Raw genomic sequence first — 52,419 nt, forward strand, 5'->3', positions numbered from 1 at the left:
GCCCCTGCGGGGGCGCCCGCCAGACCCGAGCCGGTCGCCGCGACGAGACCACCCCCTCCGCCCGCGTGCCGCGAGGCCCCCACCAGCAGTAGCGGCGAACGACCTGGAAACGAGCGTGGGGTGGGATCAGCTCCGTCCGGTCGGTCCATCCGACGACGGCCCTCGCGCAGCGAGGCCGACCGGCGATTCGCGTGCCAGCGAATCGACGTGGCCGGACGCAAGACTCTCCGCGGAACCCGACCGCTTCGACCAACCGACCGCGCCACCCCGCGCGAGGAGCGGCGTGGAGGACAGAAGGGGCGGGCCCGATGGGCCCCGTCCGGACGATCGATCGGACGACGGCCCTCGCGCCGCGAGGCCGACCGGCGATTCGCGTGCCAGCGAATCGTCGTGGCCGAACGCAGGACGCTCTGCGGTACGCAACCGCTTCGACCAGCCGACCGCGCCACGCCGCGCGAGGAGCGGCGTGGACGACAAGAAGGGGTGGGCCCGACGGGCCCACCCCTTCTATCGCAGAGACTCAGACCCCTACGTGGTTGCGGAAGCGCGCGATCGCGGCGAACTCCTCGACCTGGAGGCTCGCGCCTCCGACGAGGGCGCCGTCGACGTCGGGCTCACGCATGAAGCCGGCGATGTTGCCCGACTTCACGGAGCCGCCGTAGAGGATCCGGGTCTTCGCCGCGGTCTCGGCCCCGAGGATCTCGGAGACGACGCCGCGCAGCGCCTTGCAGACCTGCTGGGCCTGCTCGGGGGTCGCGGCCTGTCCGGAGCCGATGGCCCAGACGGGCTCGTATGCGACGACCAGGTCGGCGTCTGCGGGGAGGCCGGTGAGGGCCTCCTTCAGCTGCGCGACCGGGACCGCGGACGGGCCGTGATTCTCGAGGTCCTCGGCGGTCTCCCCCACGCAGACGATCGGGGGAACGCCGTGCTTGACGGCCGCGGCCGTCTTCGCAGCGATGTCCGCGTCCGTCTCGCCGTGGAGCGTGCGGCGCTCCGAGTGGCCGACGATCACGTAGTCGCAGTCGAGCTGCTTGAGGAACTGCCCCGAGATCTCCCCGGTGTAGGCCCCGCTGTCGAACTTCGACAGGTCCTGCGCGCCGTACTTGAGCGGCAGCTTGTCGGAGTCGACGAGGATCTGCACCGGACGCAGGTCGGTGAACGGCGGGAACACCGCGACCTCGACGCCGTCGAAGTCGTGGTCCGCGTCCTTGAGGCTCCACGCGAGCTTCTGGACGAAGGCGATGGCCTGGAGGTGGTCCAGGTTCATCTTCCAGTTGCCGGCGATGAGCGGGGTGCGGGTGTCTACTGCCATCCGAGGACCTCCAGTCCGGGGAGGCGCTTGCCTTCGAGGAATTCGAGGCTCGCTCCGCCTCCCGTCGAGATGTGGCCGAACTGCTCGTCCTCGAACCCGAGGGCGCGCACTGCGGCTGCCGAATCGCCGCCGCCGACGACGCTGAGTCCGTCGACCTCGGTGAGGGCCTGGGCGACGGCCTTCGTGCCGGCCGCGAACGGCTCGATCTCGAAGACGCCCATGGGGCCGTTCCAGAACACGGTCTTCGAGGCCGCGACGATCTCGGCGAACCGCTTCGCGGTGTCCGGGCCGATGTCCAGGCCCAGACCGGAGGCGCCCCAGGGGGTGCCCTCGATCGCGTCGGCCGACGCCGTCTCGTACTCCGCGTCGGCGCCGAACTTCGAGGCGACGACCACGTCCGTGGGCAGCACGATCTCGACGCCCAGCTCCTTCGCCTTCGCGAGGTAGCCGAGGACGGTGTCGATCTGGTCGGCCTCCAGCAGGCTGGAGCCGACCTCGTGGCCCTGGGCCTTGAGGAAGGTGAACAGCATGCCTCCGCCGATGAGGATCGAGTCGACCCGCGGGAGGAGGTGGTCGATGACGCCGAGCTTGTCCGACACCTTGGAGCCGCCGAGGACGACCGTGTAGGGGCGCTCGGGCTTCTCGGTGAGCCGGTCGAGCACCTCGAGCTCGGCCGCGATGAGCGTGCCGGCAGCGCTCGGGAGCAGCTGCGCGAGCTCGTAGACGCTGGCCTGCTTGCGGTGCACGACACCGAATCCGTCCGAGACGAAGGCGTCGCCGAAGGCGGCCAGCTTCTCGGCGAAGGCGCGGCGCTCGGCCTCGTCCTTGCTCGTCTCCCCCGCGTGAAGCGGAGGTTCTCGAGCACGACGACCTCGCCGGCGGCGAGACCCTCGACGGCCGAGGCCGCGGAGTCGCCGACGGTGTCCTCGGCGAACGAGACGGGAGCGTCGAGGAGCTCGCCCAGTCGCTCCGCGACCGGCGCGAGGCTGTACTTCGGGTTCGGCTCCCCGTCGGGGCGCCCGAGGTGGCTCACGACCACGACTCGGGCGCCCTCGGAGACGAGCCGCTGGAGAGTGGGCACCGACGCGCGCACGCGGCCGTCGTCCGTGATCGTTCCGTCCTTCAGGGGGACGTTCAGATCGCAGCGGACGACGACGCGCTTGCCTGCGAGGGAGCCCAGTGAGTCCAGGGTGCGGAACGTCACTGCGTCAGGCCCTAGAGCTTGCCGGCGACGAACTCGGTGACGTCGACGAGGCGGTTGGAGTAGCCCCACTCGTTGTCGTACCAGGACGCGACCTTGACCTGGCTGCCGATGACCTTGGTGAGGCCGGCGTCGAAGATCGAGGAGTGCGGGTCGGTCACGATGTCGCTCGAGACGATCGGGTCCTCGGTGTACTTCAGGATGCCCTTGAGGTCGCCCTCGGAAGCGGCCTTGTAGGCGGCGTTGATCTCCTCGACCGTGGCGGGCTTCGAGAGCTCGACGGTGAGGTCGGTGATCGAGCCGGTCGGGACCGGGACGCGGAGGGCGTAGCCGTCGAGCTTGCCGACGAGCTCGGGGATGACCAGGCCGAGGGCCTTGGCGGCACCGGTCGAGGTCGGGATGATGTTGACGGCGGCGGCGCGGGCGCGGCGGAGGTCGCTGTGCGGGCCGTCCTGCAGGTTCTGGTCGGCGGTGTACGCGTGGACCGTGGTCATCAGGCCGCGCTCGATGCCGAAGTTGTCGAGCAGCACCTTGGCGAGCGGCGCGAGGCAGTTCGTGGTGCAGGAGGCGTTCGAGATGATGTCGTGGGTCGAGGGGTCGTAGGTGCCCTCGTTGACGCCCAGGACCAGGGTCGCGACGTCGCTGCCGGTGGCGGGGGCCGAGACGATGACCTTCTTGGCGCCGGCGGTGATGTGCTTGCGCGCGTCCTCGGACTTGGTGAAGCGGCCGGTCGACTCGATGACGACGTCGACTCCCAGCTCGCCCCACGGGAGGTTGGCGGGGTCGCGCTCCTCGAGCACGATGATGGGCTTGCCGTTCACGACGATCTTGTCGCCGTCGAGCTCCACGGTGGCGTCCAGACGGCCGGTGATGGAGTCGTACTTCAGGAGGTGCGCGAGCGCCTTGTTGTCGGTGAGGTCGTTGACCGCGACGATCTCGAGGTCGCTGCCCTTGGCGAGGGCCGCGCGGAAGAAGTTACGGCCGATACGGCCGAAGCCGTTGATGCCGATCTTTACGGACACAGATTTCTCCTGGTGAGGAAGGGCACCCGGACGGTGCAGTGGAGGGTTGGAACGCTGCGAGAAGGCGTCCCGGGCCGGGCCCGGGACGCCGACATCGCTACGACAGTAGCAGCAGGCCGGAAGTCTTCTCGCGGGCCTTCTCGAAGCGCGCGGACACGTCGGCCCAGTTCACGATGTTCCAGAAAGCCTTGACGTAATCGGCCTTCACGTTGACGTAGTCGAGGTAGAAGGCGTGCTCCCACATGTCCAGGAGCAGCACGGGCACGGTGGCCGCGGCGAGGTTCCCCTGGTGGTCGTAGAGCTGCTCGATGATGAGCTTCTCGCCGAGCGAGTCCCACGCCAGGATCGACCAGCCGGACCCCTGGATGCCGAGGGCCGAGGCGGTGAAGTGCGCACGGAACTTGTCGAACGAGCCGAAGGAGTCGTCGATCGCCGCGGCGAGCTCTCCGACGGGCTTGTCGCCTCCGTCGGGAGAGAGGTTGTTCCAGAAGACCGTGTGGTTCACGTGACCGGCGAGGTTGAACGCGAGGTCCTTCTGCAGCTTGTTCACGTTCGCGAGGTTGTCGCTGTCGCGAGCGTCCTGGAGCGCGGCGAGGGCGGTGTTGGCGCCCGTCACGTAGGTGGCGTGGTGCTTGTCGTGGTGGAGCTCCATGATCCGCCCACTGATGTTCGGCTCGAGGGCCGAGTAGTCGTAGGGCAGTTCGGCGAGCGTGTAGTCAGCCATTCGCAATCTCCTGTTCGTGATCGTCGATCTCGAGAGGTCGGCCGGCCTCGATCCGCCTCCTCACGGGGAGGAGAACGGGCGCCGGCGGCGACCTGAGCGACGTCCCCAGTCTAGTGAGGAGGGCCCTTCGCGCTCGGAGTCCCTCCGCCGTTCAACCAGGAGACACTCAGCGTTCGCGCACCCGCCTCAGACGGTCACAGGTCCTGGAGCTCCGGGGGGAGGTTCGCGTCGGTGCCCGGGATGTCGAGCTCGGAGGCGCGCTTGTCGGCCATCGCCAGGAGGCGTCGGATCCGGCCGGCGACGGCGTCCTTTGTCATCGGCGGGTCGGCGTGGTGCCCCAGCTCGTCCAGGCTCGCGTCGCGGTGCGACAGACGCAGTCGGCCCGCGTAGCGCAGGTGCTCGGGGATGTCGTCGCCGAGGATCTCCATCGCGCGCTCGACGCGGGCACACGCGGCGACGGCGGCCTGCGCCGAGCGGCGGAGGTTCGCGTCGTCGAAGTTGACGAGCCGGTTCGCCGTCGCCCGGACCTCGCGGCGCTGGCGCAGCTCCTCCCAGCTCGCGACCGTCGCGGTGGCTCCCATGAGGGTCAGCATCGCGCTGATGCTCTCGCCGTCGCGCACGACCACGCGGTGCACGCCGCGGACCTCGCGCGACTTCGCCTGGACGCCGAGGCGACCGGCCGCCCCGACGATCGCCATGGCGGCCTCGTTCCCGGGGCAGACGATCTCGAGCGCGGCGGAGCGGCCCGGATCGGTCAGCGTGCCCTGCGCGAGGAAGGCGCCGCGCCAGACGGCGGCGAGCTCCTCGCGGGAGCCCGTGGTCAGGCGGTTCGGCAGTCCGCGCACGGGGCGCCCGCGCTGGTCGAGCAGACCGGTCTGCCGGGCGAGGGTGTCGCCGCCCTCGACCACGCGCACCAGCCAGCTGGTCGTGCGGCGGGAGCCGCCTGCCGAGACGATGCTGCCCTCGCTGCGGACCCCGTAGAGCTCGGCGAGGTCGCGGCGGACGCGGGTCGCGAGCGGCGCGGAGTCGAGCTCCACCTCCACCGCCAGCCGGTTCGAGATGATGTGCAGTCCGCCGGAGAAGCGGAGGACGGTCGCCAGTTCAGCGGCGCGGACGGTGTTCTTGCGCGAGACGATCGCGACCAGTTCGCCCTTGACGTCTGCGGTGAGGGCCACGGAGTCTTCCTTACGTCGGGTGCGCGGCGGAGCGCGCGGGGATCATTCTCGGCCGAGGTCGCGGTGCGCCACGTTGACGGCGACTCCGGGGAGCTCGGCCAGCCGGGCCGCGACGCGGCCGGCGATGGCGACAGAGCGGTGCTTCCCGCCCGTGCATCCGACCGCGATGGTCGCGTGACGCTTGTTCTCGCGCTGGTAGCCGTCGAGGACCGGGCGGAGCGCGCGCGAGTAGGAGTCGATGAACTCCTCCGCGCCCTGCTGGGCCAGCACGTATTCTCTCACCTCTTCGTCCAGGCCCGTGTGCGGTCGGAGCTCGGGGATCCAGTAGGGGTTGGGGAGGAAGCGCGCGTCGGCGACCATGTCGGCGTCGGTCGGCAGTCCGTACTTGAAGCCGAAGCTCATCACCGTGACCTGCAGACCGGCCCGGCCCGCTTCGGCGAAGCGCTCGGTGATGGAGGTCGCCAGCTGGTGGATGTTGAGGTCGGAGGTGTCGATGACGATGTCGGCCGACTCCCGCAGCTGCGCCAGCCGCGTCCGCTCGGCCGAGATGCCGTCGAGCAGCGTGCCCCGGCCCTGCAGCGGGTGCGGACGGCGGACCTGCTCGAAGCGGCGGACGAGCGCCGCGTCCGTCGCCTCGAGGAACACGACCCGGAGGTCGACCCCCGCCCGCAGCTCCCGGACGATCTCGCCGAGGTCGGCGAAGAAGTCGCGGCCGCGGACGTCGACGACGGCGGCGATCTTGGGCAGGGTGTCGCCCGCGCGCTGGGCGAGGTCGACGAGCGGCCGGAGCATCTGCGGCGGCAGGTTGTCGACGACGTACCAGCCCAGGTCCTCCAGGGCGTTCGCGGCCGTGGACCGGCCTGCGCCGGACATCCCCGTGACGATCAGCACGTCCTGCTGCTCGCTCTCCGTGCTCATGCGGTCTCCGTGCTCGTGTGTGAGGTGTCGGGGGCCCGAAGGACGGGCACCCGGGTGTCCAGCCTAGGGTGTGCGCCCTGCGAGGCCGCCCCTCAGGGGTGGAGGTGGGCGTGGACCGCGGCCGCCAGGGTGGGGCCGATGCCCTTGACCTCGGCGATCTCGGCGTCGCTCGCGTCGCGCAGCCTCGCGACCGAGCCGAAGTGCTTCAGCAGGTCGCGGACGCGGGTGCCGCCGAGGCCGGGGACCTCGCTGAGCTGCGACGAGATGTCGCGCTTGCGGCGCTGCCGCTGGTGCGTGATCGCGAAGCGGTGCGCCTCGTCGCGGATCCTCTGGAAGAGGAAGAGCGCGTCGCTGTTGCGCGGGAGGATCACGGGGAAGTCGGAGTCGGGCAGCCAGATCTCCTCCAGCCGCTTCGCGATGCCGCACAGCGTGATGCCGGTGACCCCGGACTCGTCGAGCGCCCGCTGGGCGGCGGCGACCTGCGGCTGACCGCCGTCGACGATCAGCAGGTTCGGCGGGTAGGCGAACTTGCGCCGCTTCGCCTCGCCCGTCTCGGGATCGACGGCGGCCGGCTCGACGGGCTCCTTCAGATAGGCGAGGCGGCGGGTCAGCACCTGGTGCAGCGACTCCGTGTCGTCGGTGGAGTCGGCGATGGAGAAGCGGCGGTACTGGTCCTTCCGGGCCAGTCCGTCCTCGAACACGACCATCGACGCGACGATGTTGGTGCCGCTGAGGTGCGAGACGTCGTAGCACTCCATCCGCAGCGGCGCCTCCTCCATGCCGAGGGCGTCGCGGATGTCCTCGAGCGCCTGGGTGCGCGCGGTGAAGTCGGCGGAGCGCCGGGTCTTGTAGAGCATGAGCGAGTGACCGGCGTTCTGAGTCGCCGTCTCGAGCAGCGCTGCCTTGTCGCCGCGCTGGGCGGCGCGGAGCTTCACGTTCGCGCCGCGCAGTCCGCTCAACCACTCCTCGAGCGCCTCGTGATCCTCGGGGAGCTCGGGCACGACGACCTCGCGCGGAGGGATGTCCCCCGTCTCGTAGGCGGCCTGGAGCGCGGTGTCGACGAGTTCGGCGGTGCTCATGTCGAGCTCCTTGTCGACCACCCAGCCCCGTTCGCCGCGGATGCGGCGCCGCGGACGCGGAACTGCTGGACCGAGGCCGCGAGCTCGTCGTGGACGATCGCGTAGAGATCCACGTCGACGTTGTCCTTCAGCACGACGGCGCTCTTGGCGAGCACGGCGTCGAGGGCGGCGGCCTGGTCGCGCAGCTTCGCGGCGCGCTCGTACTGGAAGTCGGCCGCGGCCTCGCGCATCTCCTTCTCGAGCTCGCCGATCATCCGCCGGTCGTGGCTGCCCATGAAGGCGACGAAGCGGTCGACCATCGCGCGGTGCTCGGCGAAGGTGACCCGGTGCGAGCAGGGCCCGCCGCAGCGCCCGATCTGGGAGGCGAAGCAGGGCTTGCCGCTCTGCATCGCCCGCTTGTAGTTCGAGTCGTTGCAGGTCCTGATCGGGAACGCCTTGATCATCAGATCGATGGTCTCGTGGATCGCCCAGATCTTGGGGTAGGGCCCGAAGTAGCGGGCACCGCGGATCTTGGCGTTGCGCGTGACCATCACGCGGGGCGCCTCGTCCCCGAGGGTCACCGCCATGTAGGGGTAGGACTTGTCGTCGCGGAACTTGACGTTGAAGGGCGGATCGAACTCGTTGATCCAGGTGAACTCGAGCTGCAGCGCCTCGACGTCCGTGCCGACGACGGTCCACTCGACGCCGGAGGCCGAGGTGACCATCCGCCGGGTGCGCTCGTGGAGCGACGGGAGCGGGGCGAAGTAGTTGCTCAGCCGGGCGCGGAGGTTCTTCGCCTTGCCCACGTAGAGCACCCGGCCCCGGGCGTCCTTGAAGCGGTAGACGCCTGGGAGGGTCGGGATCTCGCCGGCCTTGGGCCGGTAGTCGACGGTCTGCGTCATGCCTCGGTGCGTCCGTCCACCCCGGTCACTCGAGGATCTCGGCGAGGAACGAGCCGGTGTGGCTCTCGGGGACCTTCGCGACCTTCTCGGGGGTGCCGATCGCGACGACCTGGCCGCCGCCCGCGCCGCCCTCGGGGCCCATGTCGATCAGCCAGTCGGCCGACTTGATGACGTCGAGGTTGTGCTCGATGGTGATGACGGTGTTGCCCTTGTCGACGAGGCCGTTCAGCACGAGCAGCAGCTTGCGGACGTCCTCGAAGTGCAGACCGGTGGTCGGCTCGTCGAGCACGTAGACGCTGCGGCCGTTCGACCGGCGCTGCAGCTCGGTCGCGAGCTTGACGCGCTGCGCCTCGCCGCCCGAGAGGGTGGTGGCGCTCTGCCCGAGCCGGACGTAGCCGAGGCCGACGTCGACGAGGGTCTTCAGGAAGCGGTGGATCGCCGTGATCGGCTCGAAGAACCCGGCCGCCTCGGCGATCGGCATGTCGAGCACCTCGGCGATGTTCTTGCCCTTGTAGTGCACGGTCAGGGTGTCGCGGTTGTACCGCGCTCCCCCGCACACCTCGCACGCCACGTAGACGTCGGGGAGGAAGTTCATCTCGATCTTGATGGTGCCGTCACCCGAGCACGCCTCGCAGCGCCCGCCCTTGACGTTGAAGCTGAACCGGCCGGGCAGGTAGCCGCGGGCCTTGGCCTCCGTCGTCTCGGCGAAGAGGTTGCGGATGCGGTCGAACACGCCGGTGTACGTCGCGGGGTTCGAGCGGGGGGTGCGGCCGATCGGGTTCTGGTCGACGTGCACGACCTTGTCGAGGTTCTCGAGCCCGGTGACGCGGGTGTGCTTGCCCGGGACCTTGCGGGCGCCGTTGAGCTGGTTGGCGAGCACCCGGTAGAGGATGTCGTTGACGAGGGTGCTCTTGCCCGAGCCGGAGACGCCGGTCACCGCGACGAACGCGCCGAGCGGGAACTCGACGTCGACCTTCTGCAGGTTGTTCGCCGACGCCCCGACCACCTTGATGACCCGCTTGCGGTCGATCTTCCGGCGCTTCTTCGGCACCTCGATCGACTTGCGCCCCGAGACGTAGTCGCCCGTGAGCGAGTGGGTGTTCTCGAGCAGCTCCTCGTAGGACCCGGAGTGCACGACCTTGCCGCCGTTCACGCCGGCGCCGGGGCCGATGTCGACGATCCAGTCGGCGGTGCGGATGGTGTCCTCGTCGTGCTCGACGACGATCAGGGTGTTGCCGAGGTCGCGGAGCTTGATCAGGGTGTCGATGAGCCGGCGGTTGTCGCGCTGGTGCAGGCCGATGCTCGGCTCGTCCAGGACGTAGAGCACGCCCGTCAGTCCGGAGCCGATCTGCGTCGCCAGACGGATGCGCTGGGCCTCGCCTCCCGAGAGCGATCCTGCGGCGCGCGAGAGGTTGAGGTAGTTCAGCCCGACCTCGATCAGGAAGTCGAGGCGCGCCGTGATCTCGCGCAGGACCTGCGCGGCGATGTGCGCCTCGCGATCGGTCAGCTCGAGCTTCCCCATGAACGCCTGGGCGTCGCCGAGGCTGAGGTCGGCGACATCGGCGATGCTCGCCCCGTGCACGAGGACGGCGAGGACCTCGGGCTTCAGACGCGAGCCCTTGCAGACGGGGCAGGCCACCTCGCGGAGGAACTCGGCCCAGCGCGAGCGCTGCACGTCGGTCTCGGCCTGGACGTACTGGCGCTCGATGTAGGGGACGACGCCCTCGAAGCCGGAGGTGTAGCTCATCTCGCGGCCGTAGCGGTTCTTCCACTTGACCTTGACCTCGAAGTTGTCGCCGTGGAGCACGGCCTGCTGCACCTCGGAGCTCAGGCGCTTCCACGGGGTGGACAGCGAGAAGCCGAGGTCGCGGGACAGGCCGTCGAGGAGCTTCTCGTAGTACTGGAAGAGGCCCTTGCCCTGGGTGGTCCACGGGATGATGACGCCCTCGGCGATGCTGAGATCGGGGTCGCCGAGCAGCAGCTCGTCGTCGACGGACATGCGCGTGCCGAGGCCGGAGCACTCGGGGCACGCCCCGAACGGCGCGTTGAAGGAGAAGGTGCGCGGCTCGATCTCGGTCAGCGAGATCGGGTGGTTGTTCGGGCAGGACAGCTTCTCGGAGTAGGTGGTCCAGGCGCCGTCGCCCTCGCCGTCGACGAAGTTGATCTGCACGATGCCGTCGGTGAGGCGGAGCGCCGTCTCGAGCGAGTCGGTGAGGCGGCCGAGGATGTCGGGCCCGGCGACGAGGCGGTCGACGACCACCGAGATGTCGTGCTTGAACTGCTTCTTGAGGGTCGGCGGCTCGCTGAGCTGGATCAGCTTGCCGTCGACCATCGCGCGGGAGTAGCCGCCCGCGGTCAGCTCCTTGAAGAGGTCGACGAACTCGCCCTTCTTCTGCGAGACGACGGGGCTGAGGATCTGGTAGCGCGTGCCGGCGTCGAGCTCCATGAGCTGATCGGCGATCTGCTGGACCGTCTGCGCCGAGATCCTCTCGCCGCAGACCGGGCAGTGCGGGACTCCGATGCGCGCCCAGAGCAGGCGCATGTAGTCGAAGATCTCGGTGATCGTGCCGACGGTCGACCGCGGATTGCGGTTGGTCGACTTCTGGTCGATCGAGACAGCGGGGCTGAGGCCCTCGATGAAGTCGACGTCGGGCCGGTCGACCTGCCCGAGGAACTGGCGGGCGTAGGCCGACAGCGATTCGACGTAGCGGCGCTGCCCCTCCGCGAAGATCGTGTCGAAGGCGAGCGAGGACTTGCCCGAGCCCGACAGGCCGGTGAACACGACCATGGAGTCGCGCGGGATCTCGAGATCGACGTCCTGCAGGTTGTGCACCCGGGCACCGCTCACCACCAGCTTCGAGACGGAGTCGTCGAGCTGGGAGACGAACCGGTGGGGGTGGTGGGAGTGCTCGGAGGGAGCGGGAGCAGGGTCTTTGACAGCGTTCGAGATCGACACCTCGAAAGTGTATGCGGAGCCACCGACATCGCCGGCGGGCGTTCGCTGGGCGCTGATCCTGCCCCTCCGAGCTTGCGGATCAGGTCAGGTGACCGGCCTTCTCCATCTGCCGGAGCTCGCGCTTGAGCTCCGACACCTCGTCGCGCAGACGCGCCGCGAGCTCGAACTTGAGCTCGCCCGCCGCCTGCAGCATCTGGCCGTTCAGGTCGCCGATGATCGCCTCGAGGTCGTTGCCTCCGTTGGCGGCGAGACCCTGACGGCGCAGGTTCGGAGTGGGGCTCTTCTTCTTCGCGTCGCGGCCGGCGAGCAGCTTCGCCGTGTCGGCGCCCTCCCGGGCGAGGACCTCGGTGATGTCGGCGATCTTCTTCCGCAGCGGGGTCGGGTCGATGCCGTGCTCGAGGTTGTAGGCCACCTGCTTCTCGCGGCGGCGATCGGTCTCGTCGATCGCGAGCCGCATCGAGTCGGTGACCTTGTCGGCGTACATGTGCACCTCGCCGGAGACGTTGCGGGCGGCGCGCCCGATCGTCTGGATGAGCGAGGTGGAGGAGCGGAGGAAGCCCTCCTTGTCGGCATCGAGGATCGCGACCAGCGACACCTCGGGGAGGTCGAGTCCCTCGCGGAGCAGGTTGATGCCGACGAGGACGTCGTAGACGCCGGCGCGGAGCTCGGACAGCAGCTCGACCCGGCGCAGGGTGTCGACGTCGGAGTGCAGGTAGCGCACCCGCACGCCCGCCTCGGTGAGGAAGTCGGTGAGCTCCTCGGCCATCCGCTTGGTCAGGGTCGTGACCAGGATGCGCTCGTCGCGCTCGGTGCGGCGCTTGATCTCCTCGAGGAGGTCGTCGATCTGGCCCTTGGTCGGCTTGACGACGATCTCGGGGTCGATGAGGCCCGTCGGGCGGATGATCTGCTCGACGATGCCGTCAGCGATGCCCATCTCGTAGCGCCCGGGGGTCGCCGAGAGGTAGACCGTCTGACCCACGCGGTCCTTGAACTCCTCCCACTTCAGCGGGCGGTTGTCCATCGCGGAGGGCAGACGGAAGCCGTGCTCGACGAGCGTGCGCTTGCGCGACGCGTCGCCCTCGTACATCGCCCCGATCTGCGGCACGGTGACGTGCGACTCGTCGATGACGACGAGGAAGTCGTCCGGGAAGTAGTCGAGCAGGCAGTGGGGGGCCTCGCCCGACTGGCGGCCGTCGATGTGGCGGGAGTAGTTCTCGATGCCGGAGCAGAAGCCGATCTGCTGCATCATCTCGAGGTCGAAGGTGGTGCGCATCCGCAGTCGCTGCGCTTCGAGCAGCTTGTTCTGCTTCTCGAGGTCGGACAGGCGCACCTCGAGCTCCTCCTGGATGGTGTCGATCGCCCGGTGCATGACGTCCTGGCTGGCGACGTAGTGCGAGCCGGGGAACACCGAGACGGAGTCGAGCTTGCGGACGATGTCGCCGGTGAGCGGGTGCAGCGTGTAGAGCGCCTCGATCTCGTCGCCGAACATCTCGATGCGGATCGCGAGCTCCTCGTACATGGGGATGATCTCGATCGTGTCGCCGCGGACGCGGAATGTGCCGCGCGCGAAGTCGACGTCGTTGCGCGCGTACTGCATCGACACGAACTTGCGGATCAGGCGGTCGCGGTCGACGCGCTGCCCCACCTGGAGCGCGACCATCGCCTCGAGGTACTGCTCGGGCTGGCCCAGGCCGTAGATGCAGGAGACCGTCGACACGACGATGACGTCGCGGCGGCTGAGCAGGGAGTTGGTCGTGGAGTGGCGCAGGCGCTCGACCTCGGCGTTGACCGAGCTGTCCTTCTCGATGAAGGTGTCGGTCTGGGGGACGTACGCCTCGGGCTGGTAGTAGTCGTAGTACGAGACGAAGTACTCGACGGCGTTGTTCGGGAAGAGCTCGCGGAACTCGTTCGCCAGCTGTGCGGCCAGCGTCTTGTTGTGCGCCAGGACGAGGGTGGGCCGCTGCACGGCCTCCACCAGCCAGGCGGTCGTCGCGGACTTGCCGGTGCCGGTGGCGCCGAGGAGGACCACATCGGTCTCGCCGGCGGTGATGCGGGCGCTCAGATCCGCGATCGCCCGGGGCTGGTCGCCGCTCGGCTTGTATTCGCTGACGACCTCGAACGGGTGCACGGCACGGGTTGGCTCCATGTGTCGAAGCGTAGCCGCGACCACCGACACGGGGCTCGGCGTGCGCTGGCGGCGAACGGCCCCGCGTCGACCCTTGCCACCCGCCGTTAGCGCGCTCGGATGAGCTCCGCCCACAGGTCGTCGGCCCGGGCGAGGGTCTGCTCGAGCGGACCGCTCGAGTCCAGCACGCGGTCGGCCAGAGCCAGCCGCTCCTCGTCGCTCGCCTGCGCGGTGACGCGGGAGCGCGCCTCGGTCTCGCTGAGGCCCCTGAGGTCGACGAGCCTGGCGATGCGGACGTCCTGCGGGGCGTGCACCACGACCACCTCGTCGAACTCGGCCGCGCCTCTCCCCTCGGCGAGCAGCGGGACGTCGTAGACGACGACCGCCCCGGGGTCCGACACCTCGGCCTCGGCGAAGAGCCGCTGCGACCGGGCCGTGACCGCGGGATGCGTGATGGCGTTCAGATCGGCGCGCGCCTCGGCGTCCGAGAAGATCAGTGCTCCGAGCGCAGCACGGTCGAGGGTGCCGTCCTCGCGGATCATCGACTCCCCGAAGCGCTCGGCGATCGCGGCGAGGGCGGGCTCGCCCGGCTCGACGACCTCACGGGCGAGACGGTCCGCGTCGACCACGACCGCTCCGTGCTCGGCGAGGCGGCGGGCGACGGTCGACTTCCCCGAGGCGATGCCTCCGGTGAGGGCTACGAGATGCACGCCGCCACCCTACCCAGCACCCCGGTGAACGCCGAACGCCGGCCCCCGAGGGGACCGGCCGTTCGTGGTGTGCACTCGATCAGTTGTTCGAGGACAGCTTCTCGCGCAGTGCGGCGAGCGACTCGTCGTCGGCGAGGGTGCCGCCGGTGGTCGACTCGTTGGTGAAGCCGCCGCCGACCGAGACGCCCTCGGAGACGGTGGCCGCCTCCTCCTGCGACTTGGCGACCTGGGCCTTGTGGGCCTCCCAGCGAGCCTGAGCAGCGGCGTACTCCTGCTCCCAGGCCTCGCGCTGGGACTCGAAGCCCTCGCGCCACTCGTTGGTCTCCGGGTCGAAGCCCTCGGGGTACTTGTAGTTCCCCTGGTCGTCGTACTCGGTGGCCATGCCGTAGAGCGCCGGGTCGAACTCGGTGCCCTCGGGGTCGACGTTCTCGTTCGCCTGCTTGAGCGAGAGCGAGATGCGACGGCGGTCGAGGTCGATGTCGATGACCTTGACGAACACCTCTTCACCGACGGACACGACCTGCTCGGCGAGCTCGACGTGCTTGCCCGACAGCTCGGAGATGTGGACGAGGCCCTCGATGCCGTCCGCGACGCGGACGAACGCACCGAACGGGACCAGCTTCGTGACCTTGCCCGGGGCGACCTGACCGATCGCGTGGGTGCGGGCGAAGACCTGCCACGGGTCCTCCTGGGTCGCCTTGAGCGAGAGCGACACGCGCTCGCGGTCGAGGTCGACCTCGAGGATCTCGACGGTGACCTCCTGGCCCACCTCGACGACCTCGGAGGCGTGCTCGATGTGCTTCCAGGAGAGCTCCGAGACGTGGACGAGACCGTCGACGCCGCCGAGGTCCACGAACGCACCGAAGTTGACGATCGAGGACACGACGCCCTTGCGGACCTGACCCTTGTGCAGGTTGTTCAGGAACGTGGTGCGGCTCTCGGACTGGGTCTGCTCGAGGAGCGCACGGCGCGACAGGACCACGTTGTTGCGGTTCTTGTCGAGCTCGAGGATCTTCGCCTCGATCTCCTGGCCGAGGTACGGCGTGAGGTCGCGGACGCGGCGCAGCTCGATGAGCGAGGCCGGGAGGAAGCCGCGGAGGCCGATGTCGACGATGAGGCCGCCCTTGACGACCTCGATGACCGAACCGGTGACGACACCGTCGGACTCCTTGATCTTCTCGACGTCGCCCCATGCGCGCTCGTACTGCGCACGCTTCTTCGAGAGGATCAGGCGACCCTCCTTGTCCTCCTTCTGCAGGACGAGGGCTTCGACGCTGTCGCCCACGTTGACGACCTCGGAGGGGTCGACGTCGTGCTTGATGGAGAGTTCGCGCGAGGGGATGACGCCCTCGGTCTTGTAGCCGACGTCGAGGAGGACCTCGTCGCGGTCGATCTTCACGACGGTGCCTTCGATGAGGTCTCCGTCGTTGAAGAACTTCAGAGTCTTTTCGACCGCGGCAAGAAAGTCTTCAGCAGACCCGATGTCGTTGATCGCGACCTGCTTGGCTGCCTTTTCGGTCGTTGCGGTTGTCATTAAGGGATGCTCCAGGATGGATGGGTATCGGGCGGAGGGCACCGGCGCGACTGGCGACGCGACCGAGTGGTGACCACCGCGGTGTGTGAGGGGATGTGCCGTCGATCGGCGGCGGCTCCGACGCCGCCGGGCCGTGACCCGGGGCTTCTTCGCTCGCCGTGGCACGGCGGCGCCACAAACGTGACGGTCAAGACTATCGAACCCGGGAGCGCAGTGGCAATCGCCCGCGGTTCCGCTCGGAGCGATCTCGGAGCGGGTCCGCGTCAGGAGGCGAGGCTCGCGCGCAGCGTGTCCAGGCCCACCCCGCCGAGGTCGAGGGCGCGGCGGTGGAAGGCGGCGAGCGAGAAGGACTCCCCCTCGCGGGCCGCGGCGTCGTCGCGCAGCTGCTCCCAGATCCGCTGGCCCACCTTGTAGGACGGCGCCTGCCCCGGCCAGCCGAGGTAGCGGTTGACCTCGAAGCGGATGAAGGCGTCGTCCATGTTCACGTTCCGTCTCATGAAGGCCAGGGCCGAGTCCGCGGTCCAGACCTCGTCCGTCCCCGGCATCCGCTTGCCCAGGTGCACGCCGATGTCGAGCACGACGCGCGCGGCGCGCATCCGCTGGCCGTCGAGCATGCCGAGTCGGTCGGCCGGGTCGTCGAGGTAGCCGAAGCCCTCCATGAGCCGCTCGGCGTAGAGGGCCCAGCCCTCGGCGTGGCCGGAGCTCCCGGCCAGCTGGCGTCGCCAGGTGTTCAGGCTCGCCCGGTTGTACACCGCCTGGCCCACCTGCAGGTGGTGCCCGGGGACGCCCTCGTGGTACACCGTGGTGAGCTCGCGCCAGGTCGCGAACTCGGTCACGCCGTCGGGGACCGACCACCACATCCGGCCCGGGCGGGCGAAGTCGTCGCTGGGACCGGTGTAGTAGATGCCGCCCTCGTGGGTGGGCGCGATCAGGCACTCGAGTGCGAGCAGCTCGTCCGGGATGTCGAACGCCGTGCCGGCCAGCTCGCGGACGGCGCGGTCGCTGGTCTCCTGCATCCAGCGCTGCAGAGCGTCGACGCCGTGCAGCGTGCGGGAGGGATCGGCCTCGAGATGGGCGATCGCCTCGGCCACCGAGGCCCCGGGGAGGATCTCGCGCGCGACGGACTCCTGCTCCGCCGTCATGCGGGCGAGCTCCTCGATCCCCCACTCGTAGGTCTCGTCCAGATCGATGACCGCGCCGAGGAAGCGGCGCGACTGCAGCGCGTAGTGCTCGCGGCCCACCGCGTCCTGCTCGGTCGCGGCGGGAGCGAGCTCCCCGCGGAGGAAGCGCTCGAGCTCACCGTAGGCGGCGGCCGCGCGCCTCGCGCCCTCCTCGAGCCGACCGGCGAGCGAGGCGGGCAGGGATCCCTCGGCGGGTGCGGCGTCGGCGGCGAGCTCGGCGAAGAAGCCGCGGGGCGCCGCGATCTTCGCGGCCTGCTCCGCGACGAGGCCGACCTGGCGTCGAGCGGGGACCACTCCCCTGCGGATGCCCTCGCGGAGGGTGTCGGCGTACCCGGAGAGCGCGGCGGGCAGGGCGTGGAGCCGCTCGGCGACGTCCTCCCAGTCGCCGACCGCGGCGGTCGGCATCAGGTCGAACACGTCGCGCAGCTCCTGCGCGGGCGACGCGATGACGTTGAGGTCGCGGAACGGGAGACCCGCCTCGTGCGCGTCGAGGCTCAGTCGGAGCTCGGCGCCGAGATCGGCGACGGTCACCCGGTCGACGTCGTCGACGGGCTCCGCGGCCTCGAGGTCGGCCAGGGCCGCAGCGGTCGCGGTGCGCGTGCGCTCGAGCCCGACCGGCGACAGGTCGGCGAGACCGCCGCCGGGCCGGCCGAGCCAGGTCCCGATCGTGGGATCGAGCTCGACGAGGGTGTCGACCCAGCGCTCGGCGACCTGGTCGACGGGGGTGGGCTCGCGAGGGGTGACGGTCATGCTCCGAGCCTAGCCACGACGACGGCGCGACCGACGGGACGGGTCAGTGCGCGGCCGCGTCCCAGTTCGCTCCGTGACCGACCTGGACCTCGAGGGGCACCGAGAGGTCGACGGCGTGCGCCATCCGCGCCCGCACGACGCTCTCGAGCGCCTCCTCCTCGCCGGGGGCGACGTCGAATATCAACTCGTCGTGCACCTGGAGGAGCATGCGCGAGCCCAGGCCCTGCTCGTCGATGTCGGACTGCACGCCGATCATCGCGATCTTCATGATGTCGGCGGCGGAGCCCTGGATCGGCGAGTTCAGCGCTGCACGCTCGGCGTTGTCGCGGAGCACCCGGTTGGCGCTCTGCAGATCCGGGAAGGGACGGCGTCGGCCGAAGATCGTCTCGGTGTAGCCCGTCTCGCGCGCCTGCTCGACGACGCTGCGCAGGTAGTCGCGCACCGCGCCGAAGCGGACGAAGTAGTCGGTCATCAGCTGCTTGGCCTCGGCGCTCGAGATCCGGAGCTGCTTCGACAGGCCGAAGGCGCTGAGTCCGTAGGCGAGCCCGTAGGACATGGCCTTCACCTTGTTGCGCATCGCCGAGGTGACATCGCCCGGCTCGACGCCGAAGATGCGCGAGCCGACGAAGCGGTGCAGGTCCTCGCCGCTGTGGAACGCCTCGATCAGCCCGGCGTCGCCCGACAGGTGCGCCATGATCCGCATCTCGATCTGCGAGTAGTCGGCGGTGAGCAGGGTGCTCGCCTCGTCGCTGTGCACGAAGGCGGTCCGGATGCGGCGGCCCACCTCGCTGCGGACGGGGATGTTCTGCAGGTTGGGGTCGTTCGAGGAGATGCGGCCGGTGGCCGTCCCCGTCTGGTCGTAGCTGGTGTGGATCCGCCGATCGGGCGTCACCGACTTCTCGAGCGTCTCGATGATCTGCTTGAGCTTGGTCGCATCGCGGTGCTCGAGCAGGAGTCCGAGGAAGGGGTGCGGGTGCGACTCCTGCAGATCGGCGAGAGCGGAGGCGTCGGTCGTGTACCCCGTCTTGGTCGCCCGGGTCTTCGGCATCGCGAGCTCCTCGAAGAGGACCTGCTGGAGCTGCTTCGGCGAGCCGAGGTTCATCTCGTGGCCGATCTCGGCGAACGCGCGGCTAGCGAGGTCGGCGGACGTGGTGGTCAGCTCGCCCCGGAGGCGCGCGAGCACCTCGGGGTCGATCGCCACGCCCGTGAGCTCGACCGTCGCGAGGACCTGCACGATGGGCAGCTCGATGTCGACGAGGACCGACAGCATGCCCTCGCCGAGCAGCTCGGTGAGGACGCCGACGAGGCGGAACGCGTACCACGCCTCGGTCGCCGGGCTCATCGGCTCGACCGTCGGCACGAGCTGGTTCGGATCGCCCTGCGCCATCGTCTCGTCGAGGTACTGCGAGACCTGCGCGGGGAGCGTCGCCGCGTGGCCGGTGGGCTGCAGGAGCCATGCCGCGATGCGGGTGTCGAAGGCGAGGCCGGCGACCGGGAGACCGGCGGTGCGCAGCGCCTTCACCTGCGGCTTCGCGTCGGCGAAGTACTTGGGAGCGTCGCTCGCCAGCCACTGCTCGAGGCCGGTGTAGTCGGGACGGTCGGCCGCCCACGGGACGAACGCCGACTCCTTCTCGACCGACAGGCCGATGCCCTCGAGGCCGTCCGGACCGACCTGCGCCTGGACGGCGACGGGGGTCGTGCCCTTCGCGGAGACGGTGTCGAGCCAGTGCGCGAGCTCCTCGTCGACCATCGTCCGCACCGCAGGCGCCGCGGTCGTGACGGTGTCGCCGGCGAGCGCGGCGGCCGCTCCCTCGACGCCCTCGTCGGCGGCGATCGTGAGGACGCGCTCCTGCAGGGTCTTGAACTCCAGGCGCGAGAAGATCTCGCGGACCGCATCGGGGTCGATGGGCTGCCGGGCGAGGTCGGTCGGGCCCAGCGGCAGCTCGACGTCGGTGACGAGCCGGTTGAGACGGCGGTTGCGGAGGGCGTTCTCCTTCTGCTCGCGCAGCTTCTCTCCGACGACGCCCTTGATCTCGTCGGCGTGGGCGATGATGTCGGCGACCGTGCCGTACTGGTTGACCCACTTGGCCGCGGTCTTCGGGCCCACCTTGTCGACTCCGGGCAGGTTGTCGCTCGTCTCGCCGACGAGGGCTGCGATCTCGGGGTACTGGTGGGGCTCCACGCCGTACTTCTCGAAGACCTTGTCGCGGTCGTAGCGCGTGAGCTGCGACACGCCCTGGGTCGAGGGGTAGAGGAGGGTGACGTCGGGGGTGACGAGCTGGATCGTGTCGCGATCGCCCGAGACGACGAGCACCCGGTAGCCGGCCTCCGCGCCCTGCTTCGCGAGCGTCGCGAGGATGTCGTCGGCCTCGAAGTCCTCCTTCGAGACGGTTCGGATGTTCATGGCGTGCAGCGCCTGCTCGAGCAGCGGCACCTGGCCCTTGAACTCCGGCGGCGTCTCTCCGCGCGTGCCCTTGTACTCGGGGTACTCGCGGGTGCGGAACGAGTACCGGGAGATGTCGAACGCGACTCCGAGGTGCGTCGGCTTCTCGTTCTTGAGCAGCAGGATCAGCATCGACAGGAAGCCGTGGATGGCGTTCGTGTGCTGGCCGTCTCGGGTCTGGAAACTGTCGACCGGGAGCGCGTAGAACGCCCGGAACGCCAGGGAATGGCCGTCGACGAGCAGGAGGGTAGGCTGTTCCGGATCTGACACACGGCAAGACTACACAGCGCCTCCGACACCGGATCGGACGGTTCCGAGCCGCCCGTCGAGCGCCTCGCCCGACGCGACGACGAGGAGATCCGTGACCGACTCAGCCCCCCTCGACACCCCCTGGGTCCGTCCTCCGGCACTCGATCTCGTGGCCGGCATCGGCCGCGGGATGGGCGAGCTCGCCGAGCGGATGGGGATCCTCTGGCACGAGCTCTCGCCGCAGCACTCGGTGGCCTCGATGCCGGTCGAGGGCAACCGCCAGCCGGTCGGGATCCTGCACGGCGGCGCTCACGTCGTCCTCGCGGAGTCGATGGGCTCGATCGCCGCGAACATCCACGCGGGCGAGGGCCGGATCGCGATGGGGATCGAGTTGAACGCGAGCCACAGCCGCTCCGTCCGCTCCGGCTTCGTCATCGCCACGTGCGACGCCATCCACCTCGGCGGAACGCTGGCGACCCACGAGATCGTGGTGCGCGACGAGGCCGGACGCCGCCTCTCGACGGTGCGGATCACCAACATCCTGAGGTGAGACGACGCCGGAGCGACCGGCGGAGGCGTCCACCGCAAGCCCCGATCGCGCCGAGGCGCGGAGCCTAGGCTCGCAGCGTGACCTTCCGCGATCTCCTCAAGAGCCTCCCGTCCATGCCCTCCGAGCTCCCGGCGTTCGACGCCGACGCGGCTCCCGAGGAGCCGCTCGAGCTGTTCGGGCGGTGGCTCGAGGAGGCCGCCGCCGCCGGCCAGCTCCTCCCCCACGGCGCGACCCTCTCGACGGCAGGCGCCGACGGCGCCGTCGGGGCGCGGGTGCTCGTGCTCCGGAACGCCGATGAGCAGGGCTGGGCGTTCTCGACCCACGCCACGAGCCCGAAGGGCCGCGCGATGGAGGAGAACCCCCACGCGGCGCTGACCTTCTTCTGGCCGGTCCAGGGTCGCCAGGTGCGCGTGGAGGGACGCGTCGAGCGGGGCTCCGCCACCGAGTCGGCGGAGGACTTCCGCCGCCGCTCCGAGGCCGGCCGGACCGCGCTGCTGGTCGGGCGGCAGAGCGAGCCGATGGCCGCCGCCGCCGACTTCGGCCTCGTCACGCTCCAGACGAGCGTGGCCGTGAGCTGCTCCCCCGCGACGCTCGACCGCGAGTGGGCCGTCTACCGGGTCGTCCCCGAGCGCATCGAGTTCTGGCAGGGGTCCAGCGCACCCGAGCAGGACCACGTCCGCCTCGAGTACCGCCCGGGAACGACGGAGGCGGGCGCTCCCCGTGGGAGCGCACCCGCCTCTGGCCGTGATCGGGGACGTCGCCCCGGCGGCTACTTCTTCGGGCTCAGCTGCTCGATGATCGCCTGGGCGACGTCGTGCATGGTGAGCCGGCGGTCCATGGACGCCTTCTGGATCCAGCGGAACGCCTCGGGCTCGGTGAGGCCCATCTTCTCGTTGAGCAGGCCCTTGGCCCGGTCGACGAGCTTGCGGGTCTCGAAGCGCTCGACCATGTCGGCGACCTCGGCCTCGAGGGTCAGGATCTGGGCGTAGCGCGAGAGGGCGATCTCGATCGCGGGCAGCAGGTCGTTCGGCGTGAACGGCTTGACCACGTAGGCCAGCGCGCCGGCCTCGCTCGCGCGCTCGACGAGCTCCTTCTGGCTGAACGCCGTGAGGAGGACGACCGGGGCGATGTGCGCCTTCGAGAGGCGCTCGGCGGCCGAGATGCCGTCGAGCTGGGGCATCTTCACGTCCATGATCACCAGGTCGGGCCGGAGCTCGGTGGCGAGGGCCACAGCGGTCTCGCCGTCGCCCGCCTCGCCCACGACCTCGAAGCCGTTGTCGCGGAGGATCTCCACGATGTCGAGGCGGATGAGCGATTCGTCTTCGGCGACGACGACCCGACGGGGTGCGGTCGGCGCGGTTTCCTGGTCTGTCACGCCGATGAGCCTACGGTATTCTCGACGGGCTCGTGATGAGCCGGTGTGGCGGAATGGCAGACGCGGGGCACTCAAAATGCTCTGTCCGAGAGGGCTTGTGGGTTCGAGTCCCACCACCGGTACCGATCCTCCGCGGGTGCGGCGCGAGCACACCGCCCCGACCGCACGGGTCCGCTAGCGTCGACGGATGAGCGGATGGACCTCGACCTGGCCCCTGTTCGACCTCGTGCTGCGCACGCCGCGGCTGGAGCTGCATCCGGTCCGCGACTCCGATCTGCCGGGCCTGGCGCAGGCCGCCGCCGCCGGGATCCACGAGCCGGGACGATCGCCGTTCCCGGCACCCTGGGCCGAGGCCCCGGCCGAGGAGCTGCCCGGACGGCTCGCCCGCTACCACTGGTCCCTGCGGGCCGCGACGACGAGCGAGTCGTGGCGCGTCGCGTTCGCGGTCCTCGAGGACGGCGTCGTGATCGGCTGCCAGGACCTGCTCGCCGACCGCTTCCGCGCGACCCGCTCCGTCTCCTCCGGATCCTGGCTCACCCGCTCGGCGCAGGGGCGCGGACTCGGCCGCGAGATGCGGGCCGCCGTGCTGATGCTGGCGTTCGACCACCTGGGCGCCGAGGTGGCCGAGAGCAGTGCTCTGGCCTGGAACGACCCGTCGATCCGCGTCTCCTCCGCGCTCGGCTACCGGCTTAACGGGACGAGCCGCACCGTCGGAGCGGACGGCGCGGGCGTCGAGGAGACCCGGTTCCGCGTCACTCCGGACACCTTCGCGCGACCGGCCTGGAGCCTCGGCGTCGACGGTGCGGACGACGCGCGCCACGTCCTGCTCGGCCCCGCAGCGGGCTAGAACCCCGCGAGGCTCCGCCGGAGGCCGCCGCCCGGATGCTCGCGGCGCAGGATCCCCCGGCGCCGCAGGATCGGCACCAGCTCGTCGAGCATCCGGTGCAGGGTGACGGGATGGAAGTCGCCCGAGAACGCGATGCCGTCGTTGTCGGCGTCCTCGCCCAGCTCCTCCACGAAGTCGGCGACCTCCTCCGCCGTGCCGACCAGCCCTCGCCGATCCGCGACGAGCCCGAGCCGCGCCTTCGCCGTGAGCAGCTCCCGCAGGGGGGCGTCGGGTCCCGCCGAGCCGTACAGCCCGGCGATGCTGCCGCGCGAGACGTGCCCGCCGAAGACGGAGCGGTCGATCGCCCGGTCGAGGTCGAGCGCGGTGAGATCGGTCTCGAGATCGCTGGACCAGGCCGCGGCGATCGCGAGGAGCGCGGCCTCGTCCGGGTGCGCAGACGCGGCGACGAGGCGCTCCGCCTCCTCCCGGCTCGACACGACGATCGGCTTCACGACGAAGAGGACGGTGAGATCGTCGGGGTCGCGGCCGTGCGACGCGGCCGCGGCACGCGCCTTCTCGCGGTAGGCCCGCACCGTCGCCACGTCGAGCGAGGCGAGGGCGAGCTGCACCTCGGACTGCGCTCCCGCGAAGTCGATGCCGCGCGGCGAGCCTCCGGGGGACACGACGACCGGCTCGCCCGTGTCGAAGGGCAGCGCGTTCAGCGGACCGTCGAAGGTGTAGTGCTCGCCGCGGTGGCGGACCGGGCGCAACCGGGTGCCGTCCGCGAACACGCCGGTCGCCGCGTCCTGGATCAGGGCGCCGTCGTCCCAGCTGCGCCAGAGCTCCCGGATCGAGTCGAGCCACTCGTGCGCCCTGTCGTAGGCGCCGTCGTGCGGCAGCGGCTCGAGTCCGAAGTGCCGGCTGCTGCCGACGTCGGTGACCACGTTGAGCCCGAGCCGGCCCTCGCCGAGGTGCTGCAGCGTCGCGAACTGGCGTGCCGCCTGGTACGGGCTCCAGGCCATCGGATTCACGGTGGGCGCGACGCCGAGGTGCCGCGTCGCCTCGAAGAGGTAGGGCGCGAGCAGGAGCGGGTCGTGCTTGGGCCCGCCGTAGGCGCGGCGGACGCGCAGATCGAGGGTGTCCGCGCTGCCGAGCGAGAGGGCGTCCTCGATGATCACGAGGTCGAAGCCCGCCTGCTCGAGCTCGCGGGCGCTCTGCCGGTACAGGTCGGGTCCGGTCCAGCGCCGGTCCCAGTCCCAGTCCGGCTGCCCCCACGCCTGCGGGCCGAAGCCGCGCGAGAGGAACCAGGCGAAGTGCTGCATCCTGCTCACGAGGCCGCCGCCAGCACGAGCGGGGAGGCGGAGGCGAGGAGCCCGGCCTCGAGATCGGCGAGGAGGTCCTCGACGTCCTCGATGCCGATGGAGAGGCGGAGCAGGCCGGGGCCGATCCCGGCGGCCGCGCGCTCCGCCTCCGTCCGGCCCGTGTGCGTCGTGCTCGCCGGGTGCAGGACCAGCGAGCGGACGTCGCCGAGGTGGGTCATGCGGGTGAACAGGGCGAGGGCGTCCGTGAAGCGGCGCGCCGCCTCCGCTCCCCCGCGCAGCGTGAACGAGAAGACCGACCCCTGCCCGCGCGGGAGGTAGCGCTGCGCGAGAGCGTGCGAGGGGCTCGAGACCAGCCCGCTGTAGTCCACGCTCTCGACCTCGGGACGGGCCTCGAGCCAGCGGGCGACGACGAGCGCGCTGCGCGACTGGTGGCGCACGCGGAGCGAGAGGGTCTCGAGCCCCTGCTCGAGCAGGAACGCCGTCAGCGGCGAGAGGGTCGGACCCATGCGGCCGGCGACCACGTCCCTGGCGTAGGCGAGGAAGGACCGCTCGGGGGCGGCCGGGCCCCCCGCGAGGTGGGGGAACGCGTCGGCCCGGGCGCTCCAGTCGAATCGGCCGGCGTCGATGATCGCACCCGCGATCACCGCGCCGTGCCCCGCGAGGAACTTGCTGGCGGAGTGGACGACGACGTCGGCGCCGTGCTCGATCGGGCGCAGGAGGTACGGCGTCGCGAACGTGTTGTCCACGACGAGGGGCACTCCGGCGCGGTGCGCGGCGTCGGCCACGAGCCGGAGGTCCACGACGTCGTTCCGCGGGTTGGGGATCGACTCGACGAGGACGACCCTGGTCCGCGGAGTGATCGCGTCCTCCCAGGCGAGCGGATCGTCGGCGTCCTCGACGAAGGTGGTCGTGATGCCCAGGCGCGCGAGGTTCTCGAGCAGGAGGTTCCTGGTGCCCTCGTACAGGCTCGCGGCGGCCACGACGTGGTCGCGGCGGAGGCGAGGGCGAGGAGGGCGACCGAGACCGCGGCCTGCCCGCTGCGACGAGGAGCGCCTCCGCGCCGCCCTCGAGAGCGGCGAGACGGCGCTCGACCGCGTCGGTCGTCGGGTTGCCGACGCGCGTGTAGGTGTAGCCGTCCGCCCCGGCGAACCGGTCGCGCGCCTCGTCGAACGAGTCGAAGCTGAAGCCGGCGGTGAGGTAGATCGGGGTCCGCCTGGCGTGCAGCGCGTCCTCGGCCGGACCCTCGTGCAGCTGGCGGGTCGAGAACCCCCAGTCGTGCGTCCGCTCGCTCATCCTGCTCCGCCTCCCGTCCCCGCCCCGCGGCGGTGCCCCACGATGGCACGAGGCGGAGTGCGGGGGCGCGGACGTTACCCGGAGTGACGGCCGCGGCAGGGGGCATCGACGCGGGCCCGGCGGCGGATCGCGTCCGGGCGCCGCGGCGCCGGCGCGGTCGAGGACCGCCGACCGGACCGGGTCACCAGAACATCGTGCCCGGCGCGCCCTTGAAGGGACCGACGACGCGGGACGTGATCCAGCCTCCGTAGAAGTCTCCCGGCTGAGGCTGCACCGTCTCCCCGTCGACCGTGCACGAGTCCATCCGCCCCGGGTACACGGCGACGGTGTCCTGCAGCTCCTCGAAGCCGGCCATCGGATCCGGGTACGTCCAGCCGGCGCTCTCGGCCGTCGCTCCACCGCCGCGCACGCTCACGTACGAGGCCGCCCCCTTGAACTCGCAGACGCTGCGTCCGGGAGCCGGCTCGAGTGCGCCGTCCGCGAAGGCGGAGCGGGGCAGGTAGTAGACGGGCGGATGGCTGGTCTCGAGGACGCGGAACGACGTGCGGGTCTCGGCGACGACGACTCCGCCGAGCCGCACGACGACGTGCTCGGAGCTCGGCTCGACCCGCGGCGGCCTCGGGTAGTCCCAGACAAATTCCTGGCCCTCGGCGGGCGGTACGCGCTTCATCCCTCCACGCTACGCGCCACCGCTGAGCGGTCCTCCGCCTCCCAGCCGATGCCCGGCGGCTCCGCGTCCCGCGACCGCGGATCACCGCCCCGGCGGCACGACGACCCCTCGGTCGCGTAACGTCGTCCTTGCGCCGGACCCCCCGAGACCGCGCGCAGAAGGATCCAGAGTGCCCACCGAATGCATCCACGGCCTCGACATCGCGCTCTGCGACGTCTGCTCCCCCGCCAAGGCTCCCGAGCCCGCGGCCGGGCGCACGCGCACCCCGGCGCGCGTTCCCGGGACCTCCCGCGCGGCCACCGCGCGAGCGGCGGCGCGAGGAACGGCCCGCGAGAAGCCCCTGCCCAAGGTCGACATCGCCGCTCAGCGCATCTACCACGTCACGCACATCGACAACCTCGCCGCGATCGTGGCCGCCGGAGCGATCCTGGCCGACGAGCAGCTCCCCGAGCGTCCCGCGATGGACGTCAGCGCCGCGACCACGCGCGAGCACCGCCGTGCCGTCCAGGTCCGCGACGGAGCGAGCGTCGCCGGCTTCGTCCCCTTCTTCCTCTCTCCCGACGCGGCCCTGTGGGCCGACCTGCGCGGAGAGCGGGTGCTCCCGCACTGGTCGCCCCGCGCCCACGACACCACGGCGTCGCAGTACGTCGTCCTCGTCGGCTCGCTGGCCTCTGCCCCGGTCCTGAGCGACGGCGACGCGTCGCACGTCCTGACCCGCTTCACCGAGGGCGACGCCCTCGTGCGCACCTTCGCGCGCCTGCTCGTCGACGAACCGGCGCTGCGCAGCGCCGAGGCGCTCGTGCCCGAGCGGTTCCCGCTCGAGGAGATCGCCGTCGTCGGCGTGCCGTCCGTGACGACCCGCAACAAGGTGAAGGCCCTCTTCGAGGGCAGTTCGGCCTCGCCGCGCGTCGCGGTCTACCCGCCGTGGTTCCACCCGGTCGCCGCCGAGGAGGAGTGAGCGCGGATCACGTCCCGCTCTGCAGATCGAGGCGCTCCGAGAGGTAGCGCTCGATCGGCATGAGGCCCTGCTCGCCGAGGCCCGGCGCCCAGCGGACCAGCACCTCCGCGCCCCGCAGGGCGAGCGGCTCCGGATCGGCAGCGAGCCCGTCGGCGTCCAGCGCGAGCCTCCGCCAGCCGTAGTTGACGATCTCGCCCTCGCGGAACGGCCCGTCGAACGCGGCGCGGCGGATCTCGCGACGCGCCTCCTGCGACTCCGACTGGTTGTTCGCGTGCAGCGGCGCCACCGCCCGGGTGACCGACCCGACGGCGAAGAGCGAGCCGGTCCTCTCCAGGAGCAGGACGCCGAGCCGCCAGGCCCTGGTGACCGGAGCCATGACCGGCGCGCGGCGGAAGCCGAGGATCGCCCGGGGCCGGCGCAGCTCGGCGAGGGCCTGATCGGCGACGCCTCTGCCCTCGAGCTCTGCGACGACCGAGGCGAGCGCCTCCGCGAGTCGCTCGGCGGCATGCGCTGCGTCGGTCGAGTGCGTCATGGGCCTCCTCCGGTCCGGTCCGGCCAGCCTAGAACGGGTGGCAGAGCGGATCCGAATCGGCGGGCGGCGCCGACGGGCACGGATACGATCGCCTGACGACACCGAGGGAGGACGAGCGATGCGCGTCATCATGATGGGGCCGCCCGGCGTGGGCAAGGGCACGCAGGCGGCGATCCTGGCCCGGGCACTGGGCGTTCCCGCGATCTCGACCGGCGAGCTCTTCCGCGCCCACGTGGCCGACGGCACCGACCTCGGACGGCGCCTGCGCACGATCGTCGAGGCGGGCCGCTACGTGCCCGACGAGATCACGAACGCGCTCGTCGCCGAGCGGCTCGACGAGCCGGACGCGCAGGACGGGTTCATCCTCGACGGGTATCCGCGGACCCTCGCGCAGGTCGCGGAGCTCGACCGGATGCTCGGGGAGCGCGACGTGGAGCTGGCACGGGCGGTGCTGCTCGCGGCGGAGACCGAGGTGGTCGTGGACCGCCTGCTCTCGCGGGCCGCGCAGCAGAAGAGGGCCGACGACGACGCCGAGGTGATCCGTCACCGGATCTCGGTGTACGAGCAGGAGACCGCTCCGCTCGAGGAGGTCTACGCCGAGGCGGGGATCCTCGTCCGCGTCGACGGCAGCGCCGAGCAGGACGAGGTCGCCCGGCAGGTGGCCGCGGCGTGCCGGCCGGAGTGACCGGGCACGCCGCGACGGCGGCTCAGATCGCCGAGGCGAGCACCTCGTCGAGCTTGGCCGAGGCCTCCTCGTCGGAGCCCTTGAGCGCGAGCGACAGCTCGGAGACCAGGATCTGACGCGCCTTCAGCAGCATGCGCTTCTCGCCGGCCGACACTCCGCCGGCCTGCTCGCGACGCCACAGGTCGCGGACGACCTCGCTGACGCGGTACACGCTGCCGCTCGCCATCTTCTCCTGGTTGGCCTTGAAGCGGCGGGACCAGTTGCTGGCCTCCTCCGCGACGTCGCTGCGCAGGACGTCGTAGACGGCCTGGACTCCGGCGTCGTCGATGATCTCGCGCACGCCGACGAGCTCGGCGTTCTCGACGGGCAGGGTGATCGTGAGCTCGCTGGTGTGCACGTTCATGGTCATGAACGTCTTCTCGACGCCCTTGACCGAGCGCTTCTCGAGCCCGGTGATCGTCACCGCTCCGTGGTGCGGGTAGACCAGGGTCTCGCCGACCTCGAATGTCATCATGTCGTGCCTTTCATCGTGGGGCCTGTGGTGGGAGGAACCGGGGATCCGAGCGGCGCATCGGCCAGCCACGGAGGCAGGAGGGCGACGAGCTGCTCGACGAGCTCCTCATCGGTGCCGTCGATCGAGCCGGCGAGCCAGGCGCCGACGACGGCGAGGACGCCGCCCGCGGCGAAGGTCGCGGTGAGCTCCGGATCGACGGAGTCGGGCACGCTGACGCGGGCCAGCACCTCGCGGTGGAGGCCCAGCACCGTGTCGAGCACGGCGTCGTCCGAGGCGACGCGCGCCGTCGCGCGGGCACGGAGCCGGGCGTGGAAGGCGTGCCGGTCGACGAGGCGCTCGACGAGGCGGGCGTAGCCGCGCCGCAGGGCGGTGGCCCCGGTGCGGTCCTCGGCGTCCCCCTCGGCGACCTCGGCGACGACGAGGTCCTCGCGCAGCAGAGCGGAGGCGACGGCCGCCGCGTCCTCGAAGTGCGCGTAGAACGAGCTGCGGCTGATGCCGGCCTCGCGGACGATGTCGCTGACGGCGATGCCCTCGGTCCGCTCCCCGCCGTCGTGCATCACGAGGCGCTCGACCGCATCGAACACGCGGCGACGCGTGCGGCGGGCCCGGGGATCGGCCGACGTGGGGCCGTGAGGTGCACCCGCTCCGTGCAGGGAGGCGACGCGAGCGGAAGTCATCGGACACAGTCTACCACTTCCCGGACAGGTGTTCGGGAGTGGTGGCCAAGTGGTCAGCCGCGGTGCGCGTCCTCGAGGCGGCCGAGACGCGTCCTCGCCGCGCGCTCGCTGGGCGAGAGACGGCCGAGGTGGAGCTCGAGGCCCCGCATCAGGAGCCGGTTCGCGGTGATCGCCGGCCACCAGGGACGGCGGAGGCCGAGCAGCCGCCGGACGTCCGGACGGAGGGAGGCGACCGCTCCGGCGAAGAGCAGCGGGTAGACGACGCCGGCCTCGCCGGGGAGGCGGATGCCGCGGAGGAACCCGACCGCCTCGCGGACCCGCTCGTCCGGCTTCAGCTCGGCGGCGAAGCCCGCGAGCTGCTGCCGCAGCTCCGCGACGTCCTCGGGCGGGTTCGGCACGCCGAGCAGGCGACCGGACTCGGCCCACTCGCGGACGTAGGCGTCGGGGCCGCCGGGGATCGGTCGGCCCCAGATCTCGTGGGTGCTGAGGAAGGCGTCGGTGAAGGCGTCGTGCACCCAGAGCAGCAGGCGCGGATCCTGAGCCGAATAGGGGCGCTGCGCGCCGGCCGCGTCCTCGTAGGTCCCCGTGATCCGCTCGTGCACGCCGGTCACCCAGCGAGCGGCCCCGGTGGCGGCGTCGCGATCGCCGAAGCTCGTCGTCAGCACCCAGCGGACGGTGTTGTCCAGGCGGCCCATCGGGTCCTCCCGGTAGGTGGAGTGGTCGTGGACCCCGGCCATGGCGCCCGCGTGCAGCGTCTGCATCAGGAGCGCCCTGACGCCGGCGATCATCGTCGGCATCGCGCCGTTGACCGCCCACACCGCGCTGCCTGGACCGAACAGCCCCGGACCCTCGCCCTGCTCGAGTGCGACGACCCAGTCGGGGCGGGGACGGGGGCGGCGGCGGCTCATCCGGCCAGTGTGCGCTCGCCCCCTGTGCCGCGGCTGTCTGTCACCCTTTCGGCCGAACGCACCTCGCTACTCGGCCAGTAGCTCGCGGCTACTCGGCCAGCAGCTCGCGCACGTCGTCGGCCGTCAGCGCCTGCGCGAACAGCTCGCCGTCGTCCAGGACGGCGGCGCCGAGCCGTGCCTTGCGCTCCTTCAGCCGCACGATCTTCTCCTCGATCGTGTCGAGGGCGACCAGCCGGTAGACGTTGACCCGGCGCTGCTGCCCGATGCGGTGCGCCCGGTCGACGGCCTGGGCCTCGGCCGCCGGGTTCCACCAGGGGTCCAGGATGAAGACGTGGTCCGCCTCCGTGAGGGTGAGGCCCGTCCCGCCCGCCTTCAGGCTGATGAGGAACACCGGCGCGTCGCCCGAGCGGAACGACTCGACGACTCCCGCCCGGTCGCGCGTCGACCCGTCGAGCTGCACGAACGGCACCCCGCGCGCCCGCAGCCGCTCCGCCGCCCGCTCGAGGTAGGACGTGAAGGTGCTGAACACGAGCGCGCGCCGGCCCTCGGCCAGCACGTCGTCGAGCTGCTCCACCAGAGCGTCGAGCTTGGCCGAGGGCACGTGCCGGTACGAGGAGTCGACCAGGGAGGCGTCCAGCGCCAGCATCCGCAGGAGGGTGAGCGAGCGGAAGACGGTGAACCGCTGCCGGTCGAGGTCCTCGACGAGTCCCAGCAGCTTGCGCCGCTCGCGCTGGAGGTAGCCGTCGTACAGCACGCGGTGGGCCGGCGCGAGCGTCACCTCGATCGTCTGCTCCTGCTTCTCGGGCAGATCGGGCGCGACCGCCTCCTTCGTCCGGCGCAGGAGGAACGGACGCACGCGTCGGCGCAGGCGCTCGAGCCGGCGGCGGGCCCCCTCCTCCTGCGAGACGGTCCTGCCCTCGGAGAGGTCGGGCGACGCGATGCCGAGCGGCGCCTCCGCGTGCTGGATCGGCCGGGTGTACTCCTCCTGGAACCGGCGCAGCGGCGGCAGGAGGCCGGGCGCCGTCAGAGCGAGGATCGCCCAGAGCTCGTCGAGCGAGTTCTCGAGCGGAGTGCCGGTCAGCGCGAGCACGATCGGCGCGCCGAGGGAGCGAGCCGCGCGGTGGGTCTGCGACGCGGGGTTCTTGACGAACTGGGCCTCGTCGAGGACCAGGGCGGACCAGGTCCGCCCCGCCCACTCCTCGGCGGCCAGGCGCAGGACGGCGTAGCTGGTCAGCACGAGATCGGCGTCGTCGGGGATGCCCGCGACTCCGGTCCGCGTGCTCGAGACCGTGTGCACCCGCAGCCCGGGGGCGAAGCGCGCCGCCTCGGACGCCCAGCCCGGCACCACCGAGGTCGGTGCGACCACGAGGAACGGCGCGCACCGCTCCCCCGATGCGTGCGCCTGCTCGACGGCCTCCAGCATCATCGCGAGCGCCTGCAGCGTCTTGCCGAGGCCCATGTCGTCGGCGAGGATCCCGCCGAGGCCGTGCCGCCGGCGGTGGGCGAGCCACGAGTACCCCTCCTGCTGATAGGGACGGAGCTCGGCGAGCAGGCCCGCCGGAGCGGCGACCTCGCCCGGCACCCCCGCGGCCAGCGCCTGCCGCAGGACCTGCCGCCACGCGTCCGAGGCGACGCTCTCGTCGGCGAGCTCCTCCAGTTCCTCCCACAGCGCCGTCTGGTGGCGGCCGAGCCGCGGCCCCGTCTCCCACTCGTCGAGCTGATCTGCGCGGTTTAGCAGCTCGCGCAGACGGTCGAGCCCGGGGTGGGCGAGCGAGAGGTAGGAGTGGTCGACGAGCCGGATGCGGTCGCCCCCGGCCGAGAGCGCGCGGAACAGCGGGAGGAACGGCACGCTCACGTCGCCGATCCGCACGACGACGGCGAGGTCGAACCAGTCCGCATCCGCGGTGTCGACGGCGGTCACCGTGAGGGTGAGGTCGCCGTTCAGGAGGCGGTAGTCGGGCGGGACGCCCTCGCGCTCCACCCGCACCCCGCCGACCTCCTCGAGACGCGGCAGGTGTTCGACGACGAACACCGCGGCGTCCGCTCCGCGCAGGAGCACCCCGGCGGCGAGGTCGGGGACGACCGGGGATCCGGCGTCGGCGAGCACGGTGGTCGCGCGCCGCAGGATCGCCGCCTCGACGAACCCCGTGCCCCCTCCTCCGTCGATCTCGCTCGATCGATCGGCGCTGCGCCGCCAGCGCCAGCCCACCCGCACCGCGCGGCGGGGCTCGAAGGACACCGTGCAGACCAGCCTCGGCGGCTCCGGCTCGTCGATCTCGACGCCCGGTCCGCTCGGCCGGACGGCGACCCGCCCGCGCAGGCCGGGGAGGTGGTCGCGGAGGAACTCGGCGACGTCCTCCTCGGGCACGCTCGTCTCCTCCGGGTGCCGGAGCAGCCGCAGCTCCTCCTCCTCCAGCGCAGCGGCGGCGGGCGCGAGGAGCAGCGCGGCCGGATCCCCGCCCTCGACGACGTAGACGCCGTGGCGCGCGACAGGGCGCACCTCGTCGAGCGGCCGGTCCTCCTCGCCGAGCCGGAGGACCGGCCGCAGCTCGAGCGCTCCGGACCGGTCGGTCGCGAGGAGCGCGACGTGCGCCGCGGAGCCGAGGCGGACGGCGCGGCGGTCCGGCGCGAGGAGGGGGATCCCGAGGGCGGGGGCCTGCTCGAGCAGGCGCCAGAGCAGCGGGCTCTCGTAGTCGTCGAGGTGGATCCAGTCGGGGTCCTGCCCCAGGTGCACGGTCCGAGTCGCGCGGTGCAGCGCGGCGAACTCCGCGAACCAGCGCTGATGCGCGGGATCGAGCGAGAGGCGGTGGGTCTGGAAGTTCAGCGACTTCCAGGTGAGCGTCGAGCGGTTCCACGCCCCGCCGCGCCCCGGGACCACGGGCCGGGTGGCGAGCCGGTGGTCGTCGCGGGCGGCGGGGTCGTAGTCCTTCGGTCCGACGCGCTCGCTCGTCGGCGCCCGCCACGGATCGTCGGCACGTCGCACGAGGCGGCGCAGCTCGAACTGCAGGCCGATCGGGGTGAGCGGGCCGGCGACCGCGTCCGGCCGCTCCTCCGAGCCGCTGAGCTCGCCGAGACGGGCGCGCCAAGCGGACGGGAGCGGTTCGGAGGGCATCTCTCCATGCTCCCACGGCCCTCCGACACGCTCGCCGGTCCCCCGCGGGGCGGCTGCGGCGAGGAGAATCGGCGCATGACCACGAGCGACTCCCCCACCCCCGTCCGCCTCGAGATCGGGAGCGACGAGCTCCGCGTCTCCGTCACCACGGCCGGAGCCGAGCTCACCTCGCTGCGCGACGCCGCGGGGCTCGAGTACCTCTGGCAGGCGGGCCCCGAGTGGCGGAGGCACGCCCCCGTCCTGTTCCCGATCATCGGCCGCCTGCCCGACGACACCCTCCACCACGACGGAGTCGCCTACCCGATGGGACAGCACGGCTTCGCCCGCGACCGGGCGTTCGAGCTCGCGGGCGCCTCGGGCGACGAGGCCGTGCTCCGGCTCCGCAGCGACGCCGCGACCCGCGAGGTCTTCCCGTTCGACTGGACCCTCCTCGTCGCCTACTCCGTCACCGGATCGACGCTGCGCATCACGCAGACCGTCGAGAACCGCGGAACCGGGCCGCTGGGCGCGTCGGTGGGCAACCACCCGGCGTTCGCGCTGCCGCTCCCCGGCGGCGGCGGCGAGCACCGCATCCGCTTCGCCGAGGAGGAGCCCGAGGGCTTCCGTCGCGCGCCGGGCAACCTGCTCGCCGAGCCGCGCTTCCCCTCGCCGCTCGTGGACGGCGCCCTCGTCGTCGACGACGCCTGGTTCGAGCAGGACGCGGTGATCTTCGACACGCCGAGGCGACGCGTGATGACCCTCGAGGCCGACGGTGCCCGATCGATCACCGTCGATGCGGGCGACTTCGACGTCGTCGGGATCTGGAAGCCGGTCGGCGCGCCGTTCGTCTGCATCGAGCCCTGGCGCAGCATCCCCACTCCGGCGGGCTGGAACGGCGACATCGTCGACAAGCCCGGGCAGTTCGTGCTGGCTCCGGGCGAGCAGAAGACGTTCTCCTACAGCATCGCGCTCAGCTGAAGGTCCTCGCGCTGCAGTTGCGCGTCGAGGAGCTCGAAGCGGCGGATGATCAGCCCCTCGCGGGTGGCCCAGGGGCAGATCACGAGCTTCTCGACACCGAGCGCGTCCATGGCGGCCTCCGCGACGAGGGCGCCGGCGAGCAGCTGCGGCGCGCGGAGCGCGGAGACGCCGGGCAGGGCGGAGCGGTCGGCCGCGCTGATCGCCGCCAGCCGCGAGCTCCAGAGCCGCAGGTCGACGAGGTGCAGCTCGCGGCGCACCAGGGGGCCCGCTGCGCTCGGAGCGGCGCCGGTGATGCGCGCGAGCGAGCGGAACGTCTTCGACGTCCCGGCCACCAGATCGGGGCGCCCGAGCGCGAGGAACGCCCGAGCGGGGTCGGCGAGCAGATCACGGGCGTGCCGGCGCGCGGCCTTGACGCTCACGGCCGACGGAGGGTCGCCCTGCAGCAGGTCGCGCGTCACCCGTCCCGCGCCCAGCGGCACCGAGACGGCCAGTTCGGGCACCTCGTCGACGCCCATCGACAGCTCGAACGAGCCGCCGCCGATGTCGAGGTCCAGGATCGAGCCGGCGCCCCAGCCGAACCAGCGTCGGACGGCCAGGAAGGTGGCCGACGCCTCCGCCTCTCCGCCGAGCTCCTGGAGGTGCACTCCGGTCTCCTCGCGGACGCGGGCGAGGACCTCCGCTCCGTTGCCCGCTTCGCGGATCGCCGAGGTCGCGAAGGCCAGGACGTCCTCGGCCCGGTGCTCACGGGCGACGTCGCGCGCCTCCGCGACGAACGAGATCAGCTCGTGCTGACCCTCCTCGGTGATGTCTCCCGCGGCGTCGAGGTACGCGACCAGTGCGAGGCTGCGCTTGTGCGAGCGGTACGGGACGGGGCGGGCTCCGGGATGAGCGTCGACGAGGAGCAGGTGGACCGTGTTGGAGCCGATGTCGAGCACGCCGAGTCGCATGCGCCCACGCTAGCGCGGCACCGCCCGCGCTCCGGACACGCGGCCACGCCCCGGACACCCGCCTGACGCGCCGGAGGGCCACGGCTGCCGCCGCCGCTCTGCGACCGTTCGGCGACCACGGAGTCGTCCGCAACCGAGGTCAGGAGCGTCAACGGGGCCTGTTTCGGCACCGAGAGCCGTTCCCGTCCTCGGTTCCGAACGCCGCGCAGCCGGACGCGAGCGAGCAGCGCAGGCCGCGACCTCGAGCCCGTAGCGGATCGTGTGCCGGCACGGCGATCAACAACCCGCACGGTCGCGACAACGAAGGCCCGCGCACGGGAGGACGTGGGTCTCGATACGGCGCTGCGCGCCTACTCGACCAGCAGAGGGGCGGCGACCTGAGCTCCTGCTCCCGCAGTGCCGCGGACGACCACCCTCACCCCTCGCAGGGTCACCGGCGATCCGCGTGCCAGCGGATCGTCGTACCCGGAACGCGACCCGCTCCTCCCACCGCGACCCTCTGCGGAAGCCGACCGCGCGACGATCGACGAGGAACGAGGAGAACGTCGAAGGGCCCGGTCGCACAGCGACCGGGCCCTTCAGGAACTCAGTGGTCCCAGTTCTCCACCGGCTCGACCGAGCTGGAGGAGCCGACGACGTGCACGCGCATGTCGTTGGTGGTGCCGGCGCGTCCGGGGGGCGAGCCGGAGACGACGACGACCGTCTCGCCGGGCTTGGCGAGGCCCTTGTTCAGCAGCACGGCGTCGACCTGCGCGAACATCGCGTCGGTGTGGTTCACACGCGGGGTGACGAAGGACTGCACGCCCCAGTTGAGCGCCATGCGACGACGGACCGCGGGCTCCGGCGTGAAGCCGATGATCGGGATGCCGTGGCGCAGGCGAGTCATGCGGCGCACGGAGTCGCCCGACTCCGTGAACACGCAGAGGAACTTCGCCTCGACGAACTCGGCGACCTCGGCGGCGGCGAGGGTGACCGAGCCGCCCTGGGTGCGCGGCTTGCTGCCGAGCGGGGGGATGCGCTCGAGACCGTGCTCCTCGGTCGACTCGACGATGCGCGCCATGGTCTGGACGGTGACGACCGGCCATGCTCCGACGCTGGTCTCGCCCGAGAGCATGACCGCGTCGGCGCCGTCGAGGATCGCGTTCGCGACGTCGGACGCCTCGGCGCGGGTGGGGCGGGGGCTCTCGATCATCGACTCGAGCATCTGCGTCGCGACGATGACGGGCTTCGCCCAGCGGCGGGCGAGCTCGACGGCGTGCTTCTGCACGATCGGCACGGCCTCGAGGGGCAGCTCGACGCCCAGGTCGCCGCGGGCGACCATGATGCCGTCGAAGACGTCGATGATCTCCTGCAGGTTGTCGACCGCCTGCGGCTTCTCGATCTTGGCGATGACGGGGGCCTTGCGACCCTCCTCCGCCATGATCTCGTGCACGCGGGTGATGTCGCTCGCGTTGCGCACGAAGGACAGCGCGATGATGTCGGCGCCCAGGCGGATCGCCCAGCGCAGGTCGTCCTCGTCCTTCTGCGACAGCGCGGGGACGTTGACGGCGACACCGGGCAGGTTGATGCCCTTGTTGTTCGAGACGTTGCCGGGGACGACGACCTCGGTGACGACGCGCGGGCCCTCGACGGCCGTGACGCGGACCGCGACCTTGCCGTCGTCGATCAGGAGCATGTCGCCCGGGTTCACGTCGTCGGGCAGGCCCTTGAACGTGGTGCCCGAGAGCTCCTTGGTGCCCACGACGTCCTCGGTCGTGATGGTGAAGACGTCGCCCTCGGCGAGGGCGTACGGGCCGCCCTCGAACTTGCCGAGGCGGATCTTCGGACCCTGGAGGTCGACCAGGATCGCGACCGCGCGGCCGGCGTCGTCGGCCGCCTTGCGGACGATGCGGTAGATGCCCTCGTGGACGTCGTAGCTGCCGTGGCTGAGGTTCATGCGGGCCACGTCCACGCCGGCGTCGATGATCGCACGAATGGTCTCGTACGACGACGTTGCCGGGCCGAGGGTGGCGACGATTTTCGCTCGTCTCATTGAGGGGGTGCTCCGTTGTTCTGCGCCCGGAGGCGCGTCGTTAGCGGGGAGGGTGAGCAGGGATTGCCAGCGCGAGACTATCGCCTCGGCGGGACTAGAGGGTGAAGCCGCGGTCGTTCGGACCGACGGGCGCGGGGAGCTGCGTGGTGCCCTCGAGGTAGCGGTCGACCTCGGCCGCGACGGAGCGGCCCTCGGCGATCGCCCACACGATGAGGGACTGGCCGCGGCCCGCGTCTCCGGCGACGAACACTCCGGGGGCGGTCGTCTCGAAGTTGGCGCCGCGGTCGACGTTGCCGCGGTCCGTGAACGGGACCGAGAGCTGGCCGGCGAGGCGGTCCGACTCCGGGCCGGTGAAGCCCAGGGCCAGCAGGACCAGGTCGGCCGGGATCTCGCGCTCGGTGCCGCTCTTGGGGACGCGGCGTCCGTCGAGGTACTCGGTCTCGGCCACGCGCACGGCGCGGACCTCGCCGACCTCGTTCGAGAGGAATTCGACGGTGGAGGCGAGGAACATCCGCTCGCCGCCCTCCTCGTGCGCGCTCGAGACCTCGAACACGGTCGGGTCCATCGGCCAGGGCTGGCTGTCCGGGCGCTCCGACGGCGGCTGCTTGCCGATCGCGAGGTTCGTGACCGAGGCCGCCTTCTGGCGATGCGCCGTGCCGATGCAGTCGGCTCCGGTGTCGCCGCCGCCGAGGACCACGACGTGCTTGCCCTCCGCGCTGATCTGCTCGAAGACGGTGTCGCCCGCGAGCACGCGGTTCGACTGCACGAGGTACTCCATGGCGAAGTGCACGCCCGAGAGGTCGCGGCCCGGGATCGGGAGATCGCGCGGGACGAGGGCGCCGGTCGCGACCACGACGGCGTCGTAGCGCGCGCGGAGGTCGTCCCAGGTGATGTCCTGACCGATGTCCACGCCCGCGCGGAAGCGGGTGCCCTCGGCCTTCATCTGGTTCAGACGCAGCTCGAGGTGCTTCTTCTCCATCTTGAAGTCCGGGATGCCGTAGCGCAGGAGTCCGCCGATGCGGTCGTCGCGCTCGTACACCGCGACGGTGTGACCCGCCCGGGTCAGCTGCTGAGCGGCGGCGAGGCCGGCGGGGCCGGAGCCGACGACCGCGACGGTCTTGCCCGTGAGGCGCTCGGGCGGGTGCGGCTGCACCCAGTCGTTGCCGAAGGCCTGATCGATGATCGAGACCTCGATCTGCTTGATCGTGACCGCGGGCTGGTTGATGCCGAGCACGCAGGACGACTCGCACGGGGCCGGGCAGAGCCGGCCCGTGAACTCCGGGAAGTTGTTCGTCGCGTGCAGGCGCTCGATGGCCTGGCGGCCCTCGCCGCGCCACATCAGGTCGTTCCACTCGGGGATCAGGTTCCCGAGCGGGCAGCCCTTGTGGCAGAACGGGATGCCGCAGTCCATGCAACGTCCGGCCTGGCGTCGCAGCACGGCGGAGTCGCCCTGCTCGTACACCTCTTTCCAGTCCATCAGCCGCACGGACACGGGGCGCCGCTTGGGCAGCTCCCGGTCCTGCACCTTCAGGAACCCCTTGGGATCAGCCACCGGTCACCTCCAGAATCCGTCCCCAGACGACGTCGCCGTCGGGGTCGAGCCCCTCTTCGACAGCGGATGCGCGCGTCGCGAGCACCGCGGCGAAGTCGCGGGGCAGTACCTTGACGAAACGCGAGACGGTTCCGTCGAAATCGTCGAGCATGCCCTGGGCCAGGGTGGACTCGGTCTCGGCGACGTGTCGCTCGAGCAGGTCGCGGAGCATCTCGACGTCGGCGCTGTCGAGCGCCGAGAGCGTGAGCTCCCCGGAGGCGAGCGCGTCGCGGTTGACGAGCTCGCGCTTCAGGCCGTGCACGTAGGCCGTGCCGCCCGACATGCCGGCGCCGAGGTTGCGCCCGGTGTCGCCGAGGATCACGGCCAGCCCGCCGGTCATGTACTCGAGAGCGTGGTCGCCCACTCCCTCGACGACCGCGGTCGCTCCGGAGTTGCGGACCAGGAAGCGCTCGCCGACCATGCCGCGGATGAACATCGTGCCCTGGGTCGCCCCGTAGCCGATGACGTTGCCCGCGATCACGTTGGTCGACGCGTCGAAGGTGCTGCGGCGGTCGGGCCGCACCACGATCTGACCGCCCGAGAGCCCCTTGCCGACGTAGTCGTTCGAGTCGCCCTCGAGACGCAGGGTGATGCCCGCGGGGAGGAAGGCGCCGAGCGACTGCCCGGCCGAGCCGCGCAGCGACACGACGATGGAGTCGGCCGGCAGCCCGTTCTCGCCGAAGCGGACGGTGACCTCGTGTCCGAGCATCGTGCCGACGGCGCGCTCGGTGTTCTTGATCTCGCGCTCGATCGCGACGGTGCCGCGGTGGTCGAGGACGTTCGCGGCGAGGCGGATGAGCTCGTTGTCGAAGTGGTGCTCCAGCTCGTGCTCCTGCGCGCGGCCGTGGCGGCGCGGCTCCTCGGCCGTGAAGACGGGCCCGACCAGGATCGGCGTGAGGTCGAGACCGCTCGCCTTCCAGTGCTCGATCGCCTGGTTGACGTCGAGCAGCTCGCGGTGGCCGACGATCTCGTCGATGCTGCGGTAGCCGAGCTGCGAGAGGTACTCGCGCACCTCCTGGGCGATGAACTCGAAGAAGTTGACCACGAACTCGGGCTTGCCGGAGAAGCGCTTGCGCAGCTCCGGGTTCTGCGTGGCGACGCCGACGGGGCAGGTGTCGAGGTGGCAGACGCGCATCATGATGCAGCCCTCGACGATGAGCGGAGCGGTGGCGAAGCCGAACTCCTCCGCTCCCAGCAGCGCGCCGATCACGACGTCGCGCCCGGTCTTCATCTGGCCGTCGACCTGCACCACGACGCGGTCGCGCATGCCGTTGAGCATGAGCGTCTGCTGGGTCTCGGCCAGGCCGAGCTCCCACGGGGTGCCCGCGTGCTTGAGCGAGTTGACCGGGCTCGCACCCGTTCCGCCGTCGTGGCCCGAGACGAGGATGACGTCGGCCAGGGCCTTCGCCGTTCCCGCCGCGACCGCGCCGATGCCGGACTGGCTGACCAGCTTGGCGTGGATGCGGGCCGAGGGGTTCGCGCGCTTGAGGTCGAAGATCAGCTGCTTGAGGTCCTCGATCGAGTAGATGTCGTGGTGCGGCGGCGGCGAGATGAGGCCGACGCCCGCGGTCGCGTGACGGGTGCGCGCGATCCAGGGGTACACCTTCGTCGGCGGCAGCTGACCGCCCTCGCCGGGCTTGGCGCCCTGGGCGAGCTTGATCTGGATGTCGTCGGCGTGGGTGAGGTACATGCTCGTGACGCCGAAGCGCCCGGAGGCGACCTGCTTGATCGCGGAGCGGCGCTCGGGGTCGAGCAGTCGCTCCGTGTCCTCGCCGCCCTCGCCGGTGTTCGACTTGGCGCCGAGGCGGTTCATCGCGATGGCGAGCGTCTCGTGCGCCTCGGGCGAGATGGAGCCGTAGCTCATCGCCCCCGTCGAGAAGCGCTTGACGATCGACTCGACCGGCTCGACCTCGTCGATCGGCACGGGCGTCCGCCCCTCGGTGTCGAGGGTGAACATGCCGCGCAGGGTCATGAGCGAGCTCGCCTGGTCGTCGACCATCTTCGTGTACTCGCGGAACACGTCGTAGCGGCGGTTGCGCGTGGAGTGCTGCAGCCGGAAGACGGTGTCGGGGTTGAAGAGGTGCGGGGCGCCGTCGCGGCGCCACTGGTACTCGCCGCCGACCGCGAGGCGCTCGTGGGCGACGACCGCGCCGTCCTCCGGGTACGCGGCGCGGTGGCGCGCGGCGTTCTCCTCGGCGACGACGTCGATCCCGATGCCGCCGAGCTTCGAGACGGTGCCGGTGAAGTACTGGTCGACGAAGGCCTGGCTGAGGCCGACCGCCTCGAAGGTCTGCGCTCCCGCGTAGCTCGACACGGTCGAGATGCCCATCTTGGACATGATCTTGAGGACGCCCTTGCCGAGCGCCTTGATGACGTTCTTGACGGCCTTCTCGGGCGAGATGTCCGAGAGCATGCCGCTGCGGACGAGCTGCTCGCAGGTCTCCATCGCGAGGTACGGGTTGACCGCCGACGCGCCGTAGCCGATCAGGGTCGCGACGTGGTGCACCTCGCGGACGTCGCCGGCCTCGACGACCAGCCCGACGCGCATCCGGTTCTCGGTGCGGATCAGGTGGTGGTGCACGGCGGCGAGCATCAGGAGCGACGGGATCGGAGCGAGGTCCTTCGTGGAGTCGCGGTCCGAGAGCACGAGGAACTGCGCCCCGGCCGCGATCGCCTCGTCGGCCTCGCTGCACATCTCGTCGATGCGGTCCTGCATGGCGCGCGGACCGGCGTCGACGCGGTAGAGACCGCGGATCGTCGTCGTGATGTGGCTGAGCGGACGCGGGGCGATGTGCTGGATCTTGGCCAGCTCGTCGTTGTCGATCACCGGGAAGTCGAGGACGACCTGGCGGGCGTGCTCGGCTCCGGCCGACAGCAGGTTGCGCTCCGGGCCGAGCCCGAGGCGCAGCGACGTGACGACCTCCTCGCGGATGGAGTCGAGCGGCGGGTTGGTGACCTGCGCGAACGCCTGGGTGAAGTAGTCGAAGAGCAGGCGGGGGCGCTTGGACAGCACGGCGACGGGCGTGTCGGAGCCCATCGCTCCGAGCGGCTCGGCTCCGGCCTTCGCCATCGGCAGCAGGAGGAGGCGGACCTCCTCCTCGGTGTAGCCGAACGTGCGCTGACGGCGGTTGACGGACGCCGGCGTGTGCACGATGTGCTCGCGCTCGGGCAGGTCCTTGAGGTTGATGCGGCCCTTGTCGAGCCACTCCTCGAACGGACCGGACTCGGCGAGCTGCCCCTTGATCTCCTCGTCCTCGACGATGCGGCCCTGCTCCGTGTCGACCAGGAACATGCGACCGGGCTGGAGGCGCCCCTTGCGGACGACCTTGGCGGGGTCGATGTCGAGCACGCCGATCTCGCTCGCGAGCACGACGAGGCCGTCGTCGGTGACGACGTACCGGCCCGGACGCAGCCCGTTGCGGTCGAGGGTGGCGCCGACGAGCTCGCCGTCGGTGAAGACGATCGCGGCGGGGCCGTCCCACGGCTCCATGAGCATCGAGTGGTACTCGTAGAACGCACGGCGCTTCTGGTCGATCGCGGCGGCCTGGTTCTCCCACGCCTCCGGCACCATCATCATGATCGCGTGCGGCAGCGAGCGGCCGGCGAGGTTCAGCAGCTCGACGGTCTCGTCGAACGAGGCGGAGTCGCTGCGCCCGGGCGAGACGATCGGGAACAGCGGCGACAGGTCGCCCAGCTCCTTGCTCTTCAGCTGCGACTGGCGCGCCCGCATCCAGTTGCGGTTGCCCTGCACGGTGTTGATCTCGCCGTTGTGGGCGATCATGCGGAACGGCTGAGCGAGCGGCCAGGACGGGAACGTGTTCGTCGAGTACCGCGAGTGCACGAGCGCGAGCTTCGAGGTGAAGCGCTCGTCCTGCAGGTCGGGGTAGAACGGCTCGAGCTGGAGGGTCGTGACCATGCCCTTGTAGACGAGCGTCCGGCTCGACAGCGACATGAAGTACACCTCGAGCTCGCGCTCGACGCGCTTGCGCAGGCGGAAGGTCAGCCGGTCCAGGCGCACAGAGGAGAACGGCGTGCCGGTCTCGTCGGTGAGGTCGCTCCGGACGTACAGCTGCTCGATCGCGGGCATCGCGGCGCGGGCGAGCGTGCCGATCTCGTCGGGCTGCACCGGGACGGAGCGCCAGCCGACGACCGTCAGGTTCTCCTCGCGCGCGATGTCGGCGATGGTCGACTTCACCCGCTCGCGCTCGAAGACGTCGACCGGGAGGAACGCGTTGCCGACGGCGTACTGCCCGAGCGGGGGCAGCTCGAACGTCGCGACCGCGCGGAGGAAGTCGTCCGGGATCTGGGTGATGATGCCCGCGCCGTCGCCGGTGCCCGCATCGGAGCCGACCGCGCCGCGGTGCTCGAGGTTGCGCAGGGCGTCGAGGGCGGCGTCGATGATGTCGTGCCCGGCGGTGCCGCGCATGGTGGCGACCATCGCGAGACCGCAGGCGTCCTTCTCGGCCGCAGGGTCGTACATGCCCTGAGCGGGCGGAGTGCCGAGGAACGGCACGACGGGGACGCGGGGCGAGGGCTGGGCGGGTGCCATGTCAGGAACCGTCCTCACGAGAGTTGTGGCGGATGGGGACGTCGCTGGCCCGCAGGGTGGTGATGGTGGGTCGGCTCCCCGATCGGGAGGGCCGTGTCGTGGGGGTCACGCGCCGTGGGCGTGACCGCACGGACGACACGCGGCAGCGCTTGTGGCTGAGCCGTGGAGTGCGATCGTGCGGTTGTCGGGCACCGGACGGGCGGCCGCGGAGTCCCGCGGTCGCCGTCAGGTGCGGGAGACCGTCCTCGTGTCGGCGTCGTCGCCGGAGGAAGTGCTGGTGGGTGCGTTCGAGTCGGACTCGACGTCCTCGAATTCTACCCCAGCCGCTTCGGGCTTCCACTCCTTGCCGGGCCGGTACGGGGACGGCTCGTCGCCGGTGTGCTCGCGACCCTGGACGATCACGATCGCCAGGCCGATGACGACGGCGATCAGGGCGGCCCACACGTTGGTGCGGAGCCCCAGGAGCACCTCGCTCGGGTCGATGCGGATCGACTCGAACCAGATGCGGCCGATGCCGTACCAGACGAGGTAGACGCCGAAGACGTCGCCCCACTGGAGCCGGAAACGGCGCTCGGCGACCAGGATGACGCCGATGCCGACGACGTTCCAGAGGATCTCGTAGAGGAAGGTGGGGTGGAAGAGGGTGTCGGCGGGGAGTCCGACGGGGAAGGCCGGGTTCGAGGCCGGGACCTCGAGCCCCCAGGGCAGCGTCGTCGGAAGCCCGTAGAGCTCGACGTTGAACCAGTTGCCGAGGCGGCCGAGGGCCTGCGCGGCGAGCATGCCGGGCGCGAGGGCGTCGGCGAAGGTCCAGAAGCGGATCCCGGTCCAGCGGCAGCCGATCCAGGCGCCGACCGCGCCTCCGATCAGGCCGCCGAAGATGGCGTTGCCGCCCTCCCAGATGTAGAGGGTGCGCAGCGGATCGGCGCCCTCGAAGAAGTAGTCCCCGGGGTGGGTGAGCACGTGGTAGACGCGCGCTCCGACGATGCCCAGCGGGACCGCCCAGATGATGATGTCGAGCACCACCCACGGCTCGGCGCCGCGGCGCTTCAGGCGCGCGTTCGTCATGATCGTCGCGACGACGATGCCGGCGAGGATGCACAGCGCGTAGGTGTGGATCGAGAAGGTCCGCTCGAAGAGCGTGAAGTCGTACTGACTCCACGCCTCGGGCGGGCTCGGGATGCTCAGCGGTACGGACACCGGTACGTCGACCTTTCGAACGGAGGGGCTCCCCGGGCACGGCGACGCCGCGCCCCGACGGGCATCCCGATTGTAGTGGGAGGCGTCAGGCGCGCGGACGCGTGCCGGCTGCCAGGCGCGTGCGGTCTCGGCCACCGCGTCGACTCCTCCGGAGGCGAGGGCGCGCACGAGCGCCGACCCGACGATCGCCCCGTCGGCGTAGGCGAGGATCTCGGCGACCTGCTCCCCCGTCGAGATGCCCAGGCCCACGCAGGCGCTGTCGGAGCCCGCGGCGCGCAGGCGGTCGACGAGCGTGCGCGCGGCCGTGTCGACGTCGGTGCGCGCGCCGGTGATGCCCATGGTGGACACCGCGTAGACGAAGCCCCGGCTCGAGGAGACCGCCTGGCGCAGGCGCTCGTCGGTCGAGGACGGTGCAGCGAGGAAGACCCGGTCGAGACCGAGGCGCTCCGAGACGGCGATCCACTCGGCGCCCTCGTCGGGGATGAGGTCGGGCGTGATGAGGCCCGAGCCGCCGGCCTCGGCGAGGTCGGTCGCGAAGCGCTCGACCCCGTACTGCAGCACGGGGTTGTAGTAGGTCATCACGAGCACGGGCACGTCGACCCGGGAGCGGATCTCGCGCACCGCCTCGAAGCCGTGGCGCAGCTTGAAGCCGCCGGCGATCGCGGTCTGGGTCGCCTCCTGGATCACGGGGCCGTCCATCACCGGGTCGGAGTAGGGCAGGCCCAGCTCGATCGCGTCGACGCCGTTCTCGGCCATGGCGACCGCGGCGTCGATGCTCGTCGCGAGGTCGGGGAAGCCGACCGGGAGGTAGCCGATCAGCGCGCCCGCCGCCTCGGTGTTGCGGCGGCGGACGGTCTCGGCGACGCTCGGTCCCGCTCCGCTCACGACTGCACCGCTCCCTGGTCCATCAGGCCGAAGTAGTGCGCGGCCGTCGTCATGTCCTTGTCGCCGCGGCCCGAGAGGTTGACGAGGATCGTCGCCTCGGGGCCGAGCTCGCGGCCCAGCTCGAGCGTGCCGGCCAGGGCGTGCGCGGACTCGATCGCGGGGATGATGCCCTCGGTGCGGCTGAGGAGCTTGAGCGCGTCCATCGCGGCGCCGTCGGTGACCGCGCGGTAGTCGGCGCGGCCGATGCTCGCGAGCCAGGCGTGCTCGGGGCCCACGCCCGGGTAGTCGAGTCCGGCCGAGATCGAGTGCGACTCGACCGTCTGCCCGTCCTCGTCCTGGAGGAGGAAGCTGCGCGCGCCGTGCAGGACGCCGGGGCGGCCCTTGCTGATGGTCGCCGCGTGGCGCGGGGTGTCGATCCCGTCGCCGCCGGCCTCGAAGCCGACGAGGCGGACCTCGGGGTCGTCGAGGAAGGCGTGGAAGATGCCCATGGCGTTGGAGCCGCCTCCCACGCAGGCCGTGACGGCCGTGGGCAGGGAGCCGGTCAGCTCGAGGACCTGCTCGCGCGCCTCCTCGCCGATGATCTTCTGGAAGTCGCGCACGAGCGCGGGGAAGGGGTGCGGGCCTGCGACGGTGCCGAAGATGTAGTTCGTCGTCTCGACGTTCGTCACCCAGTCGCGCATGGCGTCGTTGATCGCGTCCTTGAGCGTGCGCGAGCCGGTCTTCACCGAGACGACCTCGGCGCCCAGGAGGCGCATCCGCGCCACGTTCAGCGCCTGGCGCTCGGTGTCGACCTCGCCCATGTAGACGACGCAGTCGAGGCCGAACAGGGCCGCCGCGGTCGCGGTGGCGACGCCGTGCTGGCCCGCACCGGTCTCGGCGATGACGCGCGTCTTGCCGATGCGCTTGGTGAGCAGCGCCTGGCCGAGCACGTTGTTGATCTTGTGCGAGCCGGTGTGGTTCAGGTCCTCGCGCTTGAGGATGATGCGCGCACCGCCCGCGTGCGCGGCGAAGCGCGGCACCTCGGTGATGATCGACGGGCGCCCCGTGTAGCTGCGGTGCAGCTCCGTGAGCTCCGCGTGGAACTCCGGGTCGACCTTGGTGCGCTCGTACTCGGCGCTCAGCTCGTCGAGCGCCTCCACGAGGGATTCGGGGACGTAGCGACCGCCGAAGTCGCCGAAGTAGGGGCCGAGTTCGTCTCGGAGGGCCATGGCAGTACCGCCAGTCGGTGTCAGTGCGCCAGGAAGCTGGCGAGGGTGGAAACGGGGTCGCCGCCGGTGACGAGGGCCTCCCCGACGAGGACGACGTCGGCGCCGGAGCGCCTGTAGTGGGCCACGTCGTCGGCGGAGAGGACCGCCGATTCGGCGACCTTCACCGCGTCGGCGGGGAAGCGCTCGGAGAGGCGGCCGAAGAGGTCGCGGTCGAGCTGGAAGGTGGACAGGTCTCGGGCGTTCACGCCGATGAGCCGGGCGCCGAGGTCCGAAGCCCGCTCCAGCTCGTCGGCCGAGTGGGTCTCGACCAGCGGGGTCATTCCGAGGTCGAGGATCAGGGCGTGGAGCTCGCTCAGGACGCTCTGCTCGAGCGCCGCGACGATGAGGAGCACGAGATCGGCTCCCGCTGCGCGGGCCTCGAGCACCTGGTAGGGCTCGGCGATGAAGTCCTTGCGCAGGACGGGGATCGACACCTGCGCGCGGACCGACTCGAGATCGGCGAGCGACCCCTTGAAGCGGCGCTCCTCGGTGAGGACGCTGATCGCGCTCGCTCCGCCCTGCTCGTACTGCGACGCCAGCGCTGCGGGGTCGGGGATCTCGGCGAGGGCGCCGCGGGACGGGCTGGACCGCTTCACCTCGGCGATGATCCGGACCCGCTCGGCCGGAGCCAGCGCCGCCAGCGCGTCGATCGCGGGAGCGCGCAGGGCTGCGCGCCGCTCGACCTCGGCGAGGGGGACGGTCTCGCGGCGCGTCGCCGCGTCGGCCAGGGCGCCGGCGGTCAGATCGGTCAGCACCTAGGCGCGCGCTTCGGGTTGGCCTTGGAGCCGTTCACTCCGTAGCCGGCCCTGGCCATGCCCATGCCCACGAGGAGGCCGACGACCACGAGACCGGCGGAGAGCCACACGACGAGCGGGACGTCGAACCAGAAGGCGATCGTGCCGATGGTGAACCCGACCAGCATGATGACGACGGCCGTCCATGCGGCCGGCGAGTGGCCGTGGCTGTCTTCGTCGTGCTCGGTGCTCATGGTTCTCCTCCTGGACGGGCATCGGGACCACAGCAGTCTAGCGGCTCGCGCCCGAGGCCTCCCGCGCCGCGGAGGCGGGTCGCGGGCTCCCGGTCAGCGCCGGGACGTGGGGTCGTCGCCGCGGGACAGCTCGTCCCACGAGACGACCGGGTCGATCGCGCCGTCGTCCGTCTCGACGCTCGAGGCGCCGTGCCCGTAGCCGTCGGCGGGCTCGAAGCGCGACACGCGCTTCTTCTTCCGCGCGTCCGGCCAGCGGCGCACCGTCGCGAGCACCAGGACGCCCAGCAGGGCGGTCAGCACTCCGGCGACGACCGAGAGGACGGGCCAGGCGGTCGAGCTCGAGGACTCGACCAGGGCGGCCACCGACCTCTCACCGGCGATCCCCGTCGCCTCCGTCACGACGGCCGAGCCGGCGCGCACCGGGTCGCCGAGCGCCGTCGCGGACGCCAGCACGACGGAGCCGCCGAGCAGCACCTGCAGGAGGCCGAGCACGACGCGGAAGGCGGGACCGGCGATCGCGAGCGCGGCCGCCAGCGCGAGGCCCGCGAGCGCGAGGGCCGAGAGCGCGGGAGCGGCGACGGTCCCCGTGACGTCCAGTGCTCCGGAGTCGTCCGCGAGAACCAGCGCGGCCCACGACTGCGTCGAGGCGGTGAGCTCGATCGCCGCGAGCAGGACGACCCCGAGGATCGCCGAGTACTTGAGCCTGCGCCCGCTCACCGGGTCACGCCTCCGCGGAGGCGACCGGGTCGAGCGGGTCCACGTCGAAGCAGGAGTGCTCGCCGGTGTGGCAGGCGGCGCCGATCTGCTCGACCTGGACCAGCAGCGTGTCGGCGTCGCAGTCGAGCGCGGCTCCGCGGACGTACTGGGCGTGCCCGGACGTGTCGCCCTTGCGCCAGTACTCCTGCCGGGAGCGCGACCAGAACGTGACGCGGCCCTCGGTCAGGGTGCGGCGCAGGGCCTCCCTGTCCATCCACCCCATCATCAGCACCTCGCGGGTGTCGTGCTGCTGGATGATCGCGGGCAGCAGTCCGGCGGCGTCGAAGGAGGCGCGGTCGAGGACGGCGTCGAGCTCGGTGGTGGTCATCGTCGGATCTCCAGCCCTGCGCCGTCGAGGGCGCGCTTCACATCGCCGATGGTCATCTCGCGGTTGTGGAACACCGAGGCCGCCAGCACCGCGTCGGCGCCCGCCTCGATCGCCGGGGCGAAGTGCTCGACGGCGCCGGCGCCTCCGGAGGCGATGACCGGGACCGAACTGACCTCGCGCATCGCGGCGACGAGCTCGAGGTCGAACCCCTGCTTGGTGCCGTCGGCGTCGATCGAGTTGACGAGCAGCTCGCCCGCTCCGCGCTCGACGGCCTCGGCCGCCCAGGCGAGCGCGTCGACCGTGGTCTCGCGGCGACCGCCGTGGGTCGTGACGACGAAGCCGGACGGCGTGGCGCCGCTCCGCTTGACGTCGAGCGAGAGGACGAGCACCTGCGCGCCGAACACGTCGGCGATCTCGCCGACCAGCGCCGGGCGGGCGAGGGCGGCGGAGTTGACGCCCACCTTGTCGGCGCCGTGCGCGAGGAGTCGCGAGACGTCGTCGACGGCGCGCACGCCGCCGCCGACCGTCAGCGGGATGAAGACCTGCTCGGCCGTCGCGCGGACCACGTCGTAGGTGGTGGAGCGGTCGTCGACCGTCGCGGTCACGTCGAGGAAGGTCAGCTCGTCGGCGCCCTGCTCGAAGTACAGCCGGGCGAGCTCGACCGGGTCGCCGGCATCGCGGAGGTTCTGGAAGTTGACGCCCTTGACGACGCGCCCGGCGGCGACGTCGAGGCAGGGGATGACGCGGACGGCGAGACTCACGGCTGCCCCCGTCCTAGAGGCGCGCGGCGTGGATCGACGTGACCAGGATCGCGCGGGCGCCGAGGTCGTAGAGGCGGTCCATGACCTGGTTCATGTCGGCGCGGGGGACCATGACGCGGACGGCGACCCACTCGGCGTCGTGCAGGGGCGACACCGTCGGCGACTCGAATCCGGGAGCGATCGCGGTGGCCTGCTCGAGGAGCGCGACGGGGCAGTCGTAGTCGAGCAGCACGTACTCGCGGGCGACCAGGACGCCCTGAAGCCGGCGCAGCAGGACGGGGATGCCCTCGGGCTCCCCCGCGGCCGAGACGAGGACCGCCGTGGAGTCGAGGATGATCGGGCCGAAGATCTCGAGGCCCGCCTTGCGGAGCGTGGTGCCGGTCTCGACGACGTCGGCGATCACATCGGCCACTCCGAGCTGGATCGCCGACTCGACGGCTCCGTCGAGGCGGATGAGGGACACCTCGACGCCGTGCTCGCGGAGGAAGCCGCCGACGAGACCGGGGTAGCTCGTGGCGACGCGCAGTCCGTCGATCTCGGAGAGCTCGGTGTAGCGGCCTGCCGGGCCGGCGAAGCGGAAGGTCGAGTTCGCGAAGCCCAGGCTCGCGATCTCACGCGCTTCGGAGCCGGAGTCGATGAGCAGGTCGCGGCCCGTCACTCCGACGTCGAGGGCGCCGGAGCCGACGTAGGTGGCGATGTCGCGCGGACGGAGGTAGAAGAACTCGACGCCGTTGCGCTCGTCGACGACGTGCAGCTCCTTCGGGTCGCGGCGGCCGACGTAGCCGGCCTCGGCCAGCATCTGACCGGCGGTCTCGGAGAGCGAGCCCTTGTTGGGCACGGCGACGCGCAGGAGCGCGGGCGGGGTGGTGGTCACGGCAGGACGTCCTCTGGAGCTCGAGGGTGATTCGGTGAGCGGCGGTCTCGTCGGCGACGCTGCGGTCGCGGACGCGCCTCGATGTGCGTGGGAGCGCACGGCGACGGAGCGTCGGCGCACTCCGGCGATCGGAGGGAGGCTCACAGATGTCGGTAGACGTCGGCCGTCGTCAGGCCCTTCGCCAGCATCAGCACCTGGAGGTGGTAGAGCAGCTGCGAGATCTCCTCCGCGGTGCGCTCGTCGCCCTCGTACTCGGCGGCCATCCAGACCTCGGCGGCCTCCTCGACGATCTTCTTGCCGATGAAGTGCACACCGGCGTCGAGCTCGCGGACCGTGCCCGAGCCCTCGGGTCGCGCGGCGGCCTTCTCGCCCAGCTCAGCGAAGAGGTCGTCGAAAGTTTTCACCGGGGAAGTCTATACGCGCGACGCCCCGGGGCAGGATCAGTGGCGGTGCAGGATCGAGGACGCGGTGTCGCGGAGGGCGGCGATCGCCTTCTCGGGGTCGTCGGCGCCGAAGACGGCCGAGCCGGCGACGAAGGTGTCGGCGCCCGCCTCGGCGGCGATCTCGATGGTGCCCGGCGCGATCCCCCCGTCGACCTGCAGCCAGACGTCGAGCCCGGAGTCGCGCACGGAGCGGCGGAGCGCGTGCAGCTTGGGCATCGTCTCCTCCATGAAGGACTGGCCGCCGAAGCCGGGCTCGACCGTCATCACGAGCACCTGGTCGAACTCGGGCAGCAGCTCGAAGTACTCCTCGACGGCCGTCCCGGGCTTGAGCGCGATCCCCGCGCGCGCGCCGATGTCGCGGAGTCGTCGCGCCAGGGCCACGGCGTCGCGCGCCGCCTCGGCGTGGAAGGTGACGGAGTACGCGCCCGTCTCGGCGTACCCGGGCGCCCAGCGGTCCGGGTCGTCGATCATCAGGTGCACGTCGAGCGGCCGCGGCGAGACCTCCTGGAGGCGCTGCACCATGGGGAGCCCGAACGTGAGGTTCGGGACGAAGTGGTTGTCCATCACGTCGACGTGCACGAGGTCGGCCGAGGCGATCCGCTGCAGCTCGGCCTCGAAGTTCACGAAGTCGGCGGAGAGGATGCTGGGGTTGATCCGTGCAGGCATGCCGCCAGCCTAGGAGATGGCCCCGGACGGCTCCGCACGGCGCAGCAGCTGGATGAACATCGCATCGGTGCCGTGCCGGTGCGGCCAGAGCTGCACGTGGCGCGCTCCCTCCGGCAGGTCGAGCTCGTCGACCGTGACGCCCCGGAGGACCTCGGCTGTGTCCATCAGCTCGAGCCCGTCGCCGTAGCGCTCCTGGGCGAGCGCCAGGACCCGCCGCGTCTCGCCGAGGTGCGGCGAGCAGGTGACGTAGGCGAGCACGCCGCCCGGGGCGAGGGCCTGGAGCGCCGAGTCGAGGAGCTCCCCCTGGAGGGACGCGAGCGGCTCGACGTCGGCCGCGGTCTTGCGCCAGCGCGCCTCCGGTCGTCGGCGCAGGGCGCCGAGGCCCGTGCAGGGGGCGTCGAGGAGGATCCGGTCGAACGCGCCGGGCTGCTCGGCGCCGAGATCGCGTCCGTCGCCCGTGCGCACCTCGACGGTCGGGTCGACAGCCGCGAGGGCCTGGCGGACCAGGCCGGCCCG

At 71.5% G+C, this 52,419-nt stretch carries 40 protein-coding genes, 1 tRNA gene and 5 pseudogenes; 7 read left to right on the forward strand and 39 right to left on the reverse strand.

Annotated elements, in window-relative coordinates; genetic code table 11:
- Nucleotides 1–520: 520 nt before the first annotated feature.
- From tpiA to polA, 13 genes and pseudogenes are all read right to left on the reverse strand, one after another.
- On the reverse strand, nt 521–1,312 hold the full coding sequence (gene tpiA, locus B0T42_RS10150) for a triose-phosphate isomerase (RefSeq protein WP_077223063.1): 792 nt from the start codon (nt 1,310–1,312) through the stop codon (nt 521–523).
- Nucleotides 1,303–2,516, reverse strand: a pseudogene (locus tag B0T42_RS10155) (phosphoglycerate kinase). The gene tpiA and the pseudogene B0T42_RS10155 overlap by 10 nt, the downstream one beginning before the upstream one ends.
- An 11-nt stretch (nt 2,517–2,527) precedes the next feature.
- The gene (gene gap, locus B0T42_RS10160; protein ID WP_077223064.1) at nt 2,528–3,535 is read right to left on the reverse strand and encodes a type I glyceraldehyde-3-phosphate dehydrogenase; all 1,008 of its coding nucleotides are present in this window, start codon (nt 3,533–3,535) and stop codon (nt 2,528–2,530) included.
- A gap of 97 nt (nt 3,536–3,632) precedes the next feature.
- Nucleotides 3,633–4,259, reverse strand: a complete 627-nt coding sequence (locus tag B0T42_RS10165; RefSeq protein WP_077223065.1) for a superoxide dismutase — start codon at nt 4,257–4,259, stop codon at nt 3,633–3,635.
- 194 nt (nt 4,260–4,453) lie between these two features.
- Nucleotides 4,454–5,434, reverse strand: a complete 981-nt coding sequence (gene whiA, locus B0T42_RS10170) for a DNA-binding protein WhiA (RefSeq protein ID WP_055791947.1) — start codon at nt 5,432–5,434, stop codon at nt 4,454–4,456.
- Between the two features lie 42 nt (nt 5,435–5,476).
- Nucleotides 5,477–6,352, reverse strand: a complete 876-nt coding sequence (gene rapZ, locus B0T42_RS10175; RefSeq protein WP_055791934.1) for an RNase adapter RapZ — start codon at nt 6,350–6,352, stop codon at nt 5,477–5,479.
- Between the two features lie 92 nt (nt 6,353–6,444).
- Nucleotides 6,445–8,312, reverse strand: a pseudogene (gene uvrC, locus B0T42_RS10180) (excinuclease ABC subunit UvrC).
- 25 nt (nt 8,313–8,337) lie between these two features.
- Nucleotides 8,338–11,166 (reverse strand): excinuclease ABC subunit UvrA, encoded by a 2,829-nt coding sequence (uvrA, locus tag B0T42_RS10185; protein WP_094742731.1) that lies wholly within the window; start codon nt 11,164–11,166, stop codon nt 8,338–8,340.
- Between the two features lie 181 nt (nt 11,167–11,347).
- On the reverse strand, nt 11,348–13,414 hold the full coding sequence (uvrB, locus tag B0T42_RS10190; RefSeq protein ID WP_077223066.1) for an excinuclease ABC subunit UvrB: 2,067 nt from the start codon (nt 13,412–13,414) through the stop codon (nt 11,348–11,350).
- A gap of 86 nt (nt 13,415–13,500) precedes the next feature.
- The gene (coaE, locus tag B0T42_RS10195; protein WP_077223067.1) at nt 13,501–14,103 is read right to left on the reverse strand and encodes a dephospho-CoA kinase; all 603 of its coding nucleotides are present in this window, start codon (nt 14,101–14,103) and stop codon (nt 13,501–13,503) included.
- A gap of 79 nt (nt 14,104–14,182) precedes the next feature.
- Nucleotides 14,183–15,637, reverse strand: a complete 1,455-nt coding sequence (gene rpsA, locus B0T42_RS10200; protein WP_055791923.1) for a 30S ribosomal protein S1 — start codon at nt 15,635–15,637, stop codon at nt 14,183–14,185.
- Between the two features lie 263 nt (nt 15,638–15,900).
- On the reverse strand, nt 15,901–17,568 hold the full coding sequence (locus B0T42_RS10205; RefSeq protein ID WP_077223068.1) for a DUF885 domain-containing protein: 1,668 nt from the start codon (nt 17,566–17,568) through the stop codon (nt 15,901–15,903).
- 43 nt (nt 17,569–17,611) lie between these two features.
- The gene (gene polA, locus B0T42_RS10210) at nt 17,612–20,281 is read right to left on the reverse strand and encodes a DNA polymerase I (RefSeq protein WP_077223069.1); all 2,670 of its coding nucleotides are present in this window, start codon (nt 20,279–20,281) and stop codon (nt 17,612–17,614) included.
- A gap of 169 nt (nt 20,282–20,450) precedes the next feature.
- On the opposite strand from polA, the gene B0T42_RS10215 reads away from it, so the two are divergent.
- Both B0T42_RS10215 and B0T42_RS21275 read left to right on the forward strand, forming a co-directional pair.
- Entirely contained in the window at nt 20,451–20,810 is a 360-nt protein-coding gene (locus B0T42_RS10215) for a PaaI family thioesterase (protein WP_077223092.1), read from the forward strand.
- A 113-nt stretch (nt 20,811–20,923) separates the two neighbouring features.
- Nucleotides 20,924–21,493: pseudogene (locus B0T42_RS21275) on the forward strand (pyridoxine/pyridoxamine 5'-phosphate oxidase); the annotation flags it as partial.
- Between the two features lie 86 nt (nt 21,494–21,579).
- Here the strand turns inward: B0T42_RS21275 and B0T42_RS10225 are convergent.
- Nucleotides 21,580–22,185 (reverse strand): ANTAR domain-containing response regulator, encoded by a 606-nt coding sequence (locus B0T42_RS10225; protein ID WP_055791910.1) that lies wholly within the window; start codon nt 22,183–22,185, stop codon nt 21,580–21,582.
- A 39-nt stretch (nt 22,186–22,224) separates the two neighbouring features.
- Here B0T42_RS10225 and B0T42_RS10230 point away from each other — a divergent pair.
- Both B0T42_RS10230 and B0T42_RS10235 read left to right on the forward strand, forming a co-directional pair.
- A tRNA-Leu gene (locus tag B0T42_RS10230) sits at nt 22,225–22,307 on the forward strand.
- A 65-nt stretch (nt 22,308–22,372) separates the two neighbouring features.
- On the forward strand, nt 22,373–23,032 hold the full coding sequence (locus B0T42_RS10235) for a GNAT family N-acetyltransferase (protein ID WP_077223071.1): 660 nt from the start codon (nt 22,373–22,375) through the stop codon (nt 23,030–23,032).
- Here the strand turns inward: B0T42_RS10235 and B0T42_RS10240 are convergent.
- The 4 genes and pseudogenes from B0T42_RS10240 to B0T42_RS10250 all read right to left on the reverse strand — a co-directional run bounded on the left by B0T42_RS10240 (nt 23,029) and on the right by B0T42_RS10250 (nt 26,296).
- Entirely contained in the window at nt 23,029–24,342 is a 1,314-nt protein-coding gene (locus tag B0T42_RS10240; RefSeq protein ID WP_077223072.1) for an LLM class flavin-dependent oxidoreductase, read from the reverse strand. The two genes, B0T42_RS10235 and B0T42_RS10240, sit on opposite strands and share 4 nt — an antisense overlap.
- Nucleotides 24,339–25,313, reverse strand: a complete 975-nt coding sequence (locus B0T42_RS10245) for a PLP-dependent transferase (protein WP_446737369.1) — start codon at nt 25,311–25,313, stop codon at nt 24,339–24,341. The genes B0T42_RS10240 and B0T42_RS10245 overlap by 4 nt, the downstream gene beginning before the upstream one ends.
- A 112-nt stretch (nt 25,314–25,425) precedes the next feature.
- Nucleotides 25,426–25,626, reverse strand: a pseudogene (locus tag B0T42_RS22685) (PLP-dependent transferase); the annotation flags it as partial.
- A 181-nt stretch (nt 25,627–25,807) separates the two neighbouring features.
- Nucleotides 25,808–26,296, reverse strand: coding sequence for a DUF427 domain-containing protein (locus B0T42_RS10250; RefSeq protein WP_077223073.1), 489 nt, complete (start codon nt 26,294–26,296; stop codon nt 25,808–25,810).
- 169 nt (nt 26,297–26,465) lie between these two features.
- Here B0T42_RS10250 and B0T42_RS10255 point away from each other — a divergent pair, with 169 nt between their 5' ends.
- Nucleotides 26,466–27,254, forward strand: coding sequence for a DarT ssDNA thymidine ADP-ribosyltransferase family protein (locus tag B0T42_RS10255; protein WP_158078100.1), 789 nt, complete (start codon nt 26,466–26,468; stop codon nt 27,252–27,254).
- A 7-nt stretch (nt 27,255–27,261) separates the two neighbouring features.
- Here the strand turns inward: B0T42_RS10255 and B0T42_RS10260 are convergent, their stop codons facing one another.
- A complete protein-coding gene (locus B0T42_RS10260) occupies nt 27,262–27,786 on the reverse strand; it encodes a hypothetical protein (protein WP_077223075.1) in 525 nt (174 codons plus the stop codon).
- A gap of 118 nt (nt 27,787–27,904) precedes the next feature.
- Between B0T42_RS10260 and B0T42_RS10265 the strand changes: the two genes are divergently transcribed.
- Nucleotides 27,905–28,471 carry an adenylate kinase gene (locus tag B0T42_RS10265; RefSeq protein WP_077223076.1) on the forward strand — a complete coding sequence of 189 codons (567 nt, stop codon included), beginning with the start codon at nt 27,905–27,907 and terminating at the stop codon, nt 28,469–28,471.
- A gap of 22 nt (nt 28,472–28,493) precedes the next feature.
- Here the strand turns inward: B0T42_RS10265 and B0T42_RS10270 are convergent, their stop codons facing one another.
- From B0T42_RS10270 to B0T42_RS10285, 4 genes are all read right to left on the reverse strand, one after another.
- Nucleotides 28,494–28,982, reverse strand: a complete 489-nt coding sequence (locus tag B0T42_RS10270) for a CarD family transcriptional regulator (RefSeq protein WP_055793090.1) — start codon at nt 28,980–28,982, stop codon at nt 28,494–28,496.
- Entirely contained in the window at nt 28,982–29,662 is a 681-nt protein-coding gene (locus B0T42_RS10275) for a TetR/AcrR family transcriptional regulator (protein ID WP_139344478.1), read from the reverse strand. Before B0T42_RS10275 ends, B0T42_RS10270 begins: the two co-directional genes overlap by 1 nt.
- A gap of 53 nt (nt 29,663–29,715) precedes the next feature.
- Complete coding sequence (locus tag B0T42_RS10280; protein ID WP_077223078.1) at nt 29,716–30,570, reverse strand: oxygenase MpaB family protein; 855 nt, start codon at nt 30,568–30,570, stop codon at nt 29,716–29,718.
- 88 nt (nt 30,571–30,658) lie between these two features.
- A complete protein-coding gene (locus tag B0T42_RS10285) occupies nt 30,659–33,682 on the reverse strand; it encodes a DEAD/DEAH box helicase (RefSeq protein ID WP_077223079.1) in 3,024 nt (1,007 codons plus the stop codon).
- Nucleotides 33,683–33,757: 75 nt separating this feature from the next.
- Here B0T42_RS10285 and B0T42_RS10290 point away from each other — a divergent pair, with 75 nt between their 5' ends.
- Nucleotides 33,758–34,639: an aldose 1-epimerase family protein gene (locus tag B0T42_RS10290; protein ID WP_158078101.1), complete on the forward strand. Its 882-nt coding sequence runs from the start codon at nt 33,758–33,760 to the stop codon at nt 34,637–34,639.
- Here B0T42_RS10290 and B0T42_RS10295 read toward each other — a convergent pair.
- The 16 genes and pseudogenes from B0T42_RS10295 to B0T42_RS10370 form a co-directional block, all read right to left on the reverse strand.
- Nucleotides 34,618–35,586, reverse strand: a complete 969-nt coding sequence (locus B0T42_RS10295) for a Ppx/GppA family phosphatase (protein ID WP_077223081.1) — start codon at nt 35,584–35,586, stop codon at nt 34,618–34,620. The genes B0T42_RS10290 and B0T42_RS10295 overlap by 22 nt on opposite strands.
- A gap of 586 nt (nt 35,587–36,172) precedes the next feature.
- Entirely contained in the window at nt 36,173–37,618 is a 1,446-nt protein-coding gene (gene pyk, locus B0T42_RS10300; RefSeq protein WP_056867201.1) for a pyruvate kinase, read from the reverse strand.
- A gap of 94 nt (nt 37,619–37,712) precedes the next feature.
- The gene (locus B0T42_RS10305; RefSeq protein ID WP_077223082.1) at nt 37,713–39,170 is read right to left on the reverse strand and encodes a glutamate synthase subunit beta; all 1,458 of its coding nucleotides are present in this window, start codon (nt 39,168–39,170) and stop codon (nt 37,713–37,715) included.
- Nucleotides 39,163–43,758 (reverse strand): glutamate synthase large subunit, encoded by a 4,596-nt coding sequence (gene gltB / locus B0T42_RS10310; protein WP_077223083.1) that lies wholly within the window; start codon nt 43,756–43,758, stop codon nt 39,163–39,165. Before gltB ends, B0T42_RS10305 begins: the two co-directional genes overlap by 8 nt.
- A gap of 225 nt (nt 43,759–43,983) precedes the next feature.
- Complete coding sequence (lgt, locus tag B0T42_RS10315) at nt 43,984–44,943, reverse strand: prolipoprotein diacylglyceryl transferase (RefSeq protein WP_077223093.1); 960 nt, start codon at nt 44,941–44,943, stop codon at nt 43,984–43,986.
- A 132-nt stretch (nt 44,944–45,075) separates the two neighbouring features.
- A pseudogene (gene trpA / locus B0T42_RS10320) lies at nt 45,076–45,840 on the reverse strand (tryptophan synthase subunit alpha); the annotation flags it as partial.
- Nucleotides 45,837–47,048 carry a tryptophan synthase subunit beta gene (trpB, locus tag B0T42_RS10325; protein WP_077223084.1) on the reverse strand — a complete coding sequence of 404 codons (1,212 nt, stop codon included), beginning with the start codon at nt 47,046–47,048 and terminating at the stop codon, nt 45,837–45,839. The gene trpB and the pseudogene trpA, both read right to left, overlap by 4 nt.
- A 20-nt stretch (nt 47,049–47,068) precedes the next feature.
- A complete protein-coding gene (gene trpC / locus B0T42_RS10330; protein WP_077223085.1) occupies nt 47,069–47,842 on the reverse strand; it encodes an indole-3-glycerol phosphate synthase TrpC in 774 nt (257 codons plus the stop codon).
- Nucleotides 47,836–48,075, reverse strand: a complete 240-nt coding sequence (locus B0T42_RS10335; protein ID WP_077223086.1) for a DUF6704 family protein — start codon at nt 48,073–48,075, stop codon at nt 47,836–47,838. The genes trpC and B0T42_RS10335 overlap by 7 nt, the downstream gene beginning before the upstream one ends.
- Before the next feature lie 93 nt (nt 48,076–48,168).
- Nucleotides 48,169–48,792, reverse strand: a complete 624-nt coding sequence (locus tag B0T42_RS10340) for a Trp biosynthesis-associated membrane protein (protein WP_077223087.1) — start codon at nt 48,790–48,792, stop codon at nt 48,169–48,171.
- A 4-nt stretch (nt 48,793–48,796) separates the two neighbouring features.
- Nucleotides 48,797–49,159, reverse strand: a complete 363-nt coding sequence (gene hisI / locus B0T42_RS10345; RefSeq protein WP_077223088.1) for a phosphoribosyl-AMP cyclohydrolase — start codon at nt 49,157–49,159, stop codon at nt 48,797–48,799.
- The gene (hisF, locus tag B0T42_RS10350; RefSeq protein ID WP_077223089.1) at nt 49,156–49,920 is read right to left on the reverse strand and encodes an imidazole glycerol phosphate synthase subunit HisF; all 765 of its coding nucleotides are present in this window, start codon (nt 49,918–49,920) and stop codon (nt 49,156–49,158) included. The genes hisI and hisF overlap by 4 nt, the downstream gene beginning before the upstream one ends.
- Before the next feature lie 13 nt (nt 49,921–49,933).
- Nucleotides 49,934–50,794 (reverse strand): ATP phosphoribosyltransferase, encoded by an 861-nt coding sequence (gene hisG / locus B0T42_RS10355; protein ID WP_201788527.1) that lies wholly within the window; start codon nt 50,792–50,794, stop codon nt 49,934–49,936.
- A 140-nt stretch (nt 50,795–50,934) separates the two neighbouring features.
- Nucleotides 50,935–51,198 (reverse strand): phosphoribosyl-ATP diphosphatase, encoded by a 264-nt coding sequence (locus B0T42_RS10360; RefSeq protein ID WP_055791842.1) that lies wholly within the window; start codon nt 51,196–51,198, stop codon nt 50,935–50,937.
- 36 nt (nt 51,199–51,234) lie between these two features.
- Nucleotides 51,235–51,903 carry a ribulose-phosphate 3-epimerase gene (rpe, locus tag B0T42_RS10365; RefSeq protein WP_077223090.1) on the reverse strand — a complete coding sequence of 223 codons (669 nt, stop codon included), beginning with the start codon at nt 51,901–51,903 and terminating at the stop codon, nt 51,235–51,237.
- A 9-nt stretch (nt 51,904–51,912) separates the two neighbouring features.
- Nucleotides 51,913–52,419, reverse strand: a 507-nt coding sequence (locus B0T42_RS10370) for an RsmB/NOP family class I SAM-dependent RNA methyltransferase (protein WP_476748435.1), incomplete at its 5' end; no start/stop codon positions are given.

It is taken from the genome of Rathayibacter rhapontici (assembly GCF_001995175.1).
GTDB lineage: Bacteria > Actinomycetota > Actinomycetes > Actinomycetales > Microbacteriaceae > Rathayibacter.

What these genes read in the sequence shown, in the direction of transcription:
- tpiA (WP_077223063.1), bottom strand. Translation starts at nt 1,312, where the DNA reads ATGGCAGTAGACACCCGCACCCCGCTCATCGCCGGCAACTGGAAGATG.
- rpsA (WP_055791923.1), bottom strand. Translation starts at nt 15,637, where the DNA reads ATGACAACCGCAACGACCGAAAAGGCAGCCAAGCAGGTCGCGATCAAC.
- B0T42_RS10265 (WP_077223076.1), top strand. Translation starts at nt 27,905, where the DNA reads ATGCGCGTCATCATGATGGGGCCGCCCGGCGTGGGCAAGGGCACGCAG.
- hisI (WP_077223088.1), bottom strand. Translation starts at nt 49,159, where the DNA reads ATGACCACCACCGAGCTCGACGCCGTCCTCGACCGCGCCTCCTTCGAC.
- B0T42_RS10235 (WP_077223071.1), top strand. Translation starts at nt 22,373, where the DNA reads ATGAGCGGATGGACCTCGACCTGGCCCCTGTTCGACCTCGTGCTGCGC.
- B0T42_RS10270 (WP_055793090.1), bottom strand. Translation starts at nt 28,982, where the DNA reads ATGACATTCGAGGTCGGCGAGACCCTGGTCTACCCGCACCACGGAGCG.
- B0T42_RS10295 (WP_077223081.1), bottom strand. Translation starts at nt 35,586, where the DNA reads ATGCGACTCGGCGTGCTCGACATCGGCTCCAACACGGTCCACCTGCTC.
- pyk (WP_056867201.1), bottom strand. Translation starts at nt 37,618, where the DNA reads ATGAGACGAGCGAAAATCGTCGCCACCCTCGGCCCGGCAACGTCGTCG.
- B0T42_RS10250 (WP_077223073.1), bottom strand. Translation starts at nt 26,296, where the DNA reads ATGAAGCGCGTACCGCCCGCCGAGGGCCAGGAATTTGTCTGGGACTAC.
- B0T42_RS10280 (WP_077223078.1), bottom strand. Translation starts at nt 30,570, where the DNA reads ATGAGCCGCCGCCGCCCCCGTCCCCGCCCCGACTGGGTCGTCGCACTC.
- B0T42_RS10285 (WP_077223079.1), bottom strand. Translation starts at nt 33,682, where the DNA reads ATGCCCTCCGAACCGCTCCCGTCCGCTTGGCGCGCCCGTCTCGGCGAG.
- rapZ (WP_055791934.1), bottom strand. Translation starts at nt 6,352, where the DNA reads ATGAGCACGGAGAGCGAGCAGCAGGACGTGCTGATCGTCACGGGGATG.
- B0T42_RS10165 (WP_077223065.1), bottom strand. Translation starts at nt 4,259, where the DNA reads ATGGCTGACTACACGCTCGCCGAACTGCCCTACGACTACTCGGCCCTC.
- rpe (WP_077223090.1), bottom strand. Translation starts at nt 51,903, where the DNA reads ATGCCTGCACGGATCAACCCCAGCATCCTCTCCGCCGACTTCGTGAAC.
- gltB (WP_077223083.1), bottom strand. Translation starts at nt 43,758, where the DNA reads ATGGCACCCGCCCAGCCCTCGCCCCGCGTCCCCGTCGTGCCGTTCCTC.
- B0T42_RS10335 (WP_077223086.1), bottom strand. Translation starts at nt 48,075, where the DNA reads ATGAGCACCGAGCACGACGAAGACAGCCACGGCCACTCGCCGGCCGCA.
- B0T42_RS10215 (WP_077223092.1), top strand. Translation starts at nt 20,451, where the DNA reads ATGGGCGAGCTCGCCGAGCGGATGGGGATCCTCTGGCACGAGCTCTCG.
- trpB (WP_077223084.1), bottom strand. Translation starts at nt 47,048, where the DNA reads ATGGCCCTCCGAGACGAACTCGGCCCCTACTTCGGCGACTTCGGCGGT.
- B0T42_RS10205 (WP_077223068.1), bottom strand. Translation starts at nt 17,568, where the DNA reads ATGACCGTCACCCCTCGCGAGCCCACCCCCGTCGACCAGGTCGCCGAG.
- B0T42_RS10260 (WP_077223075.1), bottom strand. Translation starts at nt 27,786, where the DNA reads ATGACGCACTCGACCGACGCAGCGCATGCCGCCGAGCGACTCGCGGAG.
- uvrB (WP_077223066.1), bottom strand. Translation starts at nt 13,414, where the DNA reads ATGGAGCCAACCCGTGCCGTGCACCCGTTCGAGGTCGTCAGCGAATAC.
- B0T42_RS10275 (WP_139344478.1), bottom strand. Translation starts at nt 29,662, where the DNA reads ATGACTTCCGCTCGCGTCGCCTCCCTGCACGGAGCGGGTGCACCTCAC.
- B0T42_RS10290 (WP_158078101.1), top strand. Translation starts at nt 33,758, where the DNA reads ATGACCACGAGCGACTCCCCCACCCCCGTCCGCCTCGAGATCGGGAGC.